Origin of the sequence: Sphingomonas sp. MJ1 (PH-R8) (assembly GCF_048058635.1) — a bacterium.
Classification (GTDB): domain Bacteria; phylum Pseudomonadota; class Alphaproteobacteria; order Sphingomonadales; family Sphingomonadaceae; genus Sphingomonas.
This window is the reverse complement of record NZ_JBBEFX010000002.1, coordinates 227315-284985: the sequence shown is the minus strand read 5'-3', so window position 1 is coordinate 284985 and position 57671 is coordinate 227315. Positions and strand designations below refer to the sequence as shown.

Genomic DNA, 57671 nt, shown 5'->3' with positions numbered 1-57671 from the left:
CGGCGACGTTGAAGATCAGGAACGGGCGCCACGTCCCGAAGTGCAGGTCGAGGAAGTCGACCACATAGCCGAAGCGCACCCGGTCCAGGATGTTGCCGAGCGCGCCACCCAGCACCAGGCCGAGCGCGAACAGGTCCGGCCGGCTCTTTTCGCGCAGCATCCACCAGGCGACGCCGCTCGCGATCGCGGCGGTGAGCAGCACCAGCAGCCAGCGCATCACGCTGCTGTCGGCGGGCAACAGGCCCAGGGAGACGCCGACGTTGGGCACGAAGCGCAGGTCGAAGATCGGCAGCAGGATGCGTTCGTCGCCCGGCCGGGACACGCCCAGGGGACCGGTGACGACGAACTTCACCGCCTGGTCGACGATGAAGATCAGCCCTGCGAGCAGGAAGCCGTGAAGGCGGGTGCGTTGCATCAGGATACTACCTCGGTACAGCGGTGGCACAGCGCATCGTCCACTGCAACTTCCGGCAGGTGGCGCCAGCAGCGACCGCATTTGTGGCGATGGGTGCGGACCACGCCCACGCCGTCCATGTCACCCTCCCCCTTCGCCACTGAAGCGACGATGAACGCCTCGGCGAGCGCGTCCTCGGGAAGCGGCAGTTCGGGAACGGTGACTTCGGCCTCCAGGCTGGAACGCACGATCTTCTCGCGCCGCAGCGGCTCGATCGCCTCGGTCACTCGCTCGCGCAGGCGCCGAACGTCGTCCCAGTTGGCCGAGACGGCGTCGTCGGCGGGCAGCGCCGGCAGCTCGGGCCATTCGAGCAGGTGGACCGAGCCGTCCTCGCTGGGGAAGCGCGCCTGCCACACTTCCTCGGCGGTGAAGGCCAGGATCGGCGCCGCATAGCGGACCAGCGCGTGGAACAGCAGGTCGAGCACGGTGCGATAGGCGCGGCGCTTGGGATCGTCCGCAGCGTCGCAGTAGAGCGAATCTTTGCGGATATCGAAGAAGAACGCCGACAGATCCTCGTTGGCGAAGTCGGTCAGCGCACGCGCGTAGCGGTTGAACTCGTACGCTTCGGCCGCGGCACGCAGCTCGACGTCGAGCTTGCCGAGCAGGTGGAGCACGTAGCGCTCCAGCTCGGGCATGTCGGCGACCGCGACTCGCTCTTCGTCGGCGAAGCCGTCGAGCGCGCCGAGCAGATAGCGGAAGGTGTTGCGCAGCTTGCGATAGGTATCGCCGGTGCCGGCCAGCACCTCCTTGCCGATGCGCACGTCCTCGAAATAGTCGGTCTGGGCGATCCACAGCCGCAGGATGTCGGCGCCCGACTCGCCGATCACCTTCAACGGATCGACGACATTGCCCAGGCTCTTCGACATCTTGCGGCCGTTGCCGTCGAGCGCGAAGCCGTGGGTCAGCACCGCCTCATAGGGCGCGCGGCCGCGGGTGCCGCAGCTCTCCAGCAGCGACGACTGGAACCAGCCGCGATGCTGGTCGGAGCCTTCGAGATAGAGGTTGGCGCGGGTGCCGGCGCCATAGCGCGCCTCAACCACGAAGGCGTGGGTCGAGCCCGAGTCGAACCACACGTCGAGGATGTCGGTGACGACCTCATAGTCCTCGGGACGGTATTCCGCGCCGAGCAGCGCCTGGTGGTCGGCCTGGAACCAGGCATCGGCGCCGCCTGCACGGAAGGCGTCGAGGATGCGCGCGTTCACCGCCGGATCGCGCAGATAGGCGCCGGTCTGGCGGTGGACGTAGAGCGCGATCGGCACGCCCCAGGCGCGCTGGCGGCTGATGACCCAGTCGGGACGACCCGACACCATCGAGGCGATGCGGTTGCGGCCCTTTTCCGGCACGAAGCGGGTCTGTTCAATCGCGTCGAGGGCGAGTTCACGCAGGGTTGCCCCGTTGCCGGACGCGGTTTCCGCGCCCTGTTCCACCGTGTCGCCCGTCGGGGCGTCCATCGGGATGAACCACTGCGGTGTCGCGCGGAAGATCACCTTCGCCTTGGAGCGCCACGAATGCGGATAGCTGTGGCGGAAGTCGTCCGACGCGGTGAGCAGCGCACCTGCTTCCCGCAAGTCGCGGCAGATCGGGCCTTCCTCCAGCTTGGCGCCGTTGCCCGAGGCGGTGAACTTGGGGTTGATGACGCTCCCCTGGCCGCCGAGCCAACCCCAGTCGTCGCGATACTTGCCGTCGCCGGTGACCGCGAACACGGGGTCGATGCCATAGGCCTTGCACAGCGCGAAATCGTCTTCGCCATGATCGGGCGCCATGTGGACGAGGCCGGTACCCGCCTCGGTGGTGACGAAATCGCCCGGCAGCATCGGCCGTGGCTTCGCGAAGAAGCCGCCGAGGTGGTGCATCGGGTGGCGGACGACGGCGCCGGCGAGATCAGCGCCCTTCACGACGACAGGGGCGTAGAAGCCATCTGGTCCACGCTGCTCTTCCTCAACGACAATCCCGTCCGCGATGATGCCGAAGTCACGCGCGAGGATCGTCAATGAGTGCTGCATGCGCTGCACGATGGAGGGGATCAGATTGGTGGAGACAACAAAGCGGCGATCGAGCCACAAGAACTCAGGACGCACGCGTATAGCGGCTTCGTTCGCATCCCAAGCCGCCGCAGTCGCTTTATCCTTACCCAAACTTACCTGAAATTCGACAACCGTGTATTCAATCTCCGGCCCATACGCGAGCGCTTGGTTCACCGGGATCGTCCACGGCGTGGTCGTCCAGATCACCGCATGGGCGCCGACCAGCTCGGGCGCGTTGGGCGCCTCGACGATCTCGAAAGCGACGTCGATCTGGGTCGAGGTGATGTCCTCATACTCGACCTCGGCCTCGGCGAGCGCGGTCTTTTCGACCGGGCTCCACATCACCGGCTTGGCGCCGCGATAGAGCTGGCCCGACTCGGCGAACTTGAGCAGCTCGCCCGCGATCGTCGCCTCGGCCTCGTACTTCATGGTGAGGTAGGGGTCTTCCCAGTCGCCGAGCACGCCCAGCCGCTGGAACTGGCCCTTCTGCACGTCGACCCAATGCGCGGCATAGGCGCGGCATTCGGCGCGGAATTCGGCCGGGGGCACCTCGTCCTTCGACCGCTTCTTGGCGCGATACTGTTCCTCGATCTTCCACTCGATCGGGAGACCGTGGCAGTCCCAGCCTGGGACATAGGGCGCGTCCTTGCCCATCAGCGTCTGCGAGCGGACGATGATGTCTTTCAGGACCTTGTTCATCGCATGGCCCATGTGGATGTCGCCGTTGGCGTAGGGCGGGCCGTCGTGGAGGATGAACCGCTCGCGACCGGCGCGCTCGCGACGCAGGCGGTCGTACAGCCCGATGCGCGCCCAGCGATCGAGGATCGCCGGCTCCTTGGCGGCAAGCCCCGCCTTCATCGGGAAGTCGGTCTTCGGCAGGAAGACGGTGTCGCGCCAGTCGCGCTTCGCGTTCGGTTCGTCGGTCATGGAACCGCGCCGATTAGAGGATGCGGGGCCGGGGGTGAAGCGCGAAGTGGTGGACAGGGCTCAGAGCGGCGTCAGTCGCGGCAATAGCCCTCGCCGGGCTTCACCGTCAGGCAGTCCTTCTTGTCGGCCAGCCACTTGAGCCCGGTCGCCTCACCGTCCGTCGCGCGCAGCGTCTGCGGCCCGTCCGGCCGGGTGAAACGGATCGTGTCGCCGGCCGCGACTCCCTGGAACACACCCTTGTCGTCCAGCGAGTATTGCATCTCCAACGTGTAGTGGCCGGGGCCCGCTTGGCCGTCCGCGGAAATCACTAGGTTCAGCCCCTCAACGCCACGCCAGCGCCCGATCCATGCGTCGGTCGCCGCGGTATCCGCTACTCTCGCGGTCGGCGCGGGCGTGGGGGTAGGCGTGGAGGTCGGCGTTTCTGCGGGCGCTTCCTGCGGCGCGACATGGCCACTGTTGTGGACCGCGCGTTCGACGGCTTCCCCCTCGGCGCGCCGCTCCGCGCGCTGTTCGCATCCGGCCAGCAACACCAGCATCGACAAGCAGATCGTTCGGCGCATCGCGTTCCTCCCGCGTTGGGCGGCCTGTCTAGCCTTCACGCGGCCGCACGGCTAGGCAGCAGCGACCACCGATCTTCAAGGCCTGTCCCATGACGTACCGCATCGCCCTCGCCTCCGATCACGCTGCCGTGGCGTTGAAGGCGTCGCTCGTCGCCTGGCTGCGCGATGCCGGCCATGCGGTCGTGGACCTGGGACCGGAGGGCGAGGCCAGCGTCGACTATCCCGATTACGGCTATGCGCTGGCCCGCAAGGTGAGCGGCGGGGAAGCCGACTTCGGGATCGCACTGTGCGGATCCGGCATCGGCATCTCGATTGCGGTGAACCGGCATGTGGGCTGCCGCTGCGCGCTGGTGAACGAGCCGCTGTCGGCGCGGCTCGCACGCGAACACAACGACGCCAACGTGCTGGCGATGGGTGCGCGGCTGGTCGGCGTCGAGATGGCGAAGGCGTGCATTGAGGCGTTCCTGGCCACGCCCTTCGGCGGCGAGCGCCACCAGCGCCGCATCGACAAGCTGAGCAGCCCTACCCTGGCATGACGCGCGCCTATTTGGGGCAACAACGGGTAGCCTTCGCGCGCGCGGCATCCTAAAGGCTCGCGCGACCGGCCAGCCCGAGCCCCAGGAGGCGCATTCATGAGCAGCAATCCGCAGACCCATCAGGTCCAGCCCGACGGTTTCTTTTCCCGCAGCCTGGCCGATGCCGACCCGGCCGTGTTCGCCGGCGTCGAGCATGAGCTGACGCGCGAGCAGACCCAGATCGAGCTGATCGCCAGCGAGAACATCGTGTCCAAGGCGGTGCTCGAGGCGCAGGGCTCGGTGTTCACCAACAAGTATGCCGAGGGGTATCCGGGCAAGCGCTACTACCAGGGCTGCGCGCCGTCCGACGAGGTCGAGACGCTGGCGATCGAGCGCGCCAAGCAGATCTTCGGCTGCGGCTTTGCCAACGTCCAGCCGCACTCGGGCGCGCAGGCGAACGGCGCGGTAATGCTGGCGCTCACGAAGCCCGGCGACACCATCCTGGGCATGAGCCTGGATGCCGGCGGGCACCTCACCCATGGCGCCAAGGCGGCGATGTCGGGCAAGTGGTTCAACGCGGTCCAGTACGGCGTGCGCCAGGAAGACCACCTCATCGACTATGACCAGGTCGAGCGGCTCGCCAAGGAGCACAAGCCGACGCTGATCATCGCGGGCGGCTCGGCCTATCCGCGCCACATCGACTTCGCCCGCTTCCGCGCGATTGCAGACGAGGTGGGCGCCAAGTTCATGGTCGACATGGCGCACTTCGCCGGCATCGTCGCGGCCGGGCTGCACCCGACCCCATTCGGCCACGCCCATGTCGTCACCACCACCACCCACAAGACGCTGCGCGGGCCCCGCGGCGGCATGGTGCTGACCGACGACGAGGCGATCGCCAAGAAGATCAACTCGGCGGTGTTCCCGGGCCTCCAGGGCGGGCCGCTGATGCACGTGATCGCGGCCAAGGCCGTGGCCTTCGGCGAGGCGCTGCGCCCCGAGTACAAGAGCTACATCGCCGCGGTGGTGGAAAACGCCAAGGTGCTCGCCGCCACCCTCAAGGAGCGCGGCAGCGATGTGGTGTCCGGCGGCACCGACACCCATCTGGCGCTGATCGACCTCACCCCGCTTGGCGTCACCGGCCGCGATGCGGACGAGGCACTGGAGCGTTCGGGCATCACCTGCAACAAGAACGGGATCCCCTTCGATCCGCTGCCCCCGGTCAAGACCAGCGGCATCCGCGTCGGTTCGCCGGCCGGCACCACCCGCGGCTTCGGCACCGCCGAGTTCCGCGAGATCGGCAACATGGTCGCCGACGTGCTCGACGGCCTGGCCGCCAAGGGCGAGGCGGGCGACGCCCAGGTCGAGGCGGGGGTCCGCGAGCGGGTTCGCGCGTTGTGTGCTCGGTTCCCGATTTACGGAGGCTGATCATGACCGACTATCCGACCGACGCGCAGAAGAAGGCCCTGGGCAAGAGCATGGCGAAGTGGGGCGCGCTCGGCGCCGTGGTCGCAATGCCCCTGCCCTTCATCGGCCCGATGATCGGCGCCGCGGCCGGCGCCGGCTACGCCTATCTCAAGGCCAAGAAGCGGATCTGAATGCGTTGTCCCTTCTGCGGAAATGATGCGAGCCAGGTAAAGGACAGCCGCCCCACCGAAGATGGGGCGGCGATCCGGCGGCGCCGCCAGTGCGAGGCCTGCGCCGCGCGCTTCACCACGTTCGAGCGCATCCAGCTGCGAGAGCTGTGGGTGCTGAAAAGCGAAAGCCGGCGCGAGCCCTTCGATCGCGAGAAGCTGCTCCGCTCGGTCGCGATCGCGACCCGCAAGCGCCCGGTCGAACAGGCGCAGATCGAACGGCTGGTCTCGGGCATCCAACGCCAGCTGGAGACCACCGGCGACGGCGAGGTGCCCGCCCAGCGCATCGGCGAGATGGTGATGGAGGCGCTCAAGGGCCTCGACTCGGTCGCGTACATCCGATTTGCGAGCGTCTACAAGGACTTCCGCGAGGCGCGGGATTTCGAGGAGTTCGCGGGAAATGTGGCCGAGGTGGGGCGGGAGTAGCGCTCTCCCGTCGCCCCGTTGACGTTTATACCTCCGTTTGGTTCGAGCCGCATCGAGCTTGTCGAGATGCGAAGTCGAGAACCCCCACGCCAGCAGAGGAAGCCGTCGATGTTCCACGTCTACATCCTGCGATGCGCCGACGGCACCTATTACACCGGCCACACCGACAATCTGGAGACGCGGGTCGTCCAGCATCAGGCAGGCAGCTTCCCCGGCTATACCCACGACAGCCGGTAACACTGGCCTGGAGCGAGACGTTCGACAGCCGGGAAGAGGCGATCGCCGCAGAGACCCGGTTGAAAGGCTGGTCGCGAGCGAAGAAAGAGGCGTTGATCGCGGGCGACTGGAACCGCGTGCAGGCGTTGGCGCGCAAGTCCTTCGATACGGGGCTTCGACAGGCTCAGCCCCTACTCAGGACGAACGGAACCATGAACGAGACACCTTCCCCCTCCTCCTCCCCGAACGTGTCCCCACCCCCCGTCATCGTGCTGGTGCGCCCGCAGCTGGGCGAGAACATCGGCAAGGCCGCGCGTGCGATGCTCAACTTCGGGCTGGTGGAGATGCGGTTGGTTGCCCCGCGCGATGGCTGGCCCAATCCGCAGGCGGGGCCGGCCGCGAGCGGCGCCGATGTGGTGCTGGAGAAGGCACGGGTCTTTGAAACCGTCGCCGATGCGGTGGCCGACTGCAGCCACGTCTTTGCGACCACGGTCCGCAAGCGCGGCGTCACCAAGCCGGTCGTCACGCCGGAAGAGGCCGCCCGCGCGATCCGCAGCGATGCCGGCCGCGCCGCGATCCTGTTCGGGCCGGAGCGATCCGGGCTGGAAACCGACGACGTGGCACTGGCCCGCACCATCGTCACCGTGCCGATCAACCCGGGATTCGGCTCGCTCAACCTCGCCCAGGCGGTGATCCTGGTCGCCTATGAGTGGTCCAAGGGCGCCGACCTTGCGAGTCCGCCCGAGACCGAACTCGATCCTCCCGCCCCGCAGGAGGAACTCGAAGGCATGATCGCGCAGCTCGACGGGATGCTGGAGGCCGGCGGCTACTTCTTTCCCCCCGATCGTGCGCCCGCCACGCGCCGGACACTGCGCACGCTGCTGACCAAGCCGGGCTGGAATTCGCAGGAAGTGCGTACGCTACGCGGCGTGCTGTCGACCCTCGCACGGCCGCGCCAGCGGTAGCCTAGCGCCGATCGAACGCCGCCAGCTCATAGGCGATCGACGCCTCGACCAGCTGCTCCCAAAGCGCGCCGACCACTTCCTCGGGCACGCCCAGCCGAGCCGCCTCGGCGCGGGCGTTGGTGATGACCTCCGCCTTGCGCGCTTCGTCGCGGACATGGCCGCGCTCCGGCTTGATGCGAGCGGCGGCGTCCATATAGGCGAAGCGGCGGGCGAGGAGCGCCACCAGCTCGCGATCGAGCTGGTCGACGCCGGCGCGGACTTCGCGCATGGTGGTGCAATCGGGACCGGAAAGGATCGTCATGCCGCGTGCCTAGGCGGGCGGGCCCCGGCGTGTCCAGACGGCCTGTCCAGCTTGACTCATGCCCCCCTCTGCGGCTAGGCGCGCGCCTTCGCAATCGGCTCCGCACCCCGGTGAAGCGGCAGCCCTGCCGATCGTCTCGATCCCAGCAGCGCGAGAAACCGGGATTCGCGATCCACTCCTTCGGGGCGGATCACCGTTGTTGCAGTTGCAAGGAATACCAAATGTCGAAGCGCCACAGCGCCAAGTACAAGCTCGACCGTCGTCTCGGCGAGAACATCTGGGGCCGCCCGAAGAGCCCGGTCAACAAGCGCGAGTATGGCCCCGGCCAGCACGGCCAGCGCCGCAAGGGCAAGATGTCCGACTTCGGCATCCAGCTGCGCGCCAAGCAGAAGCTCAAGGGCTATTACGGCGACGTGACCGAGAAGCAGTTCAAGCGCACCTATGAAGAAGCGTCGCGCATGAAGGGCGACACCGGTCAGAACCTGATCGGCCTGCTCGAGCAGCGCCTGGACATGATCGTCTATCGCGCCAAGTTCGCGCCGACCATCTGGGCGGCTCGCCAGATCGTCAGCCACGGCCACATCCGCGTCAACGGCGTGAAGTGCAACATCGCGTCGCGTCGCGTCCGTCCGGGCGACGAGATCACGCTGGGCAGCAAGGCTCAGGAGATGGCGCTGGTGCTCGAGGCGCAGAGCCTGGCCGAGCGCGACATCCCCGACTATGTCGCACCCGATGGCGCCGCAAAGATCACCTTCACCCGCGTGCCGACCCTCGACGAGGTGCCGTACCCGGTGAAGATGGAGCCGAACCTGGTCGTCGAGTTCTACTCGCGCTGATCGGTTTCGGACCGCGGCACCCGCCGCGGCCCACCGGCAAGACAAAGAAGAGGGCGGTCCTGGCGGGCCGCCCTTTTTCTATTGGCCGATCTTCAGGCTGGTGCGCAGAAAGCCGTCCGTCTGCGCGAGCATGCGCGTACGCGCCTCGCTGTCGTTCAGATAATGGTCGAGCCCCTTGAACTCGACATAGTCGACCTTGCGCCCGGCGCCCCGAAGCTGGTCCGCCATGAAACGTGACTCGCCGACGGCCACGTTGCGATCGAGATCGCCATGAAACAGCAGCACCGGCGCCTGGATGCGGGCGGCGTTCTGCGCGGGCGACCCTTCACGCACGTGCGCGCCATGGCCGATAAAGGCATCCACCAACATGAAATTGGTGAACAAGCGCGATTCCTCGCGCAGCCGATCGAGGTCCGTTACCGGCGCAATCGCGACGATCGCCTTGAACAAGGCAGGATCCAGCGCTGCGGATTGAAGCGCGGCATAGCCGCCATAGGACCATCCCAGCACGGCAAGCTTGTCGGCTTTGGCGATGCCCTGCTGCACCAACCAGCGGCCGCCATCGTTGACGTCTCCCACCGCCGTTCGCCACGACTGGAAGCCGTTCTTCTGGAACCAGGCATCACCATAGCCCGCCGACCCGCGGAAGTTCGGCTGGAGCACCGCAAAGCCGCGTGCGGCAAGGAACTGCGACAGCCAGTCAAAGCCCCATTCGTCCCGGCTTCCCGGGCCCCCGTGCGGAAGCACGATGGCGCCCACAGTCTTCGTCGCTCCGCCTACGGGCAGCGTGAGATAGGCCGGGATCGGCGTGCCGTCCGCTGCGGGGAAGGTAATCGCCTTCACCTGCGCGAGCACGGTGTTCGCAAGCTCCGGGCGCGCCGGCAGGACTTGCTCCAGCGCGCGCGTCCGCTTGTCATAGACATAATAGGTGCCTGGTTCGACGTCGCCGCCGGCCAGTAGGAGGAGCTGGTTCTCGTCTGCGCTCGCGTCCAGAAACGTCACCAGCGGCTGGTGCGGCAGCGCCTTCTTCAAGGCACCCTGAAGCGCCTTGAGCTGCGGGTCGAAGAACACCGCCTCTCGACGATCGTGGCGAAGCTCGCCCCAACCACGCGCGAGTGCCGCCCGATCGTCAACAGCCCGTCCACGTCGACGTCCGGCCGGGCGACCACCAACTCGCGGCTTCCGCTGCCATCCAGCGCAACCCGGTAGAGGGCCTTGCGGCCGTCGTTCAGGTCAAAGCCATAGGCGACGTTCAGATCGGGATCGACGGCGGACGGGTTGAATCCGGCCCTGCTGTTCAGGTCGAGCGTACTCAGCGGTTGCCAGGCGCGACTTGCGGGTAGCCGATAGGAGTAACTGATCTGGTTGCCGTCGTAGCCCGATGCGCGGGTCGACTGAATCCCCATGATCCGCACGGAGCCATGCCCGTCGCTGACATAATCGACGGCACTCGCGCGCGGCTGCTCCACGACCTTGCGCGCCAGGGTCGTCGTGTTGACGAGCTCGACCCCCAGCCCCTGCGTTCGGTTTGCCAGCAGCGTCCCGGCCGTGCTCTCCGGCACGAACGAGCGCGTCATCAGCACGGTACCACCTTCCGCTTCGGCAAGGCGGTCGATCAGCCGCCCGCCGTCATACATGGCGGCAAGAGCGCGGCTGGATGTACGAGCGCTCAGCACCTTCATGCCGCCGCCGTCGCTGTTCAGCGAGACCAGGCGCGTGAACCCGAGCAGTTCGGACCCGGATGCCACCGAATAGATGCCGCAGACGATCCGCTGGTTTGTGGACCAGAAGCAGTGCGTCAGCTGCTCGGGTTCGCCGCTCGACGCGAGGATCGACTTGGGCGCCTCACCGGTCCGGCGGTCGCCGATCACCAGGCGGGTGCCCCGTTTGCCCGCGGGCATCAGCATCGCCACCTTGCTGCCGTCCGGCGAGATGCTGATCTGCTGCACCTGTTCACGCGAGCCGAACGCTGCGGCAAGCCTCTGCCCCTCCGCGTCGGTCCCAGCTTCCTGTGCCGACACCGAAACACCGGCGCACAACAACGATGCACCGGCCAGCCAATCCACAAGCCTCATCTGAACATCCCCCCTTGTTCTGACATCAAGATGTCGGGCAGCCGAGAGCGGCGCAAGCGATCTTGGCCGCGGACGCACCGAACACCGCCGCCGGCTCTTTTCCGCTCCTGCACCCCCCGCTAAGGACGCGACCATGACTACGCCTCCTCCCGCCGAATGGGCCCGCCACGATGCCGTCTGGATCGGCTTCCCCAGCCATCCCGAACTCTGGCTCGAAGACCTCGAACCCGCCCGTGAGGAAGTCGCCGCCTTCGCGCGTGCCGTTCATGCGGATGGCGCCGGCGAGCGCGTGCTGCTGGTCGCAGCGGATGAGGAAGCCGCCGCCGCCGCGCGGGCGATGGTGGGCGATGCCGCCGAGGTGGTGGTGGAGCCGTTCGGCGACATCTGGCTGCGCGACACCGGCGCGATCCTGGACGGCGACGGCAAGGCCCACGACTTCGCCTTCAACGGCTGGGGCGGCAAGTACGACCTGCCGGGCGACAACAGCGTCGGCGCCGGCCTCGCCCGCCAGCGCGGGATCGCGGCCGAGACCCACGACTGGATCATCGAGGGCGGCGCCATCGACGGCGACGGCACGGGCCTGGTCGTCACCACCGAGCAGTGCCTGCTGAACCCGAACCGCAACGGCGAGGGCTTCACCCGCGACAAGGCGGAGGCGCTGCTGCGCGCCGACCTGGGCTACACGCGCTTCCTGTGGCTGGGCGACGGGCTGCTCAACGACCATACCGACGGCCATGTCGACAACCTGGCCCGCTTCGTCGGCCCGAACCGCCTCGCGATCCCGGAACCGGCCGAGGACGATCCCAATGCCGACGTGTACCAGGACGCGGCCGAACGCGCGCGGGGGGCGGGCGTCGAGCTCGTCCGCATCCCCTCCCCCGGCCGAGTCGCGTCCGAGGACGAGGTGATCCCGGCGAGCTACATGAATTTCTATATCGGCAACGCCGCCGTGGTGGTGCCGGTCTATGGTCAGCCGAGCGACGACGCGGCGGTGGCGGCGCTCTCGGCGATCTTCCCGGATCGCAAGGTGGTGGGCCTGCGCGCCGACCACATCCTGACGGGCGGCGGCAGCTTCCACTGCATCAGCCAGCAGATCCCGAGCCGCTGATCGCATTCGGGCGCGGCGGTCCGTCGCCGCGCCCGTATCCGCCTCTGGCAACGCGAGCCAGTTCGACTACATAGCGCGGCATGACCGAAATCACCGTCGCCGCGCTGCAGCTCGCCTTTTCCAACGACATTGACGCGAACATCGCCAACGTCACTCGCCTGGTGCGGGAGGCGCATGCGAGGGGTGCGCAGGTGATCCTACCCCCAGAACTGTTCGAGGGCGAGTATTTCTGCCGCGTCGAGGACGAGGGGCTGTTCGCCAACGCGAAGCCCGTCGGCGAGCACAAGGCGGTGCTGGCGATGCAGGCGCTTGCCGCCGAGCTGAAGGTCCACATCCCGACCAGCTTCTTCGAGGCGGACGGCCCTCACTATTACAACTCGCTCGCGATGATCGGCCCCGAGGGCAAGGTCCAGGGCGTCTATCGCAAGAGCCACATCCCCGACGGCCCGGGATACGAGGAGAAGTTCTACTTCCGCCCCGGCAACACTGGGTTCAAGGTGTGGGACGGTCCCGCCGCCAAGATCGGCGTCGGCGTCTGCTGGGACCAATGGTACCCCGAGACCGCGCGCGCGATGATGCTGATGGGCGCGCAGCTGCTCTTCTACCCTACCGCGATCGGCAGCGAGCCGCACGACACCAGCCTCGACACCGCTCGGCTGTGGCGCCGCGCGATGGTGGGCCATGCCGTGTCCAACGTCGTGCCCGTGATCGCCGCCAACCGCGTCGGCACCGAGCATGACCAGACCTTCTATGGCACCAGCTTCATCTGCGACGAGCGCGGCGACATCCTGGCCGAGCTGGACCGCGAGGAAGAGGGCGTCATCACCGCCACGCTCGACCTCGATCGCGTGGCGCGCCACCGTGCCGCCTTCGGCTTCTTCCGCGATCGCCGGCCGGAACTCTACGGCCGGCTGACGCAGGACATCTGACGCCGCTGTCAGGCGGCTACGCCGTCGCGCAGCTGCAGCGCCCGCTCGAACACCGCCTCGAACATCGGCTGGGTCAACCGGCCGGTGTTCTGGTTGTAGCGCGAGCAGTGATAGCTATCGATCAGGATGCGACCGTCGGGCATGCGGTGCTCGGCGAGGTGGCCGAACTTGGCCTTAGGCAGCTTTCCGCCGAGCGCCTTCACCGCTGACTGGTGGGCGATCTGGCCGAGCGCCACGAACACGCGCACGCGCGGCAGCGCGGCGATCGGCGCCTCCAGGAAGGGGCGGCAGGTACGGATCTCCTCCGGCGTCGGCTTGTTCTCCGGCGGCAGGCAGCGCACCGCGTTGACGAGCATCACGCCTTTCAGCTCCAGCCCGTCGTCGGGCCGGGCGTCGAACACCCCTTCAGACAGACCGAACTTGGCGAGCGTGTCGTAGAGCAGCGCCCCAGCATAATCTCCGGTGAAGGGCCGCCCGGTGCGGTTGGCGCCATGCTTGCCCGGTGCGAGGCCAATGACTCCGAGCCAGGCATCCGGATCACCGAACGCAGGCACCGGCGCGTTCCACCAGTCCGGGTACTCCTGCCGCAGCGATCCGCGAAAAGCCACCAGGCGGGGGCAGAGCGGACAATCATGAGGGGGTTCGGTGGCGCGAAGCGGACTGGCAGCAGACATGGGGCTGCGGTAGGCGCGAGGGCATGGCAAGGGCAAGCTATGCGATCGCGATCGGGTCCAATCGCCGTGGCCGTCACGGCAGCCCGGAGCGTGAGGTAGCGGCTGCGCTGGAGGCGCTGGGCGGCGTGGTCGCCGTCGCGCCGGTGATCCGCAGCGCACCGCTCGGCCCCTCGCTGCGGCGCTACGCCAACACGGTCGCGCTGGTGGAAAGCTCGCTCTCCCCGCCCGAGATGCTGGCGCGGTGTAAGGCGATCGAGCGCAGCTTCGGGAGGCGGCGCGGGCGGCGCTGGGGAACGCGGGTGCTCGACCTCGACCTGGTGCTCTGGTCGGGGGGCCCCTGGGCGAGCCGCGGCCTCATCGTTCCGCATCCGGCATTCCGAAGCCGTGATTTCGTGCTCACCCCCCTCGCGCAACTCGTGCCCGACTGGCGCGACCCGATAAGCGGGCTCCGTATTCGCCAGCTCGCGCAGAGACTGCGACGCGCCCGGGCGGTTGACCGGGCGGCTCCGGCTCCGTAGGGCGCGCGGCACGTACCGCGTCGTGGGGCGTTTCCCAGGCGGATCGCGTTCGCAACGACGGAATGGTGAGGGCTCGTAGCTCAGTCGGTAGAGCAACGGACTTTTAATCTGTAGGTCCCGGGTTCGAATCCCGGCGAGCCCACCACTTCTCCGCAAACGCTGCCGCTGCGCATCGCCGCCGAAACCGGCTTTCTCCTCCGTCCGCGATTGCCTCGGCGCGTGTACGCTGCGACACGCAGGCCATGGCTCCCTCTCTCCTGCCCTTGGGCCACGAGACGCGTGCATCTGGACGCCGGCCATGGCCGCTGATCGCGGGCGTGCTCGTTGCGGTCGCCCTGCTTGGATTGCTGTTCCTCGCTTCGGTGATCGCACGCGGCGACGCGCTGGCGTTCGATCAGACGCTGATCCTGGCAATGCGCGTGCCGGGCCATCCGGACGTGCCGATCGGCCCCGCCAAGCTGCCGTCGATCGCTCGCGACATCACGGCGCTTGGAAGCGGAACGGTTCTTACCCTGGTGGTGACGCTTGCGACGATCCTGCTGCTGCTCCGCCGCCTCTGGCGGACTGCGGCGCTGACGCTGGCGGCGACGATCGGCGGGGGCATCATGGTGTCGCTGCTCAAGCAGCTGTTCGAACGCGCCCGGCCGGACCTGGTCGAGCATCTGATGCGCGAGACCTCGGCCAGCTTTCCGTCCGGCCACAGTGCGAACAGCGCCATCGTCTATCTGACGGTCGCGACGCTGCTGTTTCCGATGATCCGGCAGGCCCGCGTACGGCTGTTCGTGATCGGCGCCACGATGACGATCGTGGCACTGATCGGTGTCAGCCGAGTGTACCTGGGCGTGCATTGGCCGAGCGACGTGCTCGCCGGCTGGATCTTCGGCGCGCTGTGGGCGCTCGGCTGGTGGCGGGTGGAGCTGGCGCTGCTCGCCCGCGCCGCCCGCCGCGGGTCAGCCCTGCGCGCGCTCGGCTAGGGCGCGTTCCCAGGCGAGCGCGTCGGCGACGATGCGGTCCAGGTCGTCATGCTGCGGTCGCCACGGCAGCGCGGCGAGGATCGCGCGGTTGTCGGCGACCAGCGCATCGGGGTCCCCCGGTCGGCGCCCTTCCATGCGGCGCTCGATCTCCAGGTTGGTCACCCGGTCGACGGCGTCGAGGACCTGGTTCACCGAGTAGCCGCGGCCATAGCCGCAGTTGAGCGTGTGGCTTTCGCCCGGCTGCGCGATCAGCAGGTCGAGCGCGTGAACGTGCGCCGCCGCCAGGTCCGACACGTGGATATAGTCGCGCACCCCGGTCCCGTCGTCGGTCGCGAAGTCGGTGCCGAACACGGACACGTGGCTGCGCTTGCCCGTCGCAGCCTCCACCGCCACCTTGATCAGGTGCGTCGCGCCTGCGGTGGACTGCCCCGAGCGCCCCTGCGGGTCCGCGCCCGCGACGTTGAAATAGCGCAGTGCGCAATAGTTGATCGGGTGCGCGGCGGCGACGTCCTTCAGCATGATCTCGGTCATCAGCTTGGACATGCCATAGGGATTGATCGGCGCCTTGGGCGAGTCCTCGCGGATCGGCACCTGGTCGGGAATGCCATAGGTCGCCGCGGTCGACGAAAAGATAAAGTGCTTTACCCCGCAGGCAACCGCGCTTTCGATCAGCGAGCGGCTCGCGGCGGTGTTGTTGCGGTAGTATTTGAGCGGGTCCGCGACGGATTCCGGCACCACCACCGAACCTGCGAAGTGCATGATTGCCACGACATCGTGCGCGCGCATCGCCGCACGCACGGCATCCTCATCCTCGATCGCCGCCTGGACCAGCGTCGCGCGTGGATCCACCGCCCAGGCGAACCCGGTGACGAGATTGTCCACCACCACCACGCGCCAGCCGGCGTCCAGCAGGGCCAGCACGGCATGACTGCCGATGTACCCTGCCCCACCCGTCACCAGGATCGACCCTTCGCGCATGCACAATCCCCTTTGCTTTGGTCGCACCGCCTAGCAGTGGTGATTGTGCCGGGCGAGCGCCTTCCTATCTCTAGGCGACGAACGCGTGCGGGGCTGCGGCCGGAAGCACCGCTTTCGATCCAATTCCCTCCGCGCGCGCTCGCGGATTTGTCAGGAGATGTTTGATGGCTACCGAAGTCGCAACCTTTGCGGGCGGCTGTTTCTGGTGCACCGAGGCGGTGTTCCGCGACGTGATCGGCGTGGAGTCGGTCGAGAGCGGCTATATCGGCGGCACCGTGCCGAACCCGACCTACAAGCAGGTGTGCGGCGGCGACACCGGCCATGCCGAGGCAATCCGCATCACCTATGACGCCGACCAGATCAGCTATGACGAGATGCTCGACATCTTCTTTGCGACGCATGACCCGACGCAGCTGAACCGTCAGGGCAACGACATCGGAACGCAGTACCGGTCGGCGATCTTCCCGCACGACGCCGATCAGGAAGCGCGCGCGCGTGCCGGTATCGAGCGCGCGGGCGAAAGCGGCGGCAAGATCGTCACCACGATCGAGCCGCTGGGCGAATGGTACCCGGCCGAGGGCTATCACCAGGAATATTGGGAAGGCGAAGGCCAGCGGAACCCCTATTGCATTGCAGTGATCCCGCCCAAGCTGCAGAAGCTGCGCAAGAGCTTCGCGGCGCGTTCCAAGGCCGCGGCACCGACTGCAGCCTGACCTTCGTGGACGGCGCGGGGAGATCCCCGCGCCGGCTCAGACGGCTGCGCGCGCCAGGCGGTCGTTGATCGCGGCGCCCAGCCCCTCGCGCGGCACGGGGGCGACGGCGATCCGCGCCTTCGGTGCTGCATCCGCGCGGTGCAGGCAGTCGAACAGCCGCGCCGCCGCTTCGGTGAGATCGCCCGCGCCCGACAGCGTGTCGTCGCCCGCGACCGGCCCGAAGCCGATCAGCCACTCGTCGGCTTCCGCAGCGGTGGCATCCAGCCGCACCGGCTTTCCGGGTGCATAGTGGCTGGCGAGTTGTCCCGGCGCCTCGATCCCGCTCCCGGCAGGACCGGGCATGGCTCCCGTGACCGCAGAGACCTGCTCGGCCGTGATCGGCCCCGGGCGCAAGAGACGCACGGTGCCATCGGTGCAGGCGAGGATCGTCGACTCCAGGCCGCGTTCGGTCGGGCCGTCATCGAGCACCAGCGGGATACGCCCGTTCAGGCTCGCCACCACATGCTCCGCCCGGGTCGGGCTGATGCCGCCGCTGGCGTTGGCCGACGGTGCCGCGAGTGGCCTGCCCGTCGCGGCAAGCAACGCCTGCATCGCGCGGTGCGCCGGCACCCGAATGGCAATGCTCGCAAGACCGGCCGTCACCAGCGAGGCGATCCCCGAATCCTCCCAAAGCGGCAGGACCAGGGTCAGTGGCCCCGGCCAGAAAGCGTCAGCGAGGCGGCCGGCAAACGCATCGAAATGGGCCAGCGCCTCCGCCGCGGTGCGATCGGGCAAGTGGACGATCAGCGGGTTGAAGCTGGGGCGCCCTTTGGCGGCATAGATCGACGCCACGGCCTCGGCATTCGTGGCGTCCGCTGCGAGGCCGTACACCGTCTCCGTGGGAACGGCGACGCAGTGCCCATCGGCGATCAGCCGCGCTGCCTCGGCCACCGCATCGGGGCCGTACGGCAGGCAGCGTGGGATCGGCAGGGCGGCAGGCGACGGCACGGGACCGCCGCTATCCTGCGGGCTCCCTGCGGACAAGAGGCGATCGCGCCGGTCGTCAGGCCGCCAGGAGCGGCGGTCGGGGAGACGTGCGGGTCACCCCGTTGCCGAGGCTGTGCACGCCGCTGATCGGCAAGGCGGTATGGCAGAACGCGCACTCGGCCGACATGCGGCCGACGAACCAGTGGCTCTGCCCGCATCCCGGGCAATGGTTCGTCTCCGATAGCCGGTAGGCGACCCGGTACCCGGTCGCGCCGGGCACGAAACTGCTGCTCTGCCGCATGATCTTTCCCCTTTATCAACAGGGGAGAACGTCGCCGAGTCGTGCGCGGTTCCCGACGAGGCGTCAGGCGTGCTCGAGCAGGTCGTGCAGATCCAGGCCGAGCAGTGCGATGTTCTCGCGCACCCGCGGCCAGGTGGCTGCCAGGAAACGTTCGCGCTCGGCGAGCCGCAGCCGTTCGGCGGCACCAGGCAGCACGAACATGCCGACTCCGCGCCGCACCTCGACGTACCCGTCGTCCTGGAAGGTCTGATAGGCCTTGGCGACCGTCAGCGGGTTCGCCCCCTGCTCTGCGGCAAAGGCGCGGACCGAGGGGAGCTGGTCCCCCGCCCGATATTCGCCGCGCAGGATGGCGGCAGCCACGATCGCGCGGAGTTTCAGGTAGACGGGGCTGTCGTCGCTCTCGATCACTGCCATGCTGCCTTAATACAGCAACCGAGCAATGCGTCCACCCCTCAGCCGTCCCAGCGGGTGACCACCGCGGAGAGGTCCGGCCGCGGCCGCTCTTCCAGGGGCTTGCCTGCCGTGCCGATGAACACGAAGCCGACGACCCGTTCCGGATCGCTGCCGAACGCGTCGCGGACCGTCGGCGACATGCTCGGCCAGCCCGTGATCCAGCTCGCGACGAAGCCCATGGCATGGGCGGCGTGCAGCAGGTTCATGGCAGCGGCGCCGGCCGACATCTGCTGCTCCCAAAGCGGGATGTGGCTGTCCGGGCGGGGCGAGGACAGTACCACCACCAAGGCCGGGGCCGGCACGCCGAAGCTCGCCATCGCATCCAGCTCCAGCCGGCCGGCATCGGGCTTTTCCGTGCGATAGGCATCGGCCAGCATCGTGTTGAACGCCGCGCGCCGATCGTCCGGCACCACGACGAAGCGCCAGGGCGCTAGCTTGCCATGGTCCGGCGTGCGCGCGGCAAGCGCGAGCATCGCGTCGATCTGCTCGGGCGTGGGGCCGGGAGCGACCATCTCGCGCGGCTTGCCCGAGCGGCGCGTGGCGAGCAGCGAGAGCGGCGTGGTGCGGTCGTTGAAGATCATGCAGCGGACCTAGCGGCATGGCGCGCAGGCAACAACTGCTTGGCACGCCGCGATTCTCCGCTAGTCTCGCGCGCCATGCACGCCAGGCGCCCGGGAAACCGGGGCGCCGCCATGGCTTCAAAGGGGAATCTAGTGGCTGTCATTCCGGCAATCGCCGTTGCCTTTCTGTTGGTACTGCTCGTCGGTGGCGCGTCCATCGCGATGAGCAGCAAGCCCGAGTTCGCAGGCCATCCCAAGGGCCTGTACGTCCTGTTCTTCGCCGAGATGTGGGAGCGCTTCTCCTACTACGGCATGCGCGCGCTGTTGGTGTTCTACCTCACCAAGCACTGGCTGTTCAGCGACGGCGAGGCCAATCTGATCTACGGCGCCTACAACAGCCTGGTGTACGTCACCCCGGTGCTGGGCGGCTATCTCGCCGACCGATATCTCGGCCAGCGCAAGGCCGTGCTGTTCGGCGCGATCCTGCTGACGATCGGCCACACGATGATGGGCTTCGAAGGCGACGGCGGCGGCAACAGCGGCGCCGCCATCAACGTCTTCTGGCTGGCGCTCGCCTTCATCATCGTCGGCACCGGCTTCCTCAAGGCGAACATCTCGGTGATCGTCGGCCAGCTCTATCCGCGCACCGACGTGCGCCGCGACGGCGCCTACACGATCTTCTACATCGGCATCAACACCGGCGCGACGCTGGGCACGATCCTGGCCGGCTGGCTGGGTGAGACCTATGGCTGGAGCTACGGCTTCGGCGCCGCCGGTGTCGGCATGCTGCTGGGCCTGATCGTCTTCGTCGGGTTCAAGCCGCTGCTGCTGGGCCATGGCGAGTCCCCCGATCCTGCGGCCCTGGCCCGCAAGGTCGGCGGCATCCGCTTCGAGCATCTGCTCTATGGCCTCGGCCTCGCCTCGATTGCCGTCGCCTGGGCGCTGATCCAGTACCGCGACGTGATCGAGGTACTGCTCGCCGTCAGCGGCTTCGCGCTGCTGGGCTATGTTCTGTTCCAGTCGTTCCGCGTGGACCGCGAGGCACGGCACCGGCTGTGGGTGATCCTGTTCCTGATCGCGCTCAACCCGGTGTTCTGGGGCCTGTTCGAGCAGGCGGGCGGTTCGCTCAACCTCTACACCGACCGCTATGTCGATCGCGGTGGCGTGCCGGCATCGATCTTCCAGTCGATCAACCCCCTCTACATCGTGCTGCTGGGGCCGATCTTCGCCTGGCTGTGGGTGTGGCTGGGCAAGCGCGGGCTCGAACCCTCGACCCCCGCCAAGTTCGGCCTGGCGCTGCTCCAGGTGGGCTTTGCCTTCCTGGTGTTCGTCTGGGGTGCCAACTCGGTCGGCCCGGGTGTCGCGACGCCGGTGCTGTTCGTGTTCCTGGTCTATCTGTTCCAGACCTCGGGCGAGCTCTGCCTGTCGCCGGTCGGCCTGTCGGCCATGAACCGGCTTTCCCCCAAGACGCTGGCCAGCCTGATCATGGGCGCCTGGTTCTACATGACGGCGGTCGGCCAGTTCGTCGCGGGCAAGATCGGCGAGGCGACCGGGGGCGAAGGCGGCGTGATGACCAAGGAAGGCACGCTCGCCGTCTACGACACCATCGGCTGGTGGACGATCGGCATCGGCGTGGCCGTTCTGCTGGTGTCGCCTTTCGTAAAGCGGCTGATGCACCTCGAGACGCTGGAGGACGATGTCGACCATGCGCTCGCCGGCGAGCAGGAGATCGGCGAGCCCAAGGCAGCCGGCTTCAACACCAGCAACGAAACCCGCTGAGCGGCCACCGGGGCGCTTCCGGCAAGCGCTCCGGCGTCCCGTCAGGGGCTTCCACATGATCGACAGCCGGATCGACGTTACAATTCGCGACAAGAAAACAGTGGACGAAGCCGCCATACGCGGCTCTTGTCGCGCCCATGTCGATCCGGCGTCTTTCCGTTCTCCTCGCCGCTCCCGCCGTCCTGTCCGCCTGCGCGATGGGGCCGGATTACCGGCCCGCTTCCTCCGCGGAGCTCGGCGTCCCCGATCGCTACTCCGTCGCAGCGGACCAGAACCGGCGTGAGGATCTCGCGCGCTGGTGGGAACGCTTCAACGACCCCTTGCTGGGCCAACTCGTAGCGGAAACGGCGACCACCAACCTCGACGTGGCCCAGGCAGTCATCCGCCTGCGGCAGGCACGCGAATCCCTGCTGCAGTCCCGCGCCAGCCTCCTGCCCAGCCTGTCGGGATCTGCCGGCTATTCGCGCAACTTCAACGTGCGCGGCGGAAATGCCGCAGTCACGCTTCCCGACGGCACCGTCACCAACATCAGCCGCGGTACCGGCGGCAGCTTCACGCTGGGCGCGGACGCCAGCTATCAGGCCGACCTGTTCGGCGGAGTCGGCCGCACGATCGAGGCCAGCCGCGCGAGCGAAGAGGCGAGCCGCTTCGACTATGCGACGGTGCTAATCGCCCAACAGGCCGAGATCGCCCGCAACTACGTCACCGCCCGGCTTGCCCAGGCACAGCTTGCCAACGCCCGCAGTTCGCTGGCGCTTCAGGACGACAATCTGGAGATCGCCGGCTTCCGCGTACAGGCAGGACTCGTCTCCTCGCTCGACGAGGAGACCGCGCGGGCCCAGCGGGCGCAGACCGCGGCCACCATCCCCACGATCGAGGCGAACTACAACTCGGCGGTCTCCCGTCTTGCCGTGCTGACGGGCCGCGCGCCCGGCGCGCTCAAGGAGGCGATGGCGGCCACGCGCCCGATCCCGATCGCCGCGACGCCGATCGGCGTGGGCATCCCCGCCGACACGCTCCGGCAGCGTCCCGACGTGCTGGCAGCGGAGCGCAGCCTGGCGGCCGCGACGGCGCAGATCGGCGTGGCGCGGGCACAGCTCTACCCCGCGCTCGCGATCAGCGGCAGCATCGATACCAACGCCACCAGCCTCAGCGACCTTACCGACGTGATCAGCGGCGGCCTGTTCGCGGGGCTCACCCAGACGATCTTCAACGGCGGACGGCTGCGGTCGCAGGTCCGTTCGCAGGAAGCGGCGGCCGAAGGCGCGCTGCTCACCTATCGCTCGGCGGTACTGACGGCGCTGGAGGACGTGGAGAACGCCATCGTCGCGCTCGACGCAGCGCAGCGCCGCGCCCGGGAACTCGCGGTGGCGTTGGACGCGTCGCGCAACAGCGCGATCCTCTCGCGCAGCCAATATCGTGCGGGCCTGACCGACTTCACGACCTTGAACCAGGCCGAAGCCTCGCTGCTTTCGGCGAGCAACGGCCTCGTCCAGGCGCAGGCCGACCAAGCGAGCGCGCTTGTCCAGCTCTTCACCGCGCTGGGGGGTGGCTGGGAAGCCGCCGCCATCCCGAGCGGCGACACCCGCGACACTCCCCGCATCACCGGCAGCTTCCCGGCCGTCGCCCCGCCCGAACAGACCCCGCAGGATCGCTGATGGCCGACCCCACCTCCACCGAACTCAACGACTTCCTGGGCGCCAAGCCGGTGCCCCGCTGGCGGCAGCGACTGAAGTGGGTCGTCGTCGCGGTCGTCCTGCTGCTGCTGATCTTCGCACTGTCGCGCTGCTTCCGCGGTGCAGACGGCGTGTCCTATGCGACCGAGCCGGTGAACCGGGGCGCGTTGACCGTGACCGTCTCCGCCACCGGCAAGCTCGCCCCCACCAACCAGGTGGAGGTCGGTTCCGAACTCTCGGGCCTGATCACGGAGGTGGCGGTGGACGTCAACGACCGCGTGACGGCGGGCCAGCCGCTCGCCCTGATCGACCCCGAACGGCTCGACGACTCGATCCGGCAGAGCCAGGCGGCACTGAACGCCCGGCTGGCGGACGTGGCCACGGCCAAGGCGACCCAGCAGGAGTCGCGGGCGCAGCTGGCCCGGTTGGAAGAGGTAAGCCGCCTCTCGGGCGGACGGGTTCCGGCAAAGACGGAGCTGGAAACGGCACGTGCCGCCGCGGCCCGTGCCGTCGCCGCCGTGCGTGCGGCGGAGGCCAATGTCGTCTCCGCTCGCGCGCAGCTCAACTCGAACCAGACCGAGCGCACCCGCGCCGTCATCCGCTCGCCCGTGAACGGCGTGGTACTCGCCCGCCAGATCGAGCCGGGGCAGACGGTCGCCTCGTCGTTCAACACCCCCACCCTGTTCGTGATCGCCGAGGACCTCTCGTCGATGAAACTCGAGGTCGCGATCGACGAGGCGGACGTGGGCCAGGTGAAGGAGGGCCAGCGCGCGGACTTCACCGTCGACGCCTTCCCGGGCGCCACCTTCCCGGCGCGCATCACCCGGGTCGACCTGGGTTCGAACCTGACGGCCAGCTCGACCTCATCCTCCTCCACCACGACGACCAGCACCACCGGCCAGGTCGTGTCCTATGCGGCGACGCTGAGTGTCGAGAACCCGGAGCTGCGGCTGCGCCCCGGCATGACCGCGACGGCCGAGATCGTCACGGTCGAGCGCCCTCAGGTGCTGCTGGTGCCGAACGCCGCGCTCCGCTTCACGCCGGCAGCCGATACCGCCGCGGCGGGCAGCGGCGGCGGCAGCGGTGGCATCACCGGCGCGCTCCTGCCGGGACCGCGGCGGCGCAGCAGCGGTGCGGAAAAGAGCGCGACGCGTCCCAAGAGCGGCCAGCAGACTGTCTACATCCTGGGCGAGGACGGAAAGCCGCAGCCGGTGCAGATCTCCACGGGCAACACCAACGGCCAGGTTACCGAAGTGGTGGGCGGCGGCCTGCGACCGGGCATGAAGGTCATCACCGGCCAGCTGGCGGCCGGGCAGACCGCGCCGGCAGGCGGCGGCCAGTCGCGCGCGCAGCGCGGGTCCGGCGGCGGGGGAGGCCAGCGTGGCCAGTGACGCCGCCGCGCCGATCATTCGCCTGCGCAACATCACCAAGGTCTATGGTGAGGGGGCGACCCAGTTCCAGGCGCTGAAGGGCGTCGACCTGGACATCGCCGCCGGCGACTTCGTGGCGGTGATGGGGCCTTCCGGCTCGGGCAAATCGACGACCATGAACATCCTCGGCTGCCTCGACGTCCCCTCGAGTGGAACGTTCGAGTTCCGCGGGCATCATGTCGAGACCCTCGGGAACGACGAGCGGGCGCTGTTGCGGCGTCGCTATTTCGGCTTCGTGTTCCAGGGGTTCAACCTGCTCGCCCGCACCAGCGCGCTGGAGAACGTCGAGCTGCCCTTGCTCTACCGTGGCGACGCCAAGGCCCAGCGCCGCGAGGCGGCGATGGCGGCGCTGGCCAAGGTCGGGCTCGAGCAATGGTGGGACCACACCCCGGCCGAGCTTTCGGGCGGCCAGCAGCAGCGCGTCGCCATCGCCCGGGCGATCGTGACGCAGCCCGACGTGCTGCTTGCCGACGAGCCGACCGGCAATCTCGATTCCGAACGATCCGTCGAGATCATGAAGCTGCTCAGCGAGCTGAACGCACAGAGCGGCATCACCGTCCTGATGGTCACGCACGAACCGGACATGGCCGCGTTCGCACGCACCGTCATCCACTTCAAGGACGGGCTGGTTGAGCGCGTCGACCATAATCATCACCAGGGCGAGACGGTCGACTGATGCTGGGTACCACCATCCTGCTCGCGGTCCGATCGATCCTGCGGCACAAGCTGCGCTCGTTTCTGACGACGCTGGGCATCATCATCGGCGTCGCTGCGGTCGTCACCATGGTGACGCTAGGCAAGGCGACTACCTCGGCCGTGCAGTCCCAGATCGCGGCACTCGGCACCAACATCCTTCAGATCCGGCCGGGCCAGGGCTTCGGACGCGGCGGCGGCGGCCCCCGCCCGCCCGACTTCAAGGAATCGGACGTCGAGGCGATCCGCGAGCAGGTCGCGGGCGTCAATGCGGTTGCGCCCCAGGCGCAGTCGACCGCCACGGCGATCTACAACGGTGCCAACTGGTCGACCACGATCAACGGCACCACCAACGACTATTTCCGTGTGCAGCCCTGGCCGCTTACCTCCGGCCGGACCTTCCAGCCGGCCGAGGAACAGGCGGGCAAGGCGGTCTGCATCATCGGCAACACGGTCCGGCAGAACCTGTTCCGGGGCGGCGAAGCGGTGGGCCACCGATTCCGCATCGGCAATGTGTCGTGCGACGTGATCGGAACGCTTTCGACGCGGGGCCAGGCAGGCTTTGGCGGCGACCAGGACGACGTGGTCATCATGCCGATCAAGACGGTGCAGCGCCGCTTCACCGGCAGCCGCGACATCCGGCTGCTGCTGGTGGGCGTCGATGCCGCCTATGAAAGCAGCACGGTGCAGGCGTCGATCAGCGACCTGCTGCGCGAGCGCCGGAACATCAGCGGCGGCAAGGAGGATGACTTCAACATCTTCGACACCGCGCAGATTTCAGCGACGCTCACCGGCACGACCACGCTCCTCACCGGCATCGTCACTGCCGTCGCCGCGATCAGCCTGGTGGTGGGCGGGATCGGCATCATGAACATCATGCTGGTCTCGGTGACGGAGCGCACGCGGGAGATCGGTATCCGCCTGGCGATCGGTGCGGTCGCGCGCGAGGTGCTGATGCAGTTCCTGGTGGAAGCGATCGCGCTGTCCTGCCTGGGGGGTGTCGTCGGGCTGGTGATCGCGCAGCTGGCGGTGCTCGCCCTCGCCCCGGTGATGCAGGTCCCCTATTTGTTCGAACCGCAGATCAACCTCATCGCCTTTGCGATCGCAGCGCTGATCGGCGTGGTGTTCGGCTATTTCCCGGCGCGAAGGGCCGCAGGGCTCAATCCGATCGACGCGCTCCGGCACGAATGATCGTCTTGACCTCATAGGCGGCGCGCAACGCCGCCAGGTCCTCGGGCGTGTCGATGTCGATCAACTCGTCCGCGCGCGTGATCACATGGTGGCCGCCACGCACCAGGGCGCGCGCGCCCTCGTCCCCGCAGCAACGCAGCAGATCGGGGAAATGATCGGCCCCGAACAGCGCCGGGGGCGTCGGGTGAACGCCGTTGCTCGACGCGATCACGGCATCCGGCCCCTCCGCATAGTCAAGGAGCCGATAGATGTGCGTGGCAGTCACCCGCGGCATGTCGGCGAGCGCGATCAGCACCGCGGACGCTCCCCGGTCGATCGCCGCCTGCACGCCCAGCCGGAGCGATCCGGCCTGGCCGTCCTCGGCGTTCGGGTTCTCGACCACGGTGTAGCCACGCGATGCGAAGTCCAGGCTGGTCTGGCAGACCACCGCGATCCGGGAGCGAAACGGCACCGCCTCCAGCGCCGTCACCACATGATAGGCGAGCGGCTGGTCCAGGAAGGGCTCGGAGAGCTTGTCCACGTCGCCGAACCGGCGCGAGCGGCCGGCGGCGAGCAAGACCAACGCGGTGTCTTCAGCGCGGAGCATGGAAGGCCTGGATCATCGCCGCGGCGATCGACAGCGCGATCTCCGCAGGCCCGATCGCACCGATCGAGAGCCCGACCGGGCCGTCGATCCGCGCCAGTGCATCGGCGGACACGCCGGCCGCGGCCAGCCGCTCCAGCCGCGCGGCATGGCTGCGCTTCGATCCCAGCGCACCGACATAGGCCGCGGGGCTCGCAAGCGCGGCGATCAGCGCGGGATCGTCGATCTTGATGTCATGGCTGAGCGTGACCACCGCGGTGGCCGGATCGGGGCGCAGCGCTTCGATCGCCTCGTCGGGCCAGCGATCGTCGAGCACCACCCCGGGGAAGCGCTCTTCGGTAAGAAAGCGCGCGCGCGGATCGATCACCACCGTCGCGATCCCCAGCGTCGTGGCAAGCGCCGCGAGCGACTGGGCGATCTGCACCGCCCCGACGATCAGCAGCCGCCGCGGCGGATCATAGCGGTTGCGGAAGACTTCGGCCGAGCCTTCGTCGCGGAGCGTGCTGTGGCCCGTCTCCAGATCCGTCTCGACCGTCAGCGCCTGGCCGTCGGCCCGCGCCTCGGCGATGCGATCGAACAGCTCGGGATCGAAGCCCGTGGCAGAGACGGGCTGGACGATCACCTCGATCTCGCCGCCGCAGGGCAGCCCGACTTCCCAGGCCGCGGCATCGGCGACGCCGTAGCGCTTGCGCTGAAACGGCGCGCCCGCGATCACCTCGGCGGCGGTCGCGAGGATGTCGCTCTCCACGCAACCGCCCGACACCGAGCCTTCGAACCGCCCATCGGCGTGGACCAGCATATGGCTCCCGCGCGGGCGCGGCGCCGAGCCCCAGGTCGAGATCACCGTAGCGATGGCGAGCGGCTCGCCCTGCCAGGCGCGCGCGGCGGAAAGGACACTGTCGTTATCGGCCATCGGCACCCGCTCGCAGATCCGCAGCCCCGCAGCAACCGTCCCGGCTCATACGGCCGGCAGTCCGGGCAGCAGCTTGTCGAGCGTCAGCGGGTAATCGCGGATCCGGACGCCGGTCGCGTTGTAGATGGCGTTGGCGACGGCCGCGCCCGCCCCCGAGATGCCGAGCTCGCCCAACCCCTTCGACTGGAGCGGGTTGGCGAACTGGTCGCGCTCGGGAAGGAAATGCACCTCGATGTGCGGGATGTCGGCATTCACCGGCACGTGATATTCGGCAAGGTCGTGGTTCACGACCCGTCCCGAGCGCGGATCGTGCACCACTTCTTCCGTCAGCGCCGCGCCGATGCCGAACACGATGCCGCCGATGCACTGCGATCGCGCGGTCTTTTCGTTGAGGATCCGCCCGGCGGCAAAGGTTGAGACGAAGCGCTTCACGCGCACCTCGCCGGTGACGGCGTTCACCCGCACCTCGCAGAAGTGCGCGCCATAGGAGGCCTGGCGCCGCTCCTCCTCCAGCTTGCCCGGCTTGATGGTGCCCTCGGCAGAGAGCCCCTCGCCCACCAGCGAGGAAAGCGGAACGCTGCGGTTCTGCGCGATCGCGCGCCCGTCCTTGAGCGTGAGTTCCTCCTCTGTGCAGCCCATGGCCGCGGCGATCTTGGCGCGGAGCGCCTCGCACGCGAGATAGACGGACGATCCGCTGCTGCTGGCGCCCCAGGATCCGCCCGAACCCGCACCCGGCGGCGTATCGGTGTCCCCCAGCCGCACGTCGATCCACTCGGGCCTGAGCCCCAGCAGCTCGCCGGTGATCTGCGCGAGGATGGTGTAGGTGCCGGTGCCGATGTCGGTCATGTCGGTTTCGACCGTGGCGCGGCCGTCCGCGCCGATCGAGACCCGCGCCTGCGACTCCTGCAACTGGTTGGAACGCGCGGACGCGGCCATGCCGTGGCCGACCAGCCATTCGCCCTCGCGCCGAGCGCCCGGTGTCGGATCGCGATCCTTCCAGCCGAACGCCGCGGCACCCTCGTCCAGGCAGCGCGTCAGCTGGCGGGTGGAGAAGGGAACGCCCTTCAGCGGATCCTGCTCGGGATCGTTGATCTTGCGCAGCTCGACCGGGTCCATGCCCAGCTTCTCCGCAAGCTCGTCCATCGCGGCTTCGAGCGCGAGCATCCCCGCCGCTTCGCCTGGCGCGCGCATCGAGCCCGACAGCAGCCAATCCATCGGCAACAGATCGTGGGTGATGCGGCGGTTTTCACCGGCGTAGAGGAAGTGGGTCGAGACACCCGCCGGCTCGAAATACTCCTCGCCCTCGATGTTGCTCGACACGGTCTCGTGCACGATCGTCGTCAGTCGACCGTCCGCTCCTGCGCCGAGCCGTATCCGCTGGTGCGTGTTGGAGCGGCGGACGGTGGCGTCGAACACCTGCTGGCGGCTCATCACCGTCTTCACCGGCCGCCCGAGCTTGCGCGCCGCAAGCGCCGCTGCGACCACCTCGGGGGCGATGCCGAGCTTCGAGCCGAAGCCGCCGCCCACATAGGCCGAGATGATCCGCACCTTGTTCGGCTTCATGCCCAAGGCGCGCGCAAGCTGCTGCTTGTCCGAGGCGGGCATCTGGTAGGAGCCATAGACCGTCAGCGCATCCCCTTCCCATACCGCCGTCGAGGCATGCGGCTCCATCGCGGCGCTGTTCTGGCTGGGCGTGGTCCAGACGGCATCGAGCACCACCGGTGCCTCGGCCAGTGCCTTGTCCGGGTCGCCGGTCGCGACATGCGGCTCGGTCGATCCGCCCTTGGGCTTGTGGGCTTCCTCCAGGCGCGCGTCGAACTCGAACAGCCCCGGCTTGTCCTCCAAGGCCACGTGCACGCGGGCGGCGGCATCTCGCGCCTGTTCGAAGGTTTCCGCGACGACGATCGCGACCACCTGTCCGAAGTAGTGGATCTCCTCGACGCCCTGCGTCGGCGCCTTGTTGGAGCCGCCCTGCTGTGGATTGCGGATGAAGGTGTCGAGATCGACCACCACATCGAGCACCCCCGGCATCGCCAGCGCCGCGGCCGTGTCGATGCCGGTAACGCGGGCACGTCCGGCTTTCGCCTGCACCAAATAACCGTACGCCAGGTCCGGGAGTGCATATTCCGCCGAATAGGTCGCCCGTCCGGCGACTTTCAGGGGCCCGTCGATGCGGTCGAGCGGCCGGCCGATCAGTCCCTGCGTGCCGACATCGAGCAGGCTGGCGGGGACGGGCACGTCCATCTTGAGCGTGGTGCTGTCGCTCATGCGGTGAGCTCCTTGAGGGTCGTGATCAGGACGCGGCGCGCGAGCGGGATCTTGAAATCGTTGTGACCATAGCCGCGGGCGTCGCGCAGCAGCGTGTCGGCCGCGCTCGCAAACAGCGCGTCGGAAGGCGCCTGGCCCACCAGCACTTCCTCGACAGCGCCGTCCCGCCACGGCATGTGCGCGAGTCCGCCAAAGGCGAGCTTGGCGGAGGCGATGCGTCCGTCCTCGACCGCGATGGCCGCCGCCACCGATACCAGCGCAAAGGCATAGGAAGCGCGGTCGCGTACCTTGCGATAGAGCTGCTGCCCCGGCGGCGGGGCCGGCAGTTCGATATGGGTGATGAGTTCGCCGGGACGCAGCACGTTCTCGATGTGCGGCGTGTCGCCCGGCAGGCGGTAGAAGTCGCCGATCGGCAGGCGGCGGCGATCGCCGTCCGGCAACTGGGTCGCGACCGTCGCGTCCAGCAAGCGCATCGCAACCGCCATGTCCGAAGGATGCGTCGCGATGCACGCCTCGGACGCACCCAGCACGGCATGGATGCGGTTGAAGCCGTCGCGCGCCGCACAGCCGCTGCCCGGCGTCCGCTTGTTGCAGGCGTCGCCCGTCTCGTAGAAATAATAGCATCGCGTCCGCTGGAGCAGATTGCCTCCGGTCGACGCCTTGTTGCGCAACTGCCCGGATGCCCCAGCCAGCAGCGCCCGCGACAGCGCCTCGTACCGCTGTCGTACCAGCGGGTGGGCGGCGAGATCGGCGTTGGGCACGAGCGCACCGATGCGCAGGCCGCCGTCCTCCGTCTCCTCCACCTGGCTGAGGTCGAGGCGGCTGATGTCGACGATCTGCTCGGGCGTCTCCACCTGCAGCTTCATCAGATCGAGCAGGTTGGTGCCGCCCGCGATGAACTTCGCACCATCGACCGCACCTGCGCGTGCCGCGTCCTCGGGCGTGGTCGCCCGCGCATATTGGAACGGCTTCATTCCGCCGCCTCCGCCAGCCGCTGGCCCTCGGCGGCCTCACGGATCGCCTCGACGATGTTGGGATAGGCCGAGCAGCGGCACAGATTGCCGCTCATCCGCTCCTGGATCTCCGCGTCGGTGAACTCCACCGAATCGAGGTCGGCGGTGACATGGCTCGGCCAGCCCTTTGCCACCTCGTCCAGCATGCCCGTCGCCGAGCAGATCTGGCCCGGCGTGCAATAGCCGCACTGGAAGCCATCATGCTTCACGAACGCCGCCTGCATCGGGTTCAAGGCGCCGGGGGCACCCAGCCCCTCGATCGTCGTGATCTCGTCGTCCTGGTGCATCACCGCCAGGGTCAGGCAGCTGTTGATGCGGCGGCCGTTCACCAGCATCGTGCACGCGCCGCACTGGCCGTGGTCGCAGCCCTTCTTGCTGCCGGTCAGCCCCAGATGCTCGCGCGCAAGGTCGAGCAGCGAGGTGCGCACGTCCACCTCCGCCGTATAGGTCTGGCCGTTGATCCTGAACTGCATCGGGCGCTCCTCCCTGGAGAAGGAGCAACGCCGGGACGCGGCGCTATTTCCTGTTGCGATCCACTCGCAAGGAAATAGCGCCCGATCGCCGCCTCAGCGCATGACGGGCAACGTCACCTTGCTGCCGGTGCACACCCGCTGGGTCGCCTTCACAAAATCTTCCGGCTTCGCCTTGTAGATGTTGGGCACGAACTTCTGCGGGTTCCGGTCGATCACCGGGAACCAGCTCGACTGCACCTGCACCATGATGCGGTGCCCCGCCTTGAACACATGGTCATGGTCGCGCAGCGGCACGTCCCAGGCGCGCACCTGGTTCGGGACCAGCGGCTTGGCCGTCGACCAGTCGTCGAGCCAGCGCCCGCGCCGGACCTCCATCGCGATCGGCAGGCGATAGCCGTTGAGCGATTTGCCGTAGTTGCCCATCTGCGCCGGAGACGGCGTGGGTTCGGCGTCATCGGGATAGACGTCGATCAGCTTGACCACCATGTCGCTGTCGGTGCCGGAGGTGGAGGCCATCAGCGTCGCCGCCACATCGCCCGTCACCGTCAGATCCTTTTCGAGCGGCGCACTGGTCCAGCTGAGCACATCCGGCCGGTTCTCGACGAAACGCTGGTCGGCCGCCTCCCACCACCGCCATTCGAGCGAGGGGTAGGTGGGCGAGATCGGCCGCTCGCGGAAGGGCACCGGGTTGGCGGGATCGGACACGAACTCGCGACACTGGCCGGCGTCGCCCGCACCGTCGAACGACAGCGAGCCATCTGCGCGCAGGTAGAGCGCGGTCGCGGTTGCGCCGGGTGCGGGCCATTTGTGATAGCTCTTCCACGTCCAGCTGCCCGACTGGAACATCTTTGCCTCGAACCCCGGCTTCGGCCCCTTGCCGTGCAGCCAGTAGCGGAAGAACGGCGCCTCGATGTCGCGACGGAAATCGGTACCGCTGGTGCCGGGGATCGGAAAATGGCCCATGTCGCTTGCCGCCTGGCGCCAGCTGCCGTGCGCCCAGGGGCCGCCCACGATCATGTTGTTGTTGGCCGGATCATCGGCCTCCATCTTTTCATAGATCTTCCAGCTGCCGAGCGGGTCCTCCTGGTCCCAGAAGCCGGCCACATGCAGCGTCGGCACGGTCGAGCGGCCCAGCCGGTCGGTCCAGTGCTGGCCCTTCCAGAAACTGTCATAGTCCGGGTGCTCGATCATCTGCGTCAGCTGCGGCACGCTGCCCTTGAAGTGGCGCTTGTCGAGGTTCTCGATCGGCCCGAGCTCCAGGAACCATTCGTAGCTGTCATAGGCGCCGGTTTCAAAGCTCTCGCCCTGCTTGTTGTTCTGGAGCGGGTAGAGCCAGTCGGTCGCATAGGAGAGCCGCATCGCGCCGTAGCGATGCAGGTCGTCGTTGATCCACCAGTCGTTCCACGCAGCCTGGGGGCTGACGGCCTTGAGCGCAGGATGCGGACGCGCGAGCGCGACGGCGGCCGCATAACCGGGGTAGGACACGCCCATCATGCCGACCCGCCCGTTGTTGGCGGGCACGTTCTTCACCAGCCAGTCGATCGTGTCATAGGCGTCGGTCGCCTCGTCCACGCCCTGTGCCCCTTGCGGCTGGAGCGCCATCGACATGGTGAACGTGCCTTCGCTTTCGAACCGGCCGCGCATGTTCTGGTGCACGAGGATGTAGCCGTCCGGCTCCATGAACTCGAGGCTGCGCTCCCGGCCGACCGCGCTGGCAGGCGGCACACCATAGGGCGAGCGCTGGAGCAGGATCGGCAGCGGACCCTGCTTGTCGAGCGGCCGGCGGATCACCGTCTGCAGGCGGGTGCCGTCGCGCATCGGCACCATCACCTGGCTGTAGCTGTAGCGCGCCTCGGGAGCGGCAGGTGCCGCCTGCTGCGGCCGGGCGCCTGCCAGAGATCCCGCGCTGGCACCCGCCAGCAGCAATGCCATTCCCGTCAGCGCCCGTCCCAGCATCATCGTTCTTCCCCTTCATTCCGGCGTAGTATTCAAGCAACACACCCAGCCGTCAATGCCGCCTCCGCCACGCACCAGCAAAGGCCGGACGCAGGACCAGGCTGTTGAGGTCGAGCAGCACATGGGCGAGCATCGCCAGCCACAGGGTGCCGCTGTAGAGATAGAGTGCGGCAAACAGCCCGCCGACCAGCGTCGTGGCGGCCATGCCGGCAAGCCGTTGGTAGCCATGCGCCAGCCCGAACAGCAGCGTCGCGACACCGAAGCCGGCAAGGGCGCTGCCGCTCACCTGGGCGACGAGCAGAGGCAGCAGCAGCCGGAAGAAGAGCTCCTCCACGATCCCGGCCGTGATCGCGACCGCAGCGCCCCAGCGTAGCTCGGTGCGGGAACGCGGCAGCAACCCGCCGACGTGGCCGATGTGGAGGTCGCCGCGGCCCCGCCGGCGACGCCAGGCGGCGATCAGCAGGCCGACGCTGGCACCGCCTGCAAGCGCGCCTGCCACTGCCGCGGCGAGCAGACCGGTGTCCGCCGGAACGCCCTGCCCGACCAACGCGGTACGCACGGCGAGGGCGAGCGGCACGAACGCGTCCGGGAGCCGCTGCAGGGTGTCGAGCTGCCCGAGAAGCGCCAGCACCAAGAGCGGAACCGCGCCGAACAGCAGCCACGCCCGTGCGGTCCAGCGTCGCAGCCGCTGCACGCGGGAGCGGCCTGCCCCTGGGCCGCGCCAGCGCCGCAGCAGCGCCGCACCCTTCAGGAACCAGACGTAGCTCGCGAGTGCCAGCGCGAGCAGCGCCAGGGTCATGCGCCGATGCGGTGCTCGCCCTTGACCCAGCGCACCGTGCCGGAGCTGGCGCGCATCACCACGCTTTCGGTGGTCATCTTGCCGCGCATGCGCTTGACGCCAGCGAGCAGCGACCCGTCCGTGACGCCCGTCGCGGCGAAGATGCAGTCGCCGCGCGCCAGCTCGGTCAGGTCATACTGCTTGTCGAGGTCGGTCACGCCCCACTTGGCGGCCCGCGCGCGCTCGTCGTCGTTGCGGAACAGCAGCCGGCCCTTGAACTGGCCGCCGACACAACGCAGCGCCGCACAGGCGAGCACGCCCTCCGGTGCGCCGCCGGTCCCCATGTAGACGTCGATCGTGGTGTCGGGATCGGTGGTCGCGATCACGCCGGCCACGTCGCCGTCGCCGATCAGCACCACGCCGCAGCCGATCGCGCGCAGCTCCGCGATCAGCGCCTCGTGGCGCGGGCGGTCGAGCACGCAGGCGATGATCTCGTGCGGCTGCACGCCCTTGGCCGCGGCGATCGCCTCGACGTTCTCGGTCGGCGTCTTGTCCAGGTCGATGACGCCGGCGGGATAGCCCGGGCCGACGGCGATCTTGTCCATGTAGACGTCGGGCGCGTTCAGCAGCCCACCCTCCTCGGCGATCGCCAGCACCGCCAGGCTGTTCGGCCCAGCCTTGGCGCAGATGGTGGTGCCTTCCAGCGGATCGAGCGCGATGTCGATCGCAGGACCCCGGCCGGTGCCGACCTTTTCCCCGATGAACAGCATCGGCGCCTCGTCGCGCTCGCCCTCGCCGATCACGACGGTGCCGTCCATGTCGAGGCCGTTGAGCGCTTCGCGCATCGCCTCGACCGCGGCGGCATCCGCCGCCTTCTCGTCGCCACGTCCCACCAGGGTGGAGGCGGCGATGGCGGCGGCTTCGGTCACACGGACCATCTCCAGCACGAGGACGCGATCAAGAACCTGGCTGGCGGTCTGCATGGCTGTGCTTCTGCTCCGTATGATGATGGGCCGGCGATAGGGAAGGCGCGCCCGCTTGTCGAGCGAAGGCGCTGGCGTTTCGCGTCGGATCCTGCACACTCGGGCGGTTCCGATTCGCGCGTGCCCCCGGGAGGTGCCGATGCCGTTCGATCTGCTGCTGGTGGTGATGGCGCAACAGGCGAACGTGGACGCCGCAATGGCGCAATATCGGGAAGCGACACGGGCCGAGTACCGGTGCGAGGCAGATGCGGAATCGGGCGAAATCGTCGTGTGCGCCCTGCGCGACGCCGACGAGTACCGCGTGCCGATCCTGGAACCGACGCCGGGGGACCCGCGCATCATCGACGCGATCGGGGAACGCGAGCGGCTGGTGAAGATGCCGCATCTCGCCTGCGGGCTAGCCGCCTCCTACGAAGGGTGCGGCATGATCGGCGCGACGGCGACCGCGAACAGCCGAGGCGTCGGCGTGTCGAAGCCGCGGCCGATCGCACCCTGAGTTAGAAGCGGGCGGGCCGCAGCCGGATGGGGATCGGCGCGCCCAACCGCTGCCAGCCGCGTTCTGCCAACAGGCGGTTGCTCTCCACCGGCTTGCGTCCGGCGTCACGATCCAGCGACCAGGTAATGTGATAGGTGCTGCCGTCGCTCCGGGCGGTGCTGCCGCCGATCGCGACGACCAGCGCCTGCAGCCCTTCTCCGTCGTCGGCCCAGCCGACCACCTCGCCCGCCTCTTCGGTCGGCAGGGGCGTCCCTGGGCCGGTTCCGGAACGTAAGGTGACATGGTCCGCGACCGTGTCCGGCCAGCGCGGCGGGAACCGCGCCAGCAGTGCTGCGCGTTCGCTCGCGTCCAGCTTCCATCCGACGACCGTTCCGCCGCCAGTGCCCCGCTCCGGCTGTGCCATTTCTCGCCTCCGTGCGTTGTTCGACCAATTGAGCGCGCCGCAGGTCCGCGCGTTCCATGCGCCCGAGGAGAGCACCATGGCCAAACAGAGCAAGGCCCAGAAGGACACGATGGAACGGGTCCTGCACGAGTTCAAGGAAGGCGAGCTGGAGTCCGGCTCGGGACGCAAGGTGAAGAGCCGCAAGCAGGCGGTTGCGATCGCCCTGAGCGAGGCGGGCGCGTCCAACCAGCAGAGCCCTTCCGAGAACAAGCGCCGCCTCGCCCAGACCAAGCGGCGCGAGCGCAGCAGCGGCGGGAATGGCGGTCGAGATGGCCCCACCAAGGCAGAGCTGTACGAAAAGGCGAAGAAGCAGGACGTCCCCGGTCGTTCCAAGATGAGCAAGGCGCAGCTGGAGAAAGCCGTCGGCTGAGCATTCTCCTGCGCCGCACGCACGACCCCGGAACCCGCCTCCCCCTCGGCCGTTCGCGGAGCGAAGGAGCCACACATGACCGATCGCCCAATGCCACCGCAGCCCGAACAGCAGCAATCGCCCCCCGGCACCACGGCAGCAATGAACCCGCGGCCGGACCATGGCGAGCATAGCTACCGCGGCTCCGGGCGCCTGGCGGGGCGCCGCGCGATCATCACCGGCGGCGACAGCGGCATCGGCCGCGCGGTGGCGATCGCCTTCGCCCGCGAAGGGGCCGACGTGCTGATCTCCTACCTCAACGAAGACGAAGATGCGCGCGAAACGGCACGCCTGGTGGAGGAAGCCGGACGCAAGGCCGTGCTGGTGCCGGGCGATATCGGCGACGCGGCGCACTGCCGCGCGATCGTGGACAAGGCCGTGGAAGCCTTCGGCGGGCTCGACATCCTGGTCAACAACGCCGCTCACCAGATGACGTTCGATGCGATCACCGACATCCCGGACGAGGAGTGGGACAAGACCTTCCGCACCAACATCCACGCGATGTTCTATCTGACCAAGGCCGCCGTGCCGCACATGCAGCCGGGTTCGGCGATCATCAACACCACCTCGGTCAACGCCGACACGCCCAAGCCGACGCTGCTCGCCTACGCCACCACCAAGGGTGCGATCCAGAACTTCACCGGCGGGCTCTCGCAGCTCCTGGCGGAAAAGGGCATCCGGGCGAACTGCGTCGCCCCCGGCCCGATCTGGACGCCGCTGATTCCGTCCACGATGCCGCCGGAGCAGGTCGAGAACTTCGGCAAGGACGTGCCGATGGGCCGCGCCGGCCAGCCCGCGGAGCTTGCACCCGTCTACGTGATGCTCGCCAGCGACGAAGCCAGCTACGTGTCCGGTGCGACGGTGGCGGTGACGGGCGGCAAGCCGATCCTGTAACCCCTTTCGCAAGCGCAACGACTGCGGCAACAATTCCGGCACATGCCGGACCTGGGAGAGTGAAGTTGAACGATCGAGAGCACCGTATCCGCGAGCGCGCCCATGCGATGTGGCTGGAGGAAGGTCAGCCCGAAGGCGAGCATGCGCGCCACTGGGACGCCGCCTGCCGCGAGATCGACGCTCAGGCCGCGGCCTCGACGGATAGCGAAGTGACGCCGGCACCAAAGAAGGCGCGCGCGTCGCGGAGCACCGCGCCCAAGACGACGCCGGCCGCCCAGGCCGCGACGGCGGGTGAAGGCGTCGCAGCCGTCGCGGAGGCGCCCAAGGCGAAGCGAGCGGCCGCCCCGAAGAAGGCGGCAAGCACCCCCGCCAAGCGCAAATCGGGCAGCGCCAAAGCCTGATCGCCAGGCGTGCCGCCCGGGAAGCGGCACGCGCGCAAAACCCCTCGACGGGATCGCCCGCCGGCCTGCCGCAAATCCTTGCGGCGGGGGCGGAACGATGCGCCCCCGCCGATGTTGAGTGCAGGTTCCCGTGATGGAGGTCACTTTTGCCGCAGTTCGTCTCCCGCCTCCTCTCGATCACCGCCTTTCCTCTTCCTGAGCGCATGCTGACCGATGCCGCTGCCGCCGGTTTCGACGGCGTGCTGTGGCGCGCCGAGGCGCCGGTGCTCGGGGAAGCGGAGCTGGTGCCGCCCGCACTCCCGGGAGCCTGCGCAGAGGCGGGGCTCGCCCTGCTGGTCGCGCTGCCCCTCGACCGCGCGCCGATCGATCACCCGCTGCTCGCCAGCCACCCGGAAGCATTTGCGATCCGGCGCGCCAGCGCTGGCGGCGGCCCCGTGGATCCCCGCCAGCCTGCACAGGCGACCGGCGAGGCGCGCGCGCGGCTGCGTACGCCCGAGGCCGCGGCGCTGCTGCGTCCGGTGCTGGTGGAGCGGCTCTCCGCCCTCCTCGATGCGGGGGTTGCGGGCTTCCGGCTGCTTGGGGCGGATCGCATCCCGCCGGAAACGCTGATCGGGCTGATCTCGGCCGTACGCGAACGGCATCCCGACGCGCGCTTCATCAGCGGAGCTCCGGACCTATCGCGGCCGCAGGTACGCGCGCTCGCGTCGGCAGGGCTCACCGCGATCACCTCTTCCTATGCGTGGTGGGACCTTCGTGCACCGTGGCTGGTGGAGGAGTATGAGGAACTGCGAGGCCAGGCGCCGCTCCTGGCGGAGGTCTCGGCGCCGACCAGCGGAGATGCGGACGCGCCATCGGCCCTCGCACGGACGCTCGCGATGGCGGCCGCAAGCGCCAACGGCATCATCGTGCCGGCCGACCTATTCGCAGGCAGCCCCGATCTGGCGCAGGCCGTGCGCCATGCACTGGAAGTCGCGCAGGCCGCCGAACGCTTCAATGGCGAGATGCGGGCGCTGACCGGGCCGCAGGCCCCTGTCGGCGTGCTGCTGCGCGCGGATGCGAGCGACGTGCGCGAGGCGTCCGAAGCGCTGCTGATATTCGTGAATCGCAGCGACACGCCGCAGTCGCTGCCCTCCCCGGCACTGGTGCGCGAATATATGGGCTCCGCGTTCGAGGGCTTCTCCGTCCTCGGCGCGGAGGGTGAGGTCGGCACGCAGCTTGCCGGAGGCGAAGTGCGACTGGTCGCCGCGCGGCGTGCGTCGCCGATCCGCATCGCGGTGGCGCCCGAGGCGGCCAGCGCCGCTGCCGCCTCCCCACGGCTGGTGGTCGAGGACCTCCACCCGCGCGTCGACGGCGGCGCCTTCCCGGTCAAGCGGGTGGTCGGCGAGGAAGTGCCGGTCGAGGCGACGGTGTTCACCGATGGGCACGAGCAACTCGCGGTCGAGCTGCACTGGCGCGCGGTGGACGAGGCGAAGTGGCGCGTCGCGCGCATGACGCAGCTGCCGAACGACCTGTGGCGCGGCAGCTTCGCCCTCGAACGGCTCGGCCGCTACGAATATGCGGTCGAGGGCTGGCTGGACCGCTTCGGCGGCTTCCGGCGCGACTTCACGAAGAAGCTCGACGCCGGCGTCGCCCAGCCGGTCGACCATGCTGAGGGCCGGGCACTGGTGGCCGAGGCGATGGCACGGTCGCAGGGCGAGGCACGGTCCACGCTGTCGGACTGGCACGCCCGACTGGAAGCGGCCGGCGACGGCGCGGACAGCGCCTCGCTGCTGCTCTCGCCCGAACTTGCCGCGCTGATGGATGCGGCCGACGACCGTCCGCACCGGCTGCGTTCGGAGCCGCAGATCGTCGATGCCGAACGACTGACCGCGCGCTTCTCCAGCTGGTACGAGCTGTTCCCGCGCTCGCAGACCCAGGATGCCAGCCGCCACGGCACCTTCGACGACGTGATCGCGCGGTTGCCGGCGGTGCGCGACATGGGGTTCGACACGCTCTATTTTCCGCCGATCCACCCGATCGGGCGCACGCATCGCAAGGGCCCGAACAACACGCTGACGGCGGGGCCGGACGATCCCGGCAGCCCCTATGCGATCGGCAGCGTTGAGGGCGGCCACGACGCGATTCACCCGCAGCTGGGCACGCCTGAGGATTTCGCCCGGCTGGTGGAGGCGGCGCGCGCGCACGGGCTGGAGATCGCGCTCGACTTCGCGATCCAGGCTTCGCCCGACCATCCGTGGCTCACCGAGCATCCCGGCTGGTTCGCCTGGCGGCCCGACGGGTCGATGAAATACGCCGAGAACCCGCCCAAAAAGTATCAGGACATCGTCAACGTCGACTTCTACGGGCCCGACGCGGTGCCGGGGCTGTGGACGGCGCTGCGCGACGTGATCCTCCTGTGGGTCGAGCGCGGCGTGAAGACCTTCCGCGTCGACAATCCGCACACCAAGCCGCTGCCCTTCTGGGAATGGATGATCGGTGAGGTGCGGGCCGAGCATCCGGACGTCATCTTCCTGGCGGAGGCGTTCACGCGCCCGTCGATGATGTACCGGCTCGGCAAGATCGGCTTCTCGCAGAGCTATACCTATTTCACCTGGCGCGACGACAAGCAGGGGCTGATCGACTATGTCACCGAGCTGACGACGACCGCGCCCAAGGAGTTCTACCGGCCGCACTTCTTCGTCAACACGCCGGACATCAACCCGGTGTTCCTCCAGACCTCGGGCCGGCCGGGCTTCCGCATCCGCGCGGTGCTGGCGGCGACGCTGTCGGGGCTGTTCGGCGTCTATTCCGGCTTCGAGCTGTGCGAGGCGGCACCGGTGCCGGGCAAGGAAGAGTATCTCGATTCCGAAAAGTACATCGTCAAGCCGCGCAACTGGCAGGCGCCAGACAACATCATCGGCGACATCACGCTGCTGAACCGCCTGCGCCGTGCGCATCCGGCGTTGCAGACGCACCTCAACACCCGCTTCCTGCCCGCGCACAACGACCGGGTGATCTTCTACGCCAAGCCTGCGCCGGACGGCAGCGAGATGCTGCTGGTGATGGTGAGCCTGGACCCGCACCACGGACAGGACGCCGCGTTCGAGATCCCGCTGTGGGAGTTCGGCATTCCGGACGACGGCAGCGTCGCGGTGGAGGACCTCGCCGCCGGCCACCGCTTCCGCTGGCACGGCAAGCACCAGCACATCCGCCTCGACCCCGACCAGCCCTATCGCATCTGGCGCATCGCCCCCGGAGACTTCGCATGACCGCCGCAGCCGCCCACGACCAGGATCCGCTGTGGTACAAGGACGCGGTCATCTATCAGTTGCACGTGAAGTCGTTCTTCGATGCCAACAATGACGGCATCGGCGACTTCAAGGGGCTGATGTCGAAGCTCGACTATCTGGCGGACCTGGGCGTCAACACGCTGTGGCTGCTGCCCTTCTATCCGTCGCCCCGGCGCGACGACGGCTATGACATCGCCGAATATCGCGACGTCAGCCCCGATTACGGCACGATGGACGACGCGCGCGACTTCATCGCCGCGGCGCACGAGCGCGGCATGCGCGTCATCACCGAGCTGGTGATCAACCACACCTCGGACCAGCACCCCTGGTTCCAGCGCGCGCGCCATGCGCCCAAGGGATCGCCCGAGCGCGACTGGTACGTGTGGTCGGACGACGACAAGATCTATTCGGGCACCCGGATCATCTTCCTCGATACGGAAAAGTCGAACTGGACCTGGGACGAGGTCGCCGGGCAATATTTCTGGCACCGCTTCTACAGCCACCAGCCCGACCTGAACTTCGACAATCCCGAGGTGCTGAAGGAAGTGCTGTCGGTGATGCACTTCTGGCTCGACCTGGGCGTGGACGGGCTGCGGCTCGACGCAATCCCGTACCTGATCGAGCGCGACGGCACCTCGAACGAGAATCTGCCCGAGACTCACGACGTCCTGAAGAAGATCCGCGCCGATCTCGACGCGCACTATCCCGACCGGATGCTGCTGGCCGAAGCGAACATGTGGCCGGAGGACACGCAGCAGTATTTCGGCGAGGATGGCGACGAATGCCACATGGCGTTCCACTTCCCGCTGATGCCGCGCATGTACATGGCGGTGGCGCAGGAGGATCGCTTCCCGATCACCGACATCATGCGCCAGACGCCGGAGATCCCGGAAAACTGCCAATGGGCGATCTTTCTGCGCAATCATGACGAGCTGACGCTCGAAATGGTGACCGATGCCGAGCGCGATTACCTGTGGAACACCTATGCCGCCGACCGGCGCGCACGCATCAACCTCGGCATCCGCCGCCGCCTCGCGCCGCTGATGGAGCGCGACCGGCGCCGGGTCGAGCTGATGAACGCGCTGCTGCTGACCATGCCGGGCACGCCCGTGCTTTATTACGGCGACGAGATCGGCATGGGCGACAACATCCATCTGGGCGACCGCGACGGCGTGCGAACGCCCATGCAATGGTCGCCGGACCGCAACGGCGGCTTCTCGCGCGCAGACCCGCCCGCGCTTGCGCTGCCGGCGATCATGGACCCGCTCTACGGATACCAGGCGGTGAACGTGGAGGCGCAGGAGCGCGACCGCCATTCGCTGCTCAACTGGATCAAGCGCATGCTGGCCGTGCGCCGCGAATATCAGGCGTTCGGGCGCGGTACCCAGCGCTTCCTGCGTCCCGCCAACCGCAAGATCCTGGCGTACCTGCGCGAGCATGAGGACGACACCATCCTGTGCGTCGCGAACCTCGGCCGCACGGCGCAGGCGGTGGAGCTCGACCTGCACGAGTTCGAAGGCCGCACGCCCGTCGAACTGCTCGGCAGCACGCCCTTCCCCAAGATCGGCCAGCTTCCCTATCTGCTGACGCTGCCGCCCTATGGCTTTCTGTGGTTCCGCCTCGCCTCCGACGAGAGCGGGCCGAGCTGGGCAAGCGGTGCGCCGGCGAGCGAGATCGAGCGCTACACCTTCGTGCTGCGGCCGGAGCTGGCCGACATTGCGCTGGGCGCCAACCGCGGCGTACTCGAGAAGGACCTGCTGCCGACCTATCTGACCCAGCGCCGCTGGTTCGGGGCGAAGGACGAGACGATCGCGTCGGTCCATCTGGTCCGTTCGACGCCGATGCCGGCGGCTGAGGACCTGCTGCTCGGCGAGATCGAGGTCTCAACCGACAGCGGCACCGCCACCTACATGCTGCCGCTCGGCATCGCCTGGGAGGGCGAGAACACCGGGCCGTTCGCGTCGAACCTCGCGCTGGCGCGGGTGCGTCGCGGCCGCACGGTCGGCTTGTTGACCGACGGCTTCGCACTGGAAGGCTTCGGCCGCTCGGTGGTGCAGGCGCTCCACGACAACACGGTGGTCTCGCTCGCAGACGGCGGCGAGCTGCGCTTCATCGCGTTCGACGGCTTCGACCTGGAGCCGGACGCCGCGCCCGAATGGCTGGCGGCCGAACAGTCGAACAGCACGCTGGTGCTGGGACAGCGGGCCGTGCTGAAGCTGCTGCGCAAGGTGGCACCTGGCATCCATCCGGACGTGGAGATGGTGCGCTATCTCTCCGGCCACGGCTTTGCCAACGTGCCGCCGATGCTCGGCACCGTGACCCGGGTGGAGGACGATCGCGAGACGCTGGTGATGCTGGCGCAGGCGTTCGTCTACAACCAGGGCGACGGCTGGCAATGGACGCTGGGCGTGCTGGAGCGCCTCGCCACCGACGAGGATGCGAGCTTCTCCAACTACCGCAACTTCGCCACCAACTTCGGACGACGGCTTGCCGAAATGCATGCCGTGCTCGCGAAGGACAGCGATGACGACGCTTTTGCGCCCGAGCCGATGAGCGCGGCGGAGGCCGACCGACTGGGCGGCCGAGTGGCCGGGCAGCTCGACCGCGCGCTGCTGATGCTGGAGGGCGTGTCGCTCGGCAGCGAGGAGGCCGATGCGGCGCTCGCCCGCCTGGCGAAGCAGCGTGCCGCGCTGATGGAGCGCGTGGGCGCCGTCGCCCGCAGCGCCGAAGGACGCGCCCGCACGCGCATCCATGGCGACCTGCACCTGGGCCAGGTGCTGGTGACCGGCAGCGATGTGATGCTGATCGACTTCGAGGGCGAGCCCGCCAAGCCGCTTGCCGAGCGTCGTGCCAAGGACCTGGCCCTGCGCGATGTCGCCGGTGTGCTCCGCTCGTTCGACTATGCGGCGGCGGTGGCGGAGCGCAACCTGCCGTTCAGCGCCGAACGCGAGGAGGCGCGCGCCACGCGCCGCTATGCGCGCTTCGGCAGCTCCGCGATCGAGGCGTTCCTGGCGGGCTATGGCGAAGCGGCGGCGGAGAGCGGCGTGCTTCCCCATTCCGGTGCCGGCGACCCGCTGCTCGACCTCTTCCTGCTCGAAAAGGCGGCCTATGAGGTCGCCTACGAGGCGGCCAACCGGCCCGACTGGATCGCCGTGCCGGCGCTGGGCCTCGCCCGGGCCGCGGCCCGCCTGCTCAACGAGGATTTCGCATGACCGATACAGGCGCACTCGCAGGCGCGCTGCGCACTGGAACGCTGGACGACCCGTTCGCGCTGCTGGGCGTCCACCAGGAGGACGGCCGGCGGGTGGTTCGCAGCTACCAGCCGGGCGCGGACGCGGTCGCGCTGGTCGCGCGTGACGACGGCCGCTCCCTCGGCGAACTCCGCTGCGACAGCGGCCTGTGGACGGGCACGCTTGCCGAGGACGTGCCTTATCGCCTGGCCATCCGCTGGCCGGGCGGCTGGGTACAGGAGGTCGAGGACACCTATAGCTTCGGCCCGGTGCTCGGCGACCTCGACCTTCACCTGTTCAACGAGGGCCGCCACTGGGATCTGGCGCGTGTCTTCGGCGCGCAGCCGCGCACCGTCGCGGGCGTGGAGGGCGTCAGCTTCGTCGTTTGGGCCCCGAACGCGCGCCGCGTGTCGGTCATCGGCGACTTCAACGGCTGGGACGGCCGCCGCAACCCGATGCGCCGCCATCATGGCGCCGGCGTGTGGGAGCTGTTCATCCCCGGCATCGGCCCGGGCGCGCACTATAAGTACGAGATCCTCGGCGCCGACGGGCGCGCGGTGCAAAAGGCCGATCCGCTCGCCCGCCAGACGGAAGCGCCGCCGGCCACTGGCTCGATCGTCGCGCCGGCACCGGAGTATCGCTGGCACGATGCCGACTGGATGGCGGAGCGCGCGGCCCGACAGGCTCCAAACGCGCCGCTGTCGATCTACGAAGTGCATGCCGGCTCCTGGCTGCGGCCCGACGGCGACGCGCTTGGCACGCTCGATTGGCAGGGGCTGACCGAGCGGCTGATTCCCTATGTCGCGGACATGGGCTTCACCCATGTCGAGCTGCTGCCGATCATGGAGCATCCGTTCGGCGGCTCCTGGGGCTATCAGCCGCTGTCGCAGTTCGCGCCCTCCGCGCGCTTCGGCTCCCCGGAAGAGTTCGCGGGCTTCGTGGACGCCTGCCACCGCGCCGGCATCGGCGTCATCCTGGACTGGGTGCCCGCGCATTTTCCGACCGATGCGCACGGCCTCGCCCAGTTCGACGGGACGCACCTCTATGAGCATGCCGATCCGCGCGAGGGGTTCCACCAGGACTGGAACACGCTGATCTACAATCTCGGCCGGCGCGAGGTGGCGGGGTTCCTGCTCGCCTCGGCGCTGTGGTGGCTGGAGACGTTCCACATCGACGGCCTGCGCGTCGATGCGGTCGCCTCGATGCTCTACCGCGACTACAGCCGCAATGCCGGGGAATGGGTGCCCAACATCCACGGCGGGCGCGAGAATCTGGAGTCGGTCGAGTTCCTCAAGCGCATGAACACCCTGGTCGCGGAACGCTGCCCCGGCGCGATCACGCTGGCCGAGGAGTCCACCGCCTGGCCGGGCGTCACCGCCCCCGTCCACCAGGGGGGCCTGGGCTTCACCTACAAGTGGAACATGGGCTGGATGCACGACACGCTCCAGTACGTGGAGCGCGACCCGATGTATCGGCGCTGGCACCATGGCGAGCTGACCTTCGGCCTGGTGTACGCATTCTCCGAAAAGTTCGTGCTGCCGCTCAGCCATGACGAGGTGGTGCACGGCAAGGGATCGCTGCTGGGCAAGATGCCGGGCGACCGCTGGCGCCAGTTGGCGAACCTGCGGGCGTACTTCGGCTTCATGTGGACGCATCCGGGCAAGAAGCTGTTGTTCATGGGCGGCGAGCTTGCGCAGGACACCGAGTGGAACCACGACGCACAGGTGCGCTGGGACCTGCTCGACCGGCCCGAGCATGCCGCCATCCAGCGTCTCATACGCGACCTCAACACGCTCTACGCGGCCGAGCCCGCGCTCCATGCCCGCGACGCCGACCCGTCCGGGTTCGACTGGATCGTGGGCGACGACGCGGAGAACAGCGTCTTTGTCTATGCCCGCTACGGCGACGGGCGGGCCGCGCCCTGCGTGGTGCTGCTCAACATGACGCCCGAGCCGCGCCATGGCTACCGGATCGGCCTCCCGCGCGCCGGCCAGTGGCGCGAAGTGCTTAATAGTGATGCAGAAATTTACGGCGGCGGGAACATCGGCAACGGTGGAATGGTTACCGCCTCCGCGACGCCCCTGCACGGCCAGCCGGCCAGTGCGGACGTCGTGTTGCCCCCGCTCGCAGCGGTGGTGCTACGATTCGAAGGGGGTCCTCGTTGAACAGCCTACCCGACCGGCTCGAAGCCGGTTCGCCCTATCCGCTCGGCGCCACGTTTGACGGTCTGGGCGTCAACTTCGCCGTCTTCTCCGCCAACGCGGAGAAGATCGAGCTGTGCGTCTTCGAGCCGACCGGCCGGCGCGAGATCAAGCGCTATGAGCTGACCGAGTGGACCGACGAGGTCTGGCACGGCTATCTGCCCGAAGCGCGTCCTGGCCTCCTCTACGGCTACCGCGCCTACGGCCGCTATGCGCCCGAGGAAGGCCACCGGTTCAACCCCAACAAGCTGCTGCTGGACCCCTATGCCAAGCAGCTGCACGGCGAGGTCCGCTGGACCGACGCGCTCCACGGCTATCAGGTCCGCTCGCGGCGCGAAGACCTGAGCTTCGACCGGCGCGACAGCGCGCCCGCCATGCCCAAGGGCGTCGTGGTCGACACGCATTTCGACTGGTCCGGCGACATCCGTCCGAACACCCCCTGGTCGGACACGGTGATCTACGAGGCGCATGCCAAGGGACTGACCAAGCTGTTCGAAGAGGTCGCGCCCCAGGAACGCGGCACCTTTGCGGCGCTCAGCCACCCGCGGGTGATCGACCACCTCAAGCGGCTGGGCGTCACCGCCGTCGAGCTGATGCCGATCCATGCGTTCGTGCAGGACCGGTTCCTGCAGGAAAAGGGCCTGCGCAACTATTGGGGCTACAACACCCTCAGCTATTTCGCGCCTGAGCAGAGCTATTTCGCCGGCAACAGCCACAACGAGCTGCGCCTGGCGGTCCGTCGCCTCCATGCCGCCGGGCTCGAGGTGATCATGGACGTGGTCTACAACCACACCTGCGAAGGATCGGAGCGCGGCCCGACGCTCTCGTGGCGCGGGCTCGACAACGCGACCTATTATCGTCACGTCCAGGACAATCCGCGCTACACGATCAACGACACCGGAACGGGCAACACGCTCAACCTGGAAAAGGCGCGCGTCATCCAGATGGTGGCGGATTCGCTGCGCTACTGGGCGACCTCGTTCGGGATCGACGGCTTCCGCTTCGATCTCGGCCTGACGCTCGGCCGCGAGGAACATGGCTTCAACCCCGGCGCCGCCTTCTTCGACGTGATCCGCCAGGATCCGATCCTGGGCCGGCTGAAGCTGTCGACGGAGCCCTGGGACATCGGCCCCGGCGGCTACCAGCTCGGCAACTTCCCACCCAGCTTTGCCGAGTGGAACGACAAGTATCGCGACGGCGTGCGCAAATACTGGCGCGGCGATCCTTCAATGCGCGGCGAACTGGCAGCGCGCATCTCCGGATCGAGCGACCTGTTCGACCGTCGCGCGCGGCGCCCGTGGGCGAGTGTCAACGCGCTGGCGGTGCACGACGGCTTCACGCTCGCCGACACGGTCGCTTACGAGCAGCGCCACAACGAAGCGAATGGCGAGGACAATCGCGACGGCCACAGCGAGAACTACTCGCGCAACTGGGGCGTGGAAGGTCCGACCGACGATCCGGCGATCAACGATGCGCGCCAGCGGGTCATGCGCTCGATGCTCACGACCCTGTTCACCTCGCTCGGCACGCCGCTGCTGCTTTCCGGCGACGAGTTCGGGCGCAGCCAGGGGGGCAACAACAACGCCTATTGCCAGGACAATGAGATCGGCTGGGTGGACTGGAGCAAGCGCGACACGCCGGAGGGGCAGGCGCTGCTTGCGTTCACGTCGCGGCTGATCGCCCTGCGCCATCAGCACGAACTGCTGCGAGCGCCGAGCTTCCTCCATGCGGAGAAGCTGCCTGGCACCGACATCAACGACCTGGAATGGTGGGACGAGCAGGGCCAGCCGCTGAGCTCGGACGACTGGAACAATCCGGAAGGCCGTGCCCTGGTCATGCGCCGTGCGCGCCAGCTGGAGGACGGCCGGATCGAGGGGATGACGCTGTTGCTGAATGCGTCCGGCGATGCGATCACCTTCACCCTGCCCGCTCCCGACGTGCCGCGCACGGTGCTCGTGGACAGCGCCCGGCCGGACGAGGACGCGTTCGAGATCGGCAACGAATATGAGCTCGGCCCGCAGAGCGCGGCGCTGATCCACTGGGTCGCCGACATCGCCGAGCCGGAAGCACCGGCCGAAACGGAAGCCGCACCGGAGGAGCAGACCGCGTGAGCAGCTGGGGCGCGACGCCGGTCGCCGCCGACCGGACCCGGTTCCGCCTCTGGGCACCCGACCGGCCGGAGGTGACGCTGGAAATCGACGGAGGTCAGGCCGTCGCCATGACCCGCGACGAGGACGGCTGGTTCTCGGCCGAGGCGCCGGTCGGTGCCGGTGCCCGCTATCGCTTCCGCCTCGACGCGGACCTGGCGGTGCCCGATCCCGCCGCGCGTGCGCAGGCGGGCGGCGTGCACGGCTGGAGCGTGGTGGTCGACCCCGACGCCTATCACTGGACCACTTCCGACTGGGTCGGCCGCCCGTGGGAAGAGGCCGTCATCGAGGAAGTCCATGCGGGCATCCTCGGCGGCTTCGCAGGTGTAGCCGAACGACTTCCGGCGCTCGCCGACCTGGGCGTCACCGCGATCGAGTTGATGCCGGTCAACGCATTCGGCGGCACCCGCAACTGGGGCTATGACGGGGTGCTCCCCTATGCCCCGGCCGAGGCCTATGGATCCCCTGAGGAGCTGAAGGCGCTGGTCGATCGCGCCCATGCGCTCGGGCTGATGGTGTTCCTGGACGTGGTCTACAACCACTTCGGGCCGGACGGGAATTATCTCGGAGCCTATGCGGGCGGCTTCTTCCATACTGACGTGCACACCCCCTGGGGCGGCGCGGTAGCGGTGGATGCCGAGCCGGTGCACCGCTTCTTTGTCGACAATGCGCGCATGTGGCTGGAGGAGTATCGCGTCGACGGCCTTCGCTTCGACGCGGTCCACGCGATCGGCAACCCCGGCTTCCTGGACGCCATGGCGGCCGAGCTGCGCGCGGCGGTCGGCTCCGATCGCCACGTCCACCTCGTGCTGGAGAATGAAGAGAACGACGCCGAGCGTCTCGGCGCCGGTCGCTTCGATGCGCAGTGGAACGACGACTTCCACAATGTGCTGCACGTCCTGCTGACGGGCGAAAGCAGCGCCTATTACCAGGATTTCGCGGAGAAACCGGCCGAGCGGCTGGCGCGCTGCCTGGCGGAAGGCTTCATCTACCAGGGTGAGGGTTCGCCCAACCACGACGGCAAGCCGCGCGGCAGCAAGAGCGGTCACCTGCCGCCGACTGCCTTCGTGTCGTTCCTTCAGAACCATGACCAGGTCGGCAACCGCGCGATGGGCGAGCGGCTGACGCAGCTTGCCGACGCCGACAAGCTGCGCGCCGCGACCGCGCTGCTGCTGCTGGGCCCGCAGATCCCGCTGCTGTTCATGGGTGACAGCGAGGGCAGCCGGGCGCCGTTCCTGTTCTTCACCGACTTCCACGACGAGCTCGCCGATGCGGTGCGCGAGGGCCGGCGCAAGGAATTCGCGAAGTTCGAGGCCTTTGCCGATCCGGAAGCGCGCGAGCGCATCCCCGATCCCAACGCCCGCAGCACCTTCGACCAGTCGCGTCCGGAGCCCGGACCGGAGGCCGCCGCGTGGCGCGCGCTCTACGGCGAACTGCTGGGACTCCGCCACACTCACATCGTGCCGCGACTGAAGGGCACCAAGAGCCTGGGCGCCGAGGCGATCGGCGAAGCGGCGGTGGTCGCGCGTTGGCGAATGGGCCACGGTGCGACGCTGACCATCGCGCTCAACCTGGGCGACACGCCGGTTTCCTTCCCCGAGTTCGCACAGCCGCTGTTCGCGCAGGGCGAACCCGGCGCGCCCGCAAGCGTCGCCGTCTGGGTGGAGGCATGAGCCCGCTCCACAGCCTCGCAACCGAAGCGGGGCTGCTGATCGACTGGGAGGACGCCGCCGGCGACCCGCAGCGCGTGTCCGACGCAGCGCTGGCGGCCGTGCTCGACGCGCTCGGGCTGCCCGCGAACAGCTCTGCCGAGATCACCGAAAGCCGCAAGCACCTTGCCGAGGACCAGGCGGCATCGTGCAGCTTCGTTTCGGCAGATGTGGGCAAGCCGGTGGCGCTGCCCGCTGGTTGCCTGCGCGAAGGGGCCGTTGAGCTCGTGACGGAGGCCGGCGATCGGCGTTCCGTCACCCTCACAAAGGACCGCTCCGGCCTAAGCCTGCCGGCGATCGACGTGCCCGGCTACTATCAGCTGGTGCAGGGCGACCGCACGATCCGTCTGGCGATCGCCCCGCGCCGCTGCTTCGGCGTGGCCGATGCGGCCGGCAGCAAGCGCCTGTGGGGAACCGCGGTGCAGATCGCGGGCCTGCGCGATCCGCGCCGTGCCTTTGGCGACTTCGGCACGCTGGCCGAGGCCGCGCGCGCCTTTGCGGGCAAGGGTGCCGACGCGTTGGCGATCAGCCCCGTCCATGCGCTGTTTCCCGCGGATGCCAGCCGCTACAGCCCCTATGCGCCGTCGAGCCGGCTGTTCCTCAACATCCTCTACGCCGATCCGGCGCTGGCTGGCGCGACCGTCGAGGAGCCTGCCTCCGCCGAGCTGATCGACTGGAGCGCCGCGATCCCTGCCCGGCTGCGCCAGCTGCGTGCCGCCTTTGCCGCCCGCAGCGACGCGGTGCGCGCCGAGGTAGCCGACTATGCGCCCAAGGGCGGGGACGAACTGCTGCGCCACGCCCGCTTCGACGCGCTCCACGCGCACTTCTTCCAGGAGAGCGGCGCGACGGGCTGGCAGGGTTGGCCGGCAGTCTTCCACGATCCTGCCGGCGATGCGGTCGCGCGCTTTGCGGCCGAGCATGCGGAGGAGGTCGACTTCTACCTCTTCTGCCAGTGGCTGGCGAAGCGCAGCCTGGACGCCGCCCAGCGCGCCGCGACCGATGGCGGCATGGCGCTAGGGCTGATCGCCGATCTCGCCGTGGGGATGGACGGCGGCGGCAGCCACGCCTGGAGCCGCCGCGACGACCTGCTCACCGGCCTGTCGCTCGGCGCGCCGCCCGACCTGCTCGGGCCGGAAGGGCAGAGCTGGGGCATCACCGGCTTTTCTCCGCGCGCGCTCCATCGGACCGGGTTCGAGCCGTACATCGCGACACTGCGCGCGGCGCTCGACCATGCCGGCGGCATCCGCATCGATCATGCGCTGGGCCTCCGCCGGCTGTGGGTGGTGCCCGAGGGCGCCTCGCCGCGCGACGGCGCCTATCTGACGATGCCGCTCGACGACATGCTGCGCGTGCTCGCGATCGAATCGCACCGCGCCCGCGCGGTGGTGATCGGCGAGGACCTGGGCACGGTCCCCGAAGGCTTCCGGCCGAAGATGGACGAGCGCGGCATGCTGGGCATGCGCGTGCTTCCGTTCGAGCGCGACGAGGACGGGTTCATCCCTGCAGACCGCTGGTCGCAGGAGGCCGCGGCAATGACCGGCACCCATGACCTGGCGACCGTCGCCGGTTGGTGGGTCGAGCGCGACATCGACTGGAACTGGCAGCTCGGCCGCACCCGGCCCGAGGCCGTCGAAGCCGACGAGCGCGCCACCCGCGCCGAGGAACGCACGCTGCTGTGGCAGGCGTTCACCGACGCGGGCGTCGCCGATGCGCCCGAGCTGTCGGCCGACGATTCGGCGCCCGCGGTGGACGCCGCCCTTGCCTTCGTCGCCAGTACGCCGTGCGAACTCGCGATCCTGCCGATCGAGGACCTGATCGGTGCCGAGGAACAGCCGAACCTGCCCGGCACGATCGACGAACACCCCAATTGGCGGCGGCGCATGCCGGCGCCCACCCCCGAGCTGCTCGACCGGCCCGACGTCGCCCGGCGCGTCGCCCGCATCAACGCCATGAGGAACGGATGACTCCGCGCGCCACCTACCGCTTCCAGTTCCACCGCGACTTTACCTTTGCCGATGCCGAGGCACTGGTCCCCTATCTCGACCGGCTGGGGGTGAGCCACGTCTACGCCTCGCCGATCACCACGGCGCGCTCGGGCTCGACCCACGGCTATGACGTGGTGGACCCGACCCGGATCAATCCCGAACTGGGCGGCGAGGAGGCGTTTCGGAAGCTCGTAAAGGCGCTGCGCGCGCGCGACATGGGCGTCATCATCGACATCGTGCCCAACCACATGGGCGTCGCCGGCAGCGAGAATGGCTGGTGGATGGACGTGCTCGCCCACGGGCAGGGCAGCGCCTATGCCCGCTTCTTCGACATCGACTGGCGCGAGCCGGTGCTGCTGCCGGTGCTCGGCACGCCCCTGTCGGAAGCGCTCGATCAGGGCGCGCTCACGATCGAGGTGGAGGACGGGAAGCGCTTCCTCTCCGCCTATGGCGAGCACCGCTTCCCGCTGCGCGGCGAAGACCAGGCGGGTAGCGCGACGACTGATCCGCAGGAGATCCGCGCGTTGCTGGAGCGCCAGCATTACCGGCTGGCCTCGTGGCGTACCGCCAACGACGCGCTCAACTGGCGGCGCTTCTTCACGGTGAGCGAACTCGCCGGGCTGCGTATCGAAGACCCCGAGGTGTTCGAGGCCGTCCACGCCCTCCCCTTGCGCCTCTATGCCGAGGGGCTGATCGATGGCGTCCGGGTGGACCATGTCGATGGGCTGACCGATCCCGCCGGCTATTGCCGCACCCTGCGTGCGCGCCTGGATGCCACGCCCCGGCCGACGGATGCCCCGCCGGGACCCGCCTATCTGGTGATCGAGAAGATCCTGGGCGCGGGCGAGCCCCTGTCGGACGACTGGGGTGTCGACGGCACCAGCGGCTATGACTTTATGGAGGAAGTGGCTGCCCTCCTCCACGCGCCGGAGGGCGAGGCCCCGCTCGACCGGCTGTGGGAGGAAATCAGCGGCCGCCCGGCAGACTTCGAGGCCGAGGAGCTCGAGGCACGGCGCCACATGCTCGCCTGGGCATTCGAAGGCCAGCTGACGCGGTGCGTCCAGGCGTTCACCGCGCTGGCCGCCTCCACGCCCGAGACCGAGGGACTCACCCGCGGCATGCTGCGCCGCGCGATCGAGCGCCTGCTCTGGGTGTTCCCCGTCTACCGCACCTACGGGACCGGAGACGCCGCGCCCGAGGGCGACGCCGAGATCCGCGAGATCGCGCGCAGCCGGGTCGCCGCCCACGTGCCGCCCGGCGAGGAGGCGGTGGTCGACCGCGTGCTGGAATGGCTCGCCGGCACAGGCCCGGGCGACACCGAACTCGCAGCGGAGGCGGTGCGCCGCTTTCAGCAGCTCTCCGCGCCGATCGCGGCCAAGGCGGTGGAGGACACCGCCTTCTACCGCTACGGCCGGCTGCTCTCGCGCAACGACGTCGGCTTCGACGCAACCCGCTTTTCCGCCAGCATCGCCGAGTTCCACGCCGATGCCGTCGGCCGGGCCGAGCGGTTCCCGCGCGGCATGCTCGCGACCGCCACCCACGACCACAAGCGCGGCGAGGACATGCGCGCCCGCCTCGCGGTGCTGAGCGAGCTGCCCGACACCTGGCGGGAGACGGTGCTGCGCTGGCACGCCCTGGCCGCTCCCTTTGCGGATGGCGTGGATCCGGGTGACGTCTACATGCTCTTCCAGACCCTGTTCGGCGCCTGGCCGGACGGCTTGGCGATCGACGACGCCGACGGCCTGATCGCCTTTGCCGACCGCGTCGTCGCCTGGCAGCAGAAGGCGCTTCGGGAGGCCAAGCTGCGATCCTCGTGGGAGGCTCCCAACGAGGCCTATGAGGGCGCGGCCGAAGGGCTGGTCCGGGCGCTGCTCGATCCGGGCAAGTCGGGCGACTTCCTCGCCGACCTTCAGGCATTCCTCGCCCGGACCGCGGCTCCGGCGCGCGCGAACTCGCTGGCGCAGGTAGCGCTGCGCTATACAGTCCCGGGCGTACCCGACTGCTATCAGGGCACCGAACTGCCCGACTATAGCCTGGTAGATCCCGATAACCGCCGTCCCGTGGACTATGAGCTGCGCGCGCAGCTGCTCGCCGATCCCACGCGGCAGGGTGCGGAGAAGCTTGCGCTGATCGCACGGCTCCTGGGATTGCGGCGCCAGCACCCGGCGCTGTTCGCCAGCGGCGACTATCGGCCGGTCGACGTTCGGGGTCCCCGCGCCGACCATGTCCTCGCCTTCACGAGGACGGCGGGCGAAGAGAGGCTGCTCGTGGTCGTGGCGCTGCGGACGGCAGAGGCCACCGCCGGCACCGAAACGCCGACACCCACTCGCGACTGGTGGGCCGATACCGTCCTGGACGGGCTTCCGGAGGGCGTCGAAACGCGCGTCGGCGCCCTGCTCTGCGACGAACCGACGGCGATCCTTATCATTCCGTAATGACAGCGGGAGACCGCGCGGTACAAGCTCCTTCCCTGCCCTTTGATACGGCGCACCCATGACCCAGTCCCCGCTTGCCGCGCAGATCGTCGACACCCTCAAGCACCGCATCGGCAAGGACGAGCGGGCGGCGCACCCGCACGACTGGCTCGCCGCGACGATCCTGACGCTGCGCAACGACATCATCGACCGGTGGATGGAGTCCACGCGCGCCGCCCATGCCGCCGGCGCCAAGCGGGTCTACTACCTCAGCCTGGAGTTCCTGATCGGCCGGCTGCTGCGCGACGCACTTGCGAACCTCGGCCGGGACTCCGAGGTGCGCGATGCGCTGGAGGAGCTCGGGATCGAGCTTGCCGAGATCGAGGCGATCGAGCCCGATGCGGCGCTGGGCAACGGCGGCCTCGGGCGGCTGGCGGCGTGCTTCATGGAGAGCCTGGCGAGCCTGGACCTGCCCGCCTATGGCTATGGCATCCGCTATGTGAACGGCATGTTCCGCCAGCGCATCGATGATGGCTGGCAGGTCGAGCTGCCCGAAACCTGGCTCGCGCACGGCAATCCCTGGGAGTTCGAGCGGCGCGAGAGCGCCTATCTGGTCGGTTTCGGCGGGGAGGTCGTCAGTCGGGACAACGGCCGCGTCCACTGGAAGCCGGCCGAGGGGCTGGAGGCGATGGCGGTGGACACCCCCGTGGTCGGCTGGCGCGGCCGGCGGGTCAACACGCTGCGGCTGTGGACCGCGCGCGCCTTCGACCCGATCCGGCTGGACCGCTTCAACGCCGGAGACCACCAGGGTGCGCTTGCCGGCCAGGTCGCGGCCGAAACGCTGGTGCGCGTGCTCTATCCGGCGGATTCAACGCCGGCCGGGCAGGAGCTGCGGCTGCGACAGGAGTATTTCTTCTCCTCCGCGTCCATCCAGGACATCGTGCGCCGGCACATGCAGTATTTCGGCGATATCACGACGTTGCCGGAAAAGGCCGCGATCCAGCTTAACGACACGCACCCGGCCGTGGCGGTGGCGGAGTTGATGCGGCTGCTGGTCGACCATCACGACGTGGCCTTCGACGAAGCCTGGGACATCGCGCGCGCGACCTTTGGCTACACCAACCACACCTTGTTGCCCGAGGCGCTGGAAAGCTGGCCCCTGCCGCTGTTCGAACGGCTGCTGCCGCGCCACATGCAGCTCGTCTACGCGATCAACGCCCGGCTGCTGAAGGAAGCGCGCGAGACGCCGGGGATCGACGACCGCGCGATCGCCGCAATCAGCCTGATCGACGAGGGCGGTGAGCGGCGGGTGCGCATGGCCAACCTGGCCTTTGCCGGCGCGCACAGCATCAACGGCGTGGCGGCGCTGCACACCGAGCTGATGAAGAAGACCGTGTTCGCGGACCTTCACCGGCTGTATCCCGAGCGCATCAACAACAAGACCAACGGCATCACCCCGCGTCGCTGGCTGCACGAGTGCAATCCCGGACTGACGGCGCTGATCGCCGACGGGATCGGCCCGGCGTTCAAGGACGATGCCGCCAAGCTCTCGCGCCTCGCCCCGCTCGCGGACGATCCCAGCTTCCGCGAGCGTTTTGCCGCGGTGAAGCGGGCCAACAAGGTTGCACTCGCCAATCACATCCGGGCCGAGATGGGCCTGTCGCTCGATCCGGACGCGCTGTTCGACGTCCAGGTGAAGCGTATTCACGAATACAAGCGCCAGCTGCTCAACCTCATCGAGACGGTGGCGCTGTACGACCAGATCCGCAGCCATCCCGAGCGCGAGTGGGTACCCCGGGTCAAGCTGTTCGCGGGCAAGGCGGCACCGAGCTATTGGAACGCCAAGCTGATCATTAAGCTGGCCAACGACATCGCGCGGCGAATCAACGGCGATCCGGCGGTACAGGGCCTGCTGAAGGTCGCGTTCCTGCCCAACTACAATGTTTCCCTGGCGGAGCGGATCATGCCCGCCGCGGACCTCTCCGAGCAGATCTCCACCGCCGGCATGGAAGCCTCGGGCACCGGCAACATGAAGCTGGCGCTGAACGGCGCCCTCACCATCGGCACCCTCGATGGCGCTAATATCGAGATCAAGGAGCGCGTGGGCGACGAGAATATCGTCATCTTCGGGCTCACCGCCGAACAGGTCGCCGAACGGGGCCGCAACTATCATCCGCGCGAGATGATCGAGCGCTGCCCGGCGCTTGCCCAGGCGCTGTCGGCGATCGCATCCGGCGTCTTCTCCCCCGACGATCCTAGCCGTTATGCGGGGCTAGTCGGCGAGCTGTACGACCACGACCGCTTCTTCCTGGCGGCGGATTTCGAGAGCTATGCCGCGGCCCAGCGCGAGGTCGACCGGCGCTGGCGTGATCCCGCCGGCTGGGGTGCCGCGGCGATCCGCAACGTGGCCGGCATGGGCTGGTTCTCGTCGGACCGGACCATCCGCGAATATGCGCGCGACATCTGGCACGTCGCCTGACCTGCTCCAGAGAACCCGCCAGAGAACCCGGACGCCAGATTAAGCGTTCTGCAACCATAACAACAAACGCGAACGGGAGAGTGACGATGATCGAGAGACGCGGGCAGCCGCTGGCACGCGACGCCATGGCCTATGTGCTGGCGGGCGGGCGCGGCAGCCGGCTGGCGGAACTGACCGATGTCCGCGCCAAGCCCGCGGTCTATTTCGGCGGCAAGTCGCGCATCATCGACTTCGCGCTCTCGAATGCGATCAACTCCGGCATCCGGCGCATCGGGGTGGCGACGCAGTACAAGGCGCATTCGCTGATCCGCCACCTGCAGGGCGGCTGGAACTTCCTGCGGCGCGAGCGCAACGAGGGTTTCGACATCCTTCCCGCCTCACAGCGCATCAGCGAGTACCAGTGGTACGAGGGCACCGCCGACGCGGTGTACCAGAACATCGACATCATCGAGAGCTACGCGCCGGAGTACATGGTCATCCTGGCGGGCGACCACATCTACAAGATGGACTATGAGCTGATGCTCCAGCAGCATTGCCAGTCCGGCGCGGACGTGACGGTTGCCTGCATGGAAGTGCCGCGGCTGGAAGCGAGCGGCTTCGGCGTGATGGCCGTGGACGCACAGGATCGGATCACCGACTTCGTGGAGAAGCCCGCCGATCCGCCGGCGATGCCGGGCCGCCCGGACGTGGCGCTTGCCTCAATGGGCATCTATGTCTTCAACACCTCGCTGCTGATCGAGCAGCTGCGCCGCGAT

The 57671-nt window shown here is 68.6% G+C and carries 49 protein-coding genes, 1 tRNA gene and 1 pseudogene (2 of these 51 running past the window's edge); 30 read left to right on the top strand and 21 right to left on the bottom strand.

The features are described from left to right. The 3 genes from lspA to VPH46_RS02950 form a co-directional block, all read right to left on the bottom strand. A protein-coding gene (gene lspA / locus VPH46_RS02960) for a signal peptidase II (protein WP_125959116.1) crosses the window boundary here: on the bottom strand, positions 1-415 show its 5' portion. 101 nt of this gene lie to the left of the window's left edge; the window shows 415 of its 516 coding nt (coding positions 1-415); its start codon is at positions 413-415; its stop codon lies beyond the left edge, outside the window. Then, positions 415-3405 (bottom strand): isoleucine--tRNA ligase, encoded by a 2991-nt coding sequence (ileS, locus tag VPH46_RS02955; protein WP_416608758.1) that lies wholly within the window; start codon positions 3403-3405, stop codon positions 415-417. The genes lspA and ileS overlap by 1 nt, the downstream gene beginning before the upstream one ends. Before the next feature lie 71 nt (positions 3406-3476). Beyond that, positions 3477-3965: a hypothetical protein gene (locus tag VPH46_RS02950; protein ID WP_416608756.1), complete on the bottom strand. Its 489-nt coding sequence runs from the start codon at positions 3963-3965 to the stop codon at positions 3477-3479. 89 nt (positions 3966-4054) lie between these two features. Here VPH46_RS02950 and rpiB point away from each other — a divergent pair, with 89 nt between their 5' ends. From rpiB to VPH46_RS02925, 5 genes and pseudogenes are all read left to right on the top strand, one after another. Further along, entirely contained in the window at positions 4055-4501 is a 447-nt protein-coding gene (rpiB, locus tag VPH46_RS02945) for a ribose 5-phosphate isomerase B (protein WP_416608754.1), read from the top strand. 96 nt (positions 4502-4597) lie between these two features. Beyond that, on the top strand, positions 4598-5905 hold the full coding sequence (gene glyA / locus VPH46_RS02940; protein WP_416608752.1) for a serine hydroxymethyltransferase: 1308 nt from the start codon (positions 4598-4600) through the stop codon (positions 5903-5905). Between the two features lie 2 nt (positions 5906-5907). Continuing rightward, complete coding sequence (locus VPH46_RS02935) at positions 5908-6075, top strand: hypothetical protein (RefSeq protein ID WP_416608750.1); 168 nt, start codon at positions 5908-5910, stop codon at positions 6073-6075. Then, positions 6076-6537 (top strand): transcriptional regulator NrdR, encoded by a 462-nt coding sequence (gene nrdR / locus VPH46_RS02930; protein WP_132882463.1) that lies wholly within the window; start codon positions 6076-6078, stop codon positions 6535-6537. A 108-nt stretch (positions 6538-6645) separates the two neighbouring features. Continuing rightward, positions 6646-7718 (top strand): annotated as a pseudogene (locus VPH46_RS02925) (TrmH family RNA methyltransferase). A 1-nt stretch (position 7719) separates the two neighbouring features. On the opposite strand, the gene VPH46_RS02920 reads toward VPH46_RS02925, so the two are convergent. After that, entirely contained in the window at positions 7720-8019 is a 300-nt protein-coding gene (locus VPH46_RS02920) for a chorismate mutase (RefSeq protein ID WP_416608748.1), read from the bottom strand. Between the two features lie 221 nt (positions 8020-8240). On the opposite strand from VPH46_RS02920, the gene rpsD reads away from it, so the two are divergent. Continuing rightward, the gene (gene rpsD, locus VPH46_RS02915; RefSeq protein WP_125959123.1) at positions 8241-8855 is read left to right on the top strand and encodes a 30S ribosomal protein S4; all 615 of its coding nucleotides are present in this window, start codon (positions 8241-8243) and stop codon (positions 8853-8855) included. A gap of 78 nt (positions 8856-8933) precedes the next feature. Here the strand turns inward: rpsD and VPH46_RS02910 are convergent, their stop codons facing one another. Both VPH46_RS02910 and VPH46_RS02905 read right to left on the bottom strand, forming a co-directional pair. Then, positions 8934-9926 carry an alpha/beta hydrolase family protein gene (locus VPH46_RS02910; protein WP_416608746.1) on the bottom strand — a complete coding sequence of 331 codons (993 nt, stop codon included), beginning with the start codon at positions 9924-9926 and terminating at the stop codon, positions 8934-8936. Further along, the gene (locus VPH46_RS02905; protein ID WP_416608744.1) at positions 9884-10930 is read right to left on the bottom strand and encodes a hypothetical protein; all 1047 of its coding nucleotides are present in this window, start codon (positions 10928-10930) and stop codon (positions 9884-9886) included. Before VPH46_RS02905 ends, VPH46_RS02910 begins: the two co-directional genes overlap by 43 nt. Before the next feature lie 133 nt (positions 10931-11063). On the opposite strand from VPH46_RS02905, the gene VPH46_RS02900 reads away from it, so the two are divergent. Further along, positions 11064-12038, top strand: a complete 975-nt coding sequence (locus VPH46_RS02900; protein WP_416608742.1) for an agmatine deiminase family protein — start codon at positions 11064-11066, stop codon at positions 12036-12038. A gap of 80 nt (positions 12039-12118) precedes the next feature. Further along, positions 12119-12967, top strand: coding sequence for an N-carbamoylputrescine amidase (gene aguB / locus VPH46_RS02895; RefSeq protein WP_416608740.1), 849 nt, complete (start codon positions 12119-12121; stop codon positions 12965-12967). 8 nt (positions 12968-12975) lie between these two features. On the opposite strand, the gene VPH46_RS02890 is transcribed toward aguB, so the two are convergent. Next, positions 12976-13641, bottom strand: a complete 666-nt coding sequence (locus VPH46_RS02890) for a uracil-DNA glycosylase (RefSeq protein ID WP_416608738.1) — start codon at positions 13639-13641, stop codon at positions 12976-12978. Positions 13642-13664: 23 nt separating this feature from the next. On the opposite strand from VPH46_RS02890, the gene folK reads away from it, so the two are divergent. The 3 genes from folK to VPH46_RS02875 all read left to right on the top strand — a co-directional run bounded on the left by folK (position 13665) and on the right by VPH46_RS02875 (position 15133). After that, positions 13665-14159 (top strand): 2-amino-4-hydroxy-6-hydroxymethyldihydropteridine diphosphokinase, encoded by a 495-nt coding sequence (gene folK, locus VPH46_RS02885; RefSeq protein ID WP_416608736.1) that lies wholly within the window; start codon positions 13665-13667, stop codon positions 14157-14159. 69 nt (positions 14160-14228) lie between these two features. Then, positions 14229-14304, top strand: a tRNA-Lys gene (locus VPH46_RS02880). Between the two features lie 97 nt (positions 14305-14401). Next, positions 14402-15133, top strand: a complete 732-nt coding sequence (locus tag VPH46_RS02875) for a phosphatase PAP2 family protein (RefSeq protein ID WP_416608734.1) — start codon at positions 14402-14404, stop codon at positions 15131-15133. On the opposite strand, the gene galE is transcribed toward VPH46_RS02875, so the two are convergent. Then, on the bottom strand, positions 15110-16111 hold the full coding sequence (gene galE, locus VPH46_RS02870) for a UDP-glucose 4-epimerase GalE (protein ID WP_416608732.1): 1002 nt from the start codon (positions 16109-16111) through the stop codon (positions 15110-15112). The two genes, VPH46_RS02875 and galE, sit on opposite strands and share 24 nt — an antisense overlap. A 164-nt stretch (positions 16112-16275) precedes the next feature. Here galE and msrA point away from each other — a divergent pair, with 164 nt between their 5' ends. Beyond that, positions 16276-16824, top strand: a complete 549-nt coding sequence (msrA, locus tag VPH46_RS02865; RefSeq protein WP_416608730.1) for a peptide-methionine (S)-S-oxide reductase MsrA — start codon at positions 16276-16278, stop codon at positions 16822-16824. A 36-nt stretch (positions 16825-16860) separates the two neighbouring features. Here the strand turns inward: msrA and VPH46_RS02860 are convergent, their stop codons facing one another. From VPH46_RS02860 to VPH46_RS02845, 4 genes are all read right to left on the bottom strand, one after another. After that, the gene (locus tag VPH46_RS02860) at positions 16861-17811 is read right to left on the bottom strand and encodes an L-threonylcarbamoyladenylate synthase (protein WP_416608728.1); all 951 of its coding nucleotides are present in this window, start codon (positions 17809-17811) and stop codon (positions 16861-16863) included. 55 nt (positions 17812-17866) lie between these two features. Beyond that, positions 17867-18091, bottom strand: a complete 225-nt coding sequence (locus VPH46_RS02855; RefSeq protein WP_125959132.1) for a hypothetical protein — start codon at positions 18089-18091, stop codon at positions 17867-17869. Positions 18092-18154: 63 nt separating this feature from the next. Continuing rightward, positions 18155-18505 (bottom strand): GntR family transcriptional regulator, encoded by a 351-nt coding sequence (locus VPH46_RS02850; protein WP_125959133.1) that lies wholly within the window; start codon positions 18503-18505, stop codon positions 18155-18157. Positions 18506-18543: 38 nt separating this feature from the next. Next, a complete protein-coding gene (locus VPH46_RS02845; RefSeq protein ID WP_416608725.1) occupies positions 18544-19125 on the bottom strand; it encodes a nitroreductase in 582 nt (193 codons plus the stop codon). A 111-nt stretch (positions 19126-19236) separates the two neighbouring features. On the opposite strand from VPH46_RS02845, the gene VPH46_RS02840 reads away from it, so the two are divergent. The 5 genes from VPH46_RS02840 (at position 19237) to VPH46_RS02820 (ending at position 25873) form a co-directional block, all read left to right on the top strand. Continuing rightward, complete coding sequence (locus VPH46_RS02840; protein ID WP_416608723.1) at positions 19237-20883, top strand: peptide MFS transporter; 1647 nt, start codon at positions 19237-19239, stop codon at positions 20881-20883. Between the two features lie 137 nt (positions 20884-21020). After that, positions 21021-22541 carry an efflux transporter outer membrane subunit gene (locus tag VPH46_RS02835; RefSeq protein ID WP_416608721.1) on the top strand — a complete coding sequence of 507 codons (1521 nt, stop codon included), beginning with the start codon at positions 21021-21023 and terminating at the stop codon, positions 22539-22541. After that, the gene (locus VPH46_RS02830) at positions 22541-23950 is read left to right on the top strand and encodes an efflux RND transporter periplasmic adaptor subunit (RefSeq protein WP_416608719.1); all 1410 of its coding nucleotides are present in this window, start codon (positions 22541-22543) and stop codon (positions 23948-23950) included. Before VPH46_RS02835 ends, VPH46_RS02830 begins: the two co-directional genes overlap by 1 nt. Beyond that, the gene (locus VPH46_RS02825) at positions 23940-24665 is read left to right on the top strand and encodes an ABC transporter ATP-binding protein (protein ID WP_317893626.1); all 726 of its coding nucleotides are present in this window, start codon (positions 23940-23942) and stop codon (positions 24663-24665) included. The genes VPH46_RS02830 and VPH46_RS02825 overlap by 11 nt, the downstream gene beginning before the upstream one ends. Next, a complete protein-coding gene (locus tag VPH46_RS02820; RefSeq protein WP_416608717.1) occupies positions 24665-25873 on the top strand; it encodes an ABC transporter permease in 1209 nt (402 codons plus the stop codon). The genes VPH46_RS02825 and VPH46_RS02820 overlap by 1 nt, the downstream gene beginning before the upstream one ends. Here VPH46_RS02820 and VPH46_RS02815 read toward each other — a convergent pair. The 8 genes from VPH46_RS02815 to glpX all read right to left on the bottom strand — a co-directional run bounded on the left by VPH46_RS02815 (position 25842) and on the right by glpX (position 34840). Beyond that, entirely contained in the window at positions 25842-26459 is a 618-nt protein-coding gene (locus VPH46_RS02815; RefSeq protein WP_416608715.1) for a nucleotidyltransferase family protein, read from the bottom strand. The genes VPH46_RS02820 and VPH46_RS02815 overlap by 32 nt on opposite strands. Next, a complete protein-coding gene (locus VPH46_RS02810; RefSeq protein ID WP_416608713.1) occupies positions 26446-27369 on the bottom strand; it encodes an XdhC family protein in 924 nt (307 codons plus the stop codon). Before VPH46_RS02810 ends, VPH46_RS02815 begins: the two co-directional genes overlap by 14 nt. 45 nt (positions 27370-27414) lie before the next feature. Beyond that, entirely contained in the window at positions 27415-29637 is a 2223-nt protein-coding gene (locus tag VPH46_RS02805) for a molybdopterin cofactor-binding domain-containing protein (protein WP_416608711.1), read from the bottom strand. Then, positions 29634-30611 (bottom strand): FAD binding domain-containing protein, encoded by a 978-nt coding sequence (locus tag VPH46_RS02800; protein ID WP_416608709.1) that lies wholly within the window; start codon positions 30609-30611, stop codon positions 29634-29636. Before VPH46_RS02800 ends, VPH46_RS02805 begins: the two co-directional genes overlap by 4 nt. Continuing rightward, on the bottom strand, positions 30608-31123 hold the full coding sequence (locus tag VPH46_RS02795; protein WP_239435057.1) for a 2Fe-2S iron-sulfur cluster-binding protein: 516 nt from the start codon (positions 31121-31123) through the stop codon (positions 30608-30610). The genes VPH46_RS02800 and VPH46_RS02795 overlap by 4 nt, the downstream gene beginning before the upstream one ends. 93 nt (positions 31124-31216) lie before the next feature. Further along, complete coding sequence (locus tag VPH46_RS02790) at positions 31217-33082, bottom strand: CocE/NonD family hydrolase (protein ID WP_416608707.1); 1866 nt, start codon at positions 33080-33082, stop codon at positions 31217-31219. Between the two features lie 49 nt (positions 33083-33131). Further along, positions 33132-33878 (bottom strand): CPBP family intramembrane glutamic endopeptidase, encoded by a 747-nt coding sequence (locus VPH46_RS02785; RefSeq protein ID WP_416608704.1) that lies wholly within the window; start codon positions 33876-33878, stop codon positions 33132-33134. Next, the gene (glpX, locus tag VPH46_RS02780) at positions 33875-34840 is read right to left on the bottom strand and encodes a class II fructose-bisphosphatase (protein WP_416608702.1); all 966 of its coding nucleotides are present in this window, start codon (positions 34838-34840) and stop codon (positions 33875-33877) included. The genes VPH46_RS02785 and glpX overlap by 4 nt, the downstream gene beginning before the upstream one ends. 139 nt (positions 34841-34979) lie before the next feature. Between glpX and VPH46_RS02775 the strand changes: the two genes are divergently transcribed. Beyond that, positions 34980-35336, top strand: coding sequence for a hypothetical protein (locus tag VPH46_RS02775; protein WP_125959147.1), 357 nt, complete (start codon positions 34980-34982; stop codon positions 35334-35336). A gap of 1 nt (position 35337) precedes the next feature. Here VPH46_RS02775 and VPH46_RS02770 read toward each other — a convergent pair whose 3' ends face one another. Then, positions 35338-35739, bottom strand: coding sequence for a hypothetical protein (locus VPH46_RS02770; protein ID WP_416608699.1), 402 nt, complete (start codon positions 35737-35739; stop codon positions 35338-35340). Positions 35740-35815: 76 nt separating this feature from the next. Between VPH46_RS02770 and VPH46_RS02765 the strand changes: the two genes are divergently transcribed. From VPH46_RS02765 to glgC, 12 genes are all read left to right on the top strand, one after another. After that, positions 35816-36148 carry a DUF6496 domain-containing protein gene (locus VPH46_RS02765; RefSeq protein WP_239435052.1) on the top strand — a complete coding sequence of 111 codons (333 nt, stop codon included), beginning with the start codon at positions 35816-35818 and terminating at the stop codon, positions 36146-36148. Positions 36149-36223: 75 nt separating this feature from the next. Continuing rightward, positions 36224-37081 (top strand): SDR family oxidoreductase, encoded by an 858-nt coding sequence (locus VPH46_RS02760; protein ID WP_416608697.1) that lies wholly within the window; start codon positions 36224-36226, stop codon positions 37079-37081. Between the two features lie 65 nt (positions 37082-37146). After that, complete coding sequence (locus tag VPH46_RS02755; RefSeq protein WP_416608695.1) at positions 37147-37482, top strand: DUF2934 domain-containing protein; 336 nt, start codon at positions 37147-37149, stop codon at positions 37480-37482. Between the two features lie 146 nt (positions 37483-37628). Next, on the top strand, positions 37629-40730 hold the full coding sequence (locus tag VPH46_RS02750) for a maltotransferase domain-containing protein (RefSeq protein WP_416608693.1): 3102 nt from the start codon (positions 37629-37631) through the stop codon (positions 40728-40730). Then, positions 40727-43963 carry a maltose alpha-D-glucosyltransferase gene (treS, locus tag VPH46_RS02745; protein ID WP_416608691.1) on the top strand — a complete coding sequence of 1079 codons (3237 nt, stop codon included), beginning with the start codon at positions 40727-40729 and terminating at the stop codon, positions 43961-43963. The genes VPH46_RS02750 and treS overlap by 4 nt, the downstream gene beginning before the upstream one ends. After that, on the top strand, positions 43960-46146 hold the full coding sequence (gene glgB, locus VPH46_RS02740) for a 1,4-alpha-glucan branching protein GlgB (RefSeq protein WP_416608689.1): 2187 nt from the start codon (positions 43960-43962) through the stop codon (positions 46144-46146). Before treS ends, glgB begins: the two co-directional genes overlap by 4 nt. Continuing rightward, complete coding sequence (gene glgX / locus VPH46_RS02735; RefSeq protein WP_416608688.1) at positions 46143-48293, top strand: glycogen debranching protein GlgX; 2151 nt, start codon at positions 46143-46145, stop codon at positions 48291-48293. Before glgB ends, glgX begins: the two co-directional genes overlap by 4 nt. Continuing rightward, a complete protein-coding gene (gene treZ / locus VPH46_RS02730) occupies positions 48290-50002 on the top strand; it encodes a malto-oligosyltrehalose trehalohydrolase (protein WP_416608686.1) in 1713 nt (570 codons plus the stop codon). Before glgX ends, treZ begins: the two co-directional genes overlap by 4 nt. Next, a complete protein-coding gene (gene malQ, locus VPH46_RS02725; protein ID WP_416608684.1) occupies positions 49999-52002 on the top strand; it encodes a 4-alpha-glucanotransferase in 2004 nt (667 codons plus the stop codon). The genes treZ and malQ overlap by 4 nt, the downstream gene beginning before the upstream one ends. Continuing rightward, entirely contained in the window at positions 51999-54458 is a 2460-nt protein-coding gene (treY, locus tag VPH46_RS02720) for a malto-oligosyltrehalose synthase (RefSeq protein WP_416608682.1), read from the top strand. The genes malQ and treY overlap by 4 nt, the downstream gene beginning before the upstream one ends. Before the next feature lie 58 nt (positions 54459-54516). Continuing rightward, complete coding sequence (locus VPH46_RS02715; RefSeq protein WP_416608680.1) at positions 54517-56916, top strand: glycogen/starch/alpha-glucan phosphorylase; 2400 nt, start codon at positions 54517-54519, stop codon at positions 56914-56916. An 89-nt stretch (positions 56917-57005) separates the two neighbouring features. Further along, positions 57006-57671 carry the 5' portion of a glucose-1-phosphate adenylyltransferase gene (gene glgC, locus VPH46_RS02710; protein ID WP_416608823.1) on the top strand. The gene runs 591 nt beyond the window's last position, so only the first 666 of its 1257 coding nucleotides appear in the window; its start codon is at positions 57006-57008; the stop codon falls past the right edge of the window.

Excerpts from the sequence above, each read along its gene's own strand:
- ileS (WP_416608758.1), bottom strand. The coding sequence starts at position 3,405 with ATGACCGACGAACCGAACGCGAAGCGCGACTGGCGCGACACCGTCTTC.
- VPH46_RS02950 (WP_416608756.1), bottom strand. The coding sequence starts at position 3,965 with ATGCGCCGAACGATCTGCTTGTCGATGCTGGTGTTGCTGGCCGGATGC.
- rpiB (WP_416608754.1), top strand. The coding sequence starts at position 4,055 with ATGACGTACCGCATCGCCCTCGCCTCCGATCACGCTGCCGTGGCGTTG.
- glyA (WP_416608752.1), top strand. The coding sequence starts at position 4,598 with ATGAGCAGCAATCCGCAGACCCATCAGGTCCAGCCCGACGGTTTCTTT.
- VPH46_RS02935 (WP_416608750.1), top strand. The coding sequence starts at position 5,908 with ATGACCGACTATCCGACCGACGCGCAGAAGAAGGCCCTGGGCAAGAGC.
- nrdR (WP_132882463.1), top strand. The coding sequence starts at position 6,076 with ATGCGTTGTCCCTTCTGCGGAAATGATGCGAGCCAGGTAAAGGACAGC.
- VPH46_RS02920 (WP_416608748.1), bottom strand. The coding sequence starts at position 8,019 with ATGACGATCCTTTCCGGTCCCGATTGCACCACCATGCGCGAAGTCCGC.
- rpsD (WP_125959123.1), top strand. The coding sequence starts at position 8,241 with ATGTCGAAGCGCCACAGCGCCAAGTACAAGCTCGACCGTCGTCTCGGC.
- VPH46_RS02905 (WP_416608744.1), bottom strand. The coding sequence starts at position 10,930 with ATGAGGCTTGTGGATTGGCTGGCCGGTGCATCGTTGTTGTGCGCCGGT.
- VPH46_RS02900 (WP_416608742.1), top strand. The coding sequence starts at position 11,064 with ATGACTACGCCTCCTCCCGCCGAATGGGCCCGCCACGATGCCGTCTGG.
- aguB (WP_416608740.1), top strand. The coding sequence starts at position 12,119 with ATGACCGAAATCACCGTCGCCGCGCTGCAGCTCGCCTTTTCCAACGAC.
- VPH46_RS02890 (WP_416608738.1), bottom strand. The coding sequence starts at position 13,641 with ATGTCTGCTGCCAGTCCGCTTCGCGCCACCGAACCCCCTCATGATTGT.
- folK (WP_416608736.1), top strand. The coding sequence starts at position 13,665 with ATGGCAAGGGCAAGCTATGCGATCGCGATCGGGTCCAATCGCCGTGGC.
- VPH46_RS02875 (WP_416608734.1), top strand. The coding sequence starts at position 14,402 with ATGGCTCCCTCTCTCCTGCCCTTGGGCCACGAGACGCGTGCATCTGGA.
- galE (WP_416608732.1), bottom strand. The coding sequence starts at position 16,111 with ATGCGCGAAGGGTCGATCCTGGTGACGGGTGGGGCAGGGTACATCGGC.
- msrA (WP_416608730.1), top strand. The coding sequence starts at position 16,276 with ATGGCTACCGAAGTCGCAACCTTTGCGGGCGGCTGTTTCTGGTGCACC.
- VPH46_RS02855 (WP_125959132.1), bottom strand. The coding sequence starts at position 18,091 with ATGCGGCAGAGCAGCAGTTTCGTGCCCGGCGCGACCGGGTACCGGGTC.
- VPH46_RS02850 (WP_125959133.1), bottom strand. The coding sequence starts at position 18,505 with ATGGCAGTGATCGAGAGCGACGACAGCCCCGTCTACCTGAAACTCCGC.
- VPH46_RS02845 (WP_416608725.1), bottom strand. The coding sequence starts at position 19,125 with ATGATCTTCAACGACCGCACCACGCCGCTCTCGCTGCTCGCCACGCGC.
- VPH46_RS02840 (WP_416608723.1), top strand. The coding sequence starts at position 19,237 with ATGGCTTCAAAGGGGAATCTAGTGGCTGTCATTCCGGCAATCGCCGTT.
- VPH46_RS02835 (WP_416608721.1), top strand. The coding sequence starts at position 21,021 with ATGTCGATCCGGCGTCTTTCCGTTCTCCTCGCCGCTCCCGCCGTCCTG.
- VPH46_RS02830 (WP_416608719.1), top strand. The coding sequence starts at position 22,541 with ATGGCCGACCCCACCTCCACCGAACTCAACGACTTCCTGGGCGCCAAG.
- VPH46_RS02820 (WP_416608717.1), top strand. The coding sequence starts at position 24,665 with ATGCTGGGTACCACCATCCTGCTCGCGGTCCGATCGATCCTGCGGCAC.
- VPH46_RS02815 (WP_416608715.1), bottom strand. The coding sequence starts at position 26,459 with ATGCTCCGCGCTGAAGACACCGCGTTGGTCTTGCTCGCCGCCGGCCGC.
- VPH46_RS02810 (WP_416608713.1), bottom strand. The coding sequence starts at position 27,369 with ATGGCCGATAACGACAGTGTCCTTTCCGCCGCGCGCGCCTGGCAGGGC.
- VPH46_RS02805 (WP_416608711.1), bottom strand. The coding sequence starts at position 29,637 with ATGAGCGACAGCACCACGCTCAAGATGGACGTGCCCGTCCCCGCCAGC.
- VPH46_RS02800 (WP_416608709.1), bottom strand. The coding sequence starts at position 30,611 with ATGAAGCCGTTCCAATATGCGCGGGCGACCACGCCCGAGGACGCGGCA.
- VPH46_RS02795 (WP_239435057.1), bottom strand. The coding sequence starts at position 31,123 with ATGCAGTTCAGGATCAACGGCCAGACCTATACGGCGGAGGTGGACGTG.
- VPH46_RS02790 (WP_416608707.1), bottom strand. The coding sequence starts at position 33,082 with ATGATGCTGGGACGGGCGCTGACGGGAATGGCATTGCTGCTGGCGGGT.
- VPH46_RS02785 (WP_416608704.1), bottom strand. The coding sequence starts at position 33,878 with ATGACCCTGGCGCTGCTCGCGCTGGCACTCGCGAGCTACGTCTGGTTC.
- glpX (WP_416608702.1), bottom strand. The coding sequence starts at position 34,840 with ATGCAGACCGCCAGCCAGGTTCTTGATCGCGTCCTCGTGCTGGAGATG.
- VPH46_RS02775 (WP_125959147.1), top strand. The coding sequence starts at position 34,980 with ATGCCGTTCGATCTGCTGCTGGTGGTGATGGCGCAACAGGCGAACGTG.
- VPH46_RS02770 (WP_416608699.1), bottom strand. The coding sequence starts at position 35,739 with ATGGCACAGCCGGAGCGGGGCACTGGCGGCGGAACGGTCGTCGGATGG.
- VPH46_RS02765 (WP_239435052.1), top strand. The coding sequence starts at position 35,816 with ATGGCCAAACAGAGCAAGGCCCAGAAGGACACGATGGAACGGGTCCTG.
- VPH46_RS02760 (WP_416608697.1), top strand. The coding sequence starts at position 36,224 with ATGACCGATCGCCCAATGCCACCGCAGCCCGAACAGCAGCAATCGCCC.
- treS (WP_416608691.1), top strand. The coding sequence starts at position 40,727 with ATGACCGCCGCAGCCGCCCACGACCAGGATCCGCTGTGGTACAAGGAC.
- glgB (WP_416608689.1), top strand. The coding sequence starts at position 43,960 with ATGACCGATACAGGCGCACTCGCAGGCGCGCTGCGCACTGGAACGCTG.
- malQ (WP_416608684.1), top strand. The coding sequence starts at position 49,999 with ATGAGCCCGCTCCACAGCCTCGCAACCGAAGCGGGGCTGCTGATCGAC.
- treY (WP_416608682.1), top strand. The coding sequence starts at position 51,999 with ATGACTCCGCGCGCCACCTACCGCTTCCAGTTCCACCGCGACTTTACC.
- VPH46_RS02715 (WP_416608680.1), top strand. The coding sequence starts at position 54,517 with ATGACCCAGTCCCCGCTTGCCGCGCAGATCGTCGACACCCTCAAGCAC.